This window comes from Komagataeibacter xylinus, assembly GCF_009834365.1.
Taxonomy (GTDB): Bacteria; Pseudomonadota; Alphaproteobacteria; order Acetobacterales; family Acetobacteraceae; genus Komagataeibacter; species Komagataeibacter xylinus_D.
Map to the genome: position 1 here is coordinate 1,950,344 of NZ_CP041348.1, position 57,266 is coordinate 2,007,609.

Genomic DNA, 57,266 nt, shown 5'->3' on the forward strand with positions numbered 1-57,266 from the left:
GATTGCAAAAGGGTGTCGAGCACGAGCGGAGCAAGCCTGCGCGAGGTATCGCCATTGAAGGCGGCAAGGTTGATCGCGCCTGCAACCTGACCATGCGCGTTGAAGACCGGCACGGCATAGCTTGCCAGCAGCGAGAAGCAGAAGCGCCAGTGCTCGCCTTCACCCAGAAAGATGGGACAGCCATCCTGCACCGCCGTGCCAATGCCGTTGGTGCCCGCCATGCGTTCGCTCCAGACAGCACCTTCGCGCAGGGCAAGCCTGCGGCACAGGCCCATATGGGCTTCGTCTATGTTGCGGGCGAGGATGGTGGCATCAGGATCAGCGAGCAGCACCATGAAGTCGAGCCCCTGCACAAGGCTGAACAGGCGCTGCATTTCCGGCATGGCGATACGGAGCAGGCTGGCGGAGCGGGTGCTGACATGCCGCAGTTCTGCGCCTGAAAGCACATCGGCCTGCCACCCCTGCGCGGGGTCGAGATTATAGGATGCAACGCAGCGCTGCCACGACTTGGCGACTTCTGTTGCGCCAGCAGGGCGCAGTGTCTGGCCCATGAGGGGCGGCCGGGCGGGGTTATGGCAATGCGGTTTCATTTCTCCCTGCCTCTGAATGTCGGTCTGCTTGCGGCATGGCTGCCGTAATGGCCTGTCTGGTTATAATTGTATATATTTATCGCCAGTCATTCCACATGACATAAAATGAACGCCGGGCGCCAGCCAGCCTGCCTGCGCCAGATGGGACACGCTACCACAGATAAACGACTTTCACGTAATAGGCATTACTCTCGGGTATGTTCCGCCCATCAACAGAATGCGAGTAGCGTGTTGTAAAGGAAAAATGCTTTGAAATATTGAGCATGGCACCCGCGCCCAGCGTTATTTCACGGCTGTCCGAATTATCCATGTACTGGCTTGCGGTCCGGTCGTAGGTGCCTTTCACGTTCTGCCAGTCCAGCGCGAAGAAGGGCTCGAACAGTTTTGTCGCCTTCCAGCTGAAACGCAGGTTGGTATAGAACACCACGCCGGGCGAATAGGTATGGCCGCCCTTGACGTGCTTGGCCGCACCCGCCACCGTGCCGGCATCGCCATCAAAGCTGAAATGCTTCCATTCATAATCGAAAATGAAGCTCGAGATGTTCGACCAGTAATTGGGCGAGGTCGCATCACGCGTGCCCACGGCCGTCTGCATGAAGGTCTGGATGCCGAACGTGCTGTGCTTGTTGGGTTTGAACCACGCGGCAGGCCCTACGATGGTGGGGCCGAGGCCGCCGTAATTCGTGCCATCCGCCAGGCTGTAGCTCTCGGTCTGGATCAGCTCGAAGGCGAAGCCCACGTGGGGAATGGCGTCAAAACTGCGGAAATGGACATATTTGGTCATGCCCGACCACGTGTGGCTGCCACCTTCTGGCTTGCGCTGCCCCAGGCTGTTGTAGGAATGGCCCGCCGCATTGCCATCGCCATACTGCACCAGCACGTTGAAGGGCTTGAAGTCGACGGGCAGGTCATATTCGTGGGGGCCGATGATCCCGAGGGTGACGTCTGCGCCGTGGGCCTTTGGCGTAAGGAACAGTATGGCCGAAGGAAGGGTAAGGCGCAGCATGGCATGGAGCCATGCCGATCTTTGGGGCAGACACATGGGAGGGGCTTCCCTGATGAAAAGCAGGTATCCGGCATAGACCGGATACCTGCACGGTTATTGTTTTTTATTGGGCTGCAGTGCCAGCCTGCGCACCATCGAGCGTATAGGCGATGATGTAATCGCCGCTCCGGGTGCCCAGGCCACCATGGCCGCCAGCCGCAATCAGGACATACTGTTTGCCACCGACCTCATACGACATGGGGGTTGCCTGGCCGCCTGCGGGCAGGCGGTCGGTCCAGAGCACGTTGCCGGTCGCGAGATCGAAGGCACGCAGGTAATCATCCGCCGTGGCCCCCATGAAGACAACGCCACCCTTGGTCACAATATTGCCACCGACGTTATACCAAGGGCTACTGTCTCTGACTCATCTGTGAAGTGACGCGAAGGGCCTGTTCTGATTCTGTCGTGAGAGGGAGGATCGGGAATGGCTGGTGCGATTGCCTTACGGACGGATTATACGGCTTCTGCGTTACGGCGTCTGGCCTCTCGTACGCGGGATGCGAATGTTGCACGGCGCCTTTTGTCTCTGGCTGCGGTGCGCGACGGTGCCAGCCGGGGCGAAGCGGCGCGGATCGGCGGGATGGACCGGCAAACCCTGCGGGACTGGGTGCACCGGTTCAATGCTGCGGGGCCGGATGGCTTGCACGATCAGTGGCGCAACGGGTCGGTCTGCCGCCTGACAGCGGACCAACTGGCAGAATTATCGGCGCTGGTCACGACAGGGCCTGACCGTGCCCGGGACGGCGTGGTGCGCTGGCGTCGGGTCGATCTTCAGCGGGTCATCGAAGAGCGTTTTGGCGTCTCCTATCACGAACGCCATGTCTCCGCCCTGTTGAAGCGGCTTGGGTTCAGCCACGTCAGCGCGCGTCCGCGTCACCCCGGACAGGATCCGTCCGTCATGGACGCGTTTAAAAAAACTTCCCCACGATCCTGAGCGCCCACACCGGGCATCTGCCCAGAGGCAGGCGGATTGAACTCTGGTGGCAGGACGAGGCCCGCATCGGGCAGAAAAACGGTCTTGTCCGGCAATGGGCGCGGCGTGGCACCCGACCACGCCAGCCTGCCGATCAACGCTATGAGAATGCCTGGCTGTTCGGCGCCATCTGCCCCGCACTCGGCAAGGCGGCAGGCCTGGTGTTGCCGTTTACCGGCACGGCCAGCATGCAACTGCATATCGAGGAAATCTCACGCTGCGTCGCACGCGGAGCGCATGCCGTCGTCCTGCTCGATCGTGCCGGCTGGCATACGACACCCAAACTCAGACTGCCGCGCAACGTCAGCCTGATCTTCCTGCCGTCCCGCGCGCCCGAACTGAACCCGGTCGAGAATATCTGGCAGTTCCTACGCGCCAACTGGCTGTCCAACACCGTGTTCAGCGGCATCGAACACATCATCGAAGCCGCATGCACCGCATGGAACAACCTCACCGCCCTGCCACAGACCATCCGATCCATCGGCCTCAGAAAATGGGCTCATATAGGTCAAAGGTGATAGCCCGTAGTATTATACATGCCGGTCGGCAGGGGGATGTTGTTGTGGGTGCGGAACGGACCCGTATCGCGCGTGGTGCCAACAGGGTGCTGCCACACGATCTTCTTGGTCACGAGGTCGATCGCGCTCAGCGTGCCCCAGACCGGGCCCTTGCACGGAATCTGCAGCGGGTTCAGCCACGGGTTGGTCAGCGCGATGTAAGGCGTGCCGTAATCAGGCGAGACGGAAAGCGCATCGCCCTTGGCGGCAGGTTCCTCGCCCTGGCCGTTCCACTTGGGCAGCGTGCCGTTGCCTTCCAGCTTCTGGCGGTGGTCGAGCTTGATGCGGAAGGGCAGGTAGCTCGCATTGGCCAGCATAATCTTGCGCTGCGGGTCGATGGTGATGCCCTGCCAGTCAACCACGCCATAGAAGGCGGGGTAGACGACCGTGGTCTGGCCCACATGCGGCGGCGTGAACTGCCCCTCATAGGCGGACTGGCGGTACTCGATGCGGCACAGCATCTGGTCGAGCAGGGTTGCACCCCACATGTCGCTTTCCTTCAGGTTCGGCGGCGTAAGGCTGGGCATGGCCGCCGGGAAGGGCTGCGTGGGGGAGGCATGGTCGTCAGGTGCAACACCTGCGGTCGGCACGGGGCGTTCTTCCACCGGGTAGCCGGGCACGGTCTCGCCGGTGCGGCGGTCGAGCACGAAGAACTCGCCGCGCTTGGTGCTCTGCACCAGGGCGGGGATGGTCTCGCCATTGGGGCCGGGCAGGTCGACCATCGACGGGCCGGAGGGGATGTCCATGTCCCACAGGTCGTGGTGCACGGTCTGGTAGGTCCAGCGGCGTTCGCCGGTTACGATATCAAGCGCGATGGTGGCCGAGGAGGTCGCATCATCAAACGGGCGGCGCGTGCCACCCCAGTTATCGGGCGGGGAGTTGCCGGTGGGAATGTAGACCATGCCGAGGTTGAGGTCGGCGGTGTACACGCCCCAGGCATTGGGGGTGTCGCGGGTCAGGACTTCGTCGGGGTTGGGCTTCCAGGTTTCGGGGTTGTGGCCCGCATCCCATGCCCAGGCCAGCGCGCCGGTTGTCGCGTCAAAGCCACGGATGGCGCCGGACGGCTCGAAATTGGCCTGGTTGTCAAACACCCAGCCACCCGTAATCAGGCGGTTCTTGGCCACCAGCGGCGGCGAAGTGACGAAGTGGAAGCCATGCGGCACGTGGCCGAGATATTCACGCAGGGAAATGAAGCCGTGATCGCCAAAATCATCGCACGGCTTGCCGGTTTCGGCATCAAGCGCCACCATGCGCACATCCGCCACGGGGGAGTAGATGCGGGTGCGGCAGCTTGTCTGGATCTCGTCGGGGATGCGGTAATACGACACGCCACGGCAGGCGAGATAGACGTTCTTGGCAAGGTCGGCGGTGTCGGGGTGGGGGTCGAACTTCCACTTCACCTTGCCGGTTGCAGCGTCCATCGCAATCACCCAGCTATGGGGCGTGCACATGTACAGCGTGTTGTCGATCTTGATGGGCGTGACCTCAAGGTTGAACTCATGGCCCTGGTCGGGACCGGCCACGGTGCCTTCGCCCGCCTGCTGCACGTCACCCGTGCGGGTCATCCATGCGCGCTTGAGCTTGCCCACGTTGGCAGGCGTGATCTGCCCCAGCGGGGAATAGCGGTCGCCGCCCGCGGTGCGGCCATAGGCCTGCCAGTCGCCATCGGGCATGTTCTCGGCTGCTGATTCCGGCTGGCCCTGCGCTGCCATGCGCTCAGCCGGGACCGTGCCATCAATGGAATACGACGAGAAGCAGCTGATGAGCAGCACAAGGCACGACACGCCAACTGCGCCGAGCAGCGCCTTCTTGTCAGCCAGCCAGCTTTCGCTCACGCGCCACACCTGCGGCAGCAGCAGCCAGACGCCAATGCCCACCAGCGTCATCAGCCGGACCTCGAGGCCCCAGATGTTGAAGCCGGTCTCGACCAGTGCCCAGATGGTGGCAACCACCAGCAGGGCGGCATACAGGCTGCTCGCCAGCCTGGGCTGCTTCAGCCCCAGAACTGCGGCGGCCAGCAGGACGCAGCCTGTCAGCACATAGAACCAGGAGCCACCCAGCAGGAGAAGCTGGGCGCCGCCAAAGAATAGAAAAAGCCCGATCAGGGCCAGCAAGACGGAGGTTATGATGGATAACAACCTCTTGGTGGTTTCTCGCATGCCGCGTTTCTTTCCGTAGTTTTCCAAAGCTGTGCTACGTGCGTAGGTATTGGGTTGCCTATTGCGCCCAGCCAGAACCTGCTGTTCAGCATGAGGGGGGCGCAAAATGCCATGCCCTACCACGCGGGCTTCACGCAGCTGTGTCCGGGCATGGGGCAACTGTCTCATAATCGAGACGGGTTTCTTGCCGTATTGTCATGATTAAGCCCGAAAGCCGTGTGGGGCGTCTGGGTCCGTTATGGTCGGGTTGAGCGTGGCGGGGCAGGGGCAGCCGGGTTTTGCCGGGCGGTATCCGGGCCCTGGCGCATGGCCTGTTGCAGCGCTTATCGGTTCAATAGACGTTATGCAGGTTTTTCTATGAACCGGAGGTCTGTACTGCCTTGGCATAATAGACACTTCCACTACAGTGCGGGAAGTGCCAGAACGCCCACAAGTGAAGCGACATGATGTTGTGTCGTTATATTTCTGCAGGCAATCATGCTTTTCAAAACCCTCCCGGCTGAAGCCGTTATCGGTCTTTGCGCCCTGTTTGCATGTACTTTCACGGCCCTGACAACCGAGGTGGCGCCTGTCGGCATCCTGATCGACATGGCCCGCGGCTTTCATATCCCCGAAGGCGAAGCCGGGCTGGCCGTCAGTGCCTTTGCCCTGATGGTGGCGGTGTGCGCCGTGCCGCTGACCATCATGACCGCGCATATCGACCGCAAGCGCCTCGTGCTGGTGTCGCTGCTGGGCTATGTGGTGTCAAACCTGGTGGTGGCGGCAGCGCCCACCTTTGTCATTCTGTGCGCAGGCCGGCTGATTGGTGGCATTGCGCACGCGCTGCTCATGTCCATCGCATCGGCCTATGCTGCACGGCTGGTGCCAGCCAAAATGACCGGGCGGGCCATTTCATTCGTTTATGGCGGCACATCGCTTGGCGCGGTGCTGGGCGTGCCGGGGGCGGCGGCCATCGGGCATCTGGCGGGCTGGCGGATGGCGATGTACGTGATGACGGGCCTGTCGGTTATCCTGACATTGTGCATCGCCTTCTTCCTGCCGCCGGTCACAACACCGGTGCAGGTCAGGAACGGGCTGCCCTCGGCCGGGCCGAGCCGGGCCATGCGGATTTTTCTGGTCGTGATCGCGGTCAATGCCATCCTCTTCTTTGCCCATAACCTGCTTTATACCTATGTCACCCCGCTGCTGCTCGATCACGGGCTGGCGACGGGCGACCTGAGCATTGCCCTGCTGCTGACCGGCAGCGTCAGCATCGTGGGTCTGTGGGGGGCAGGGCAGTTTGTCGACACCCGACCGGCAACGGGCCTGCTGGGTGGGGGCGGCGCCATGCTGATCGGCATGGGGCTGATGTACGGGCACATCCTCTCGGGCTGGGCGGCGGTGGTGCCGGTCGGTCTGTGGTGTATGGGGTATTCGGCGGTCATTCCCTGCGTCATGTCGGGCGCGATCCGTGCGCGGGCCACGCGGCCTGACGTGGCCGGGGCCGGGATCAATGCCGCGAGCAATGTGGGCATTCTCATGGGGTCTGCCGTGGGCGGGCAGGTTCTGACGGCTGCGGGTTTTGGCGTGCTCACGCCCATGGCCATCATCACGGTGGTGGTGGGGCTGGTCGTGGCCATGACCAACCCCCGCGCCTTTCCCCACAGCCTGACCGATACGGATCATGAGGAATAAGGGCAGGCGCGATGACACGGCCCGTGCTGTACAGTTTCCGTCGCTGCCCGTATGCCATGCGGGCGCGGCTGGCGCTGCTGGCAAGTGAAACGCCCTGCGTTCTGCGCGAGGTCAGGCTGGCAGCCAAGCCTGCCGCCATGCTGCGGGCATCACCCAAGGGCACGGTGCCGGTGCTGGTCCTGCCCGATGGCCGGGTAATGGCCGAAAGCCTGGAAATCATGGACTGGGCGCTGGCCCGCCACGACCCGCAGCACTGGCTGCCCGGCACGCGGCGCGACCTGATCGCGCGCAATGACGGGCCGTTCAAATATCATCTCGACCGCTACAAATACGCGACCCGCTACCAGTCAGATGCGCTGCGGCACCGGGCGGAAGCCCTGCACATTCTGCACGAGCTTGAAGCGGTGCTGCACTCAGGCCCGTTTCTGCACGGTGCGCGGCCTGGCATGACGGATGCCGCCATCGCGCCCTTTGTGCGCCAGTTCGTGGCGACCGATCCGGACTGGTTTGCCACGTGTCCCTTGCCGTGCGTGCAAGGGTGGCTGGAGGCGTTTGTGACCACGCCGCTGTTCGGGCGGGTCATGGAGCGCGTGGCCCCGTGGCGAGAAGGCGATGCGCCGGTTTTATTGGGGTAAGGAACGCCGCCTTTTTGCAAAAAGGCAGCACCCCGGAACTCTTATTCTTTTCAAGCTATAGCTTCGGTCTGCGGCATTGTTGCCGCGCGGAAGCGGGCGGTTTCGGGGTCGCACACATAGGCCTGCGCCAGAGGGGCGGGGTTGCGGGCGAGTTCATCGACCGAGCGGATGATGAAGTCCGCCTTGGCATCATCCATCAGGGCGCAGAAGTTCAGCCGCGTCCAGCCCGGCTTGCGGATCTCCTCACCGTTGAGAATGGCGTGGCGCAGGGTGTTCGACAGGGGCTCATCAATATCAAGCAGGTTATGCGCATAGGGCCCCGCGCAGGCGCAACCGCCACGGGCCTGAATGCCATACCCATCGGACAGCATGCGCGTGAAAAGCTGCTGGTGCACCATCTCGCCAGCCTCGGCCCCATGCACGCGGAAGGAGAAGATGGGTAGCGCATGCCGCGCTTGTGCATTGCCCACGATCTCGATATGCGGGTTGTGTCGCCAGACCTGCTCGGCGCGGCTGCGCAGGGCATGGTGGCGGGCATCGAGCCAGTCCTGCCCCATCGCGTCCTTGACCATGAAGGTCAGGGCTGCGCGGATATCACCAATGACATTAGGGGTACCCGCTTCCTCGCGGCTTTCGAGGCTGGTGGAATAATCATGCCCCCACGGCGAGACGAACCGCACCGTGCCGCCGCCGGTAAAGACCGGGCGCGTGCGCGACACGGCGGCATCGCGCACGATCATGATGCCCGATGCCGCAGGCCCGCCTACGAATTTATGCGCCGAAAGCACCACCGCATCCTTCTCATACGGTGTGCCCGCCCGCATGTTGATGGGCAGGTAAGGCCCGCCACCGGCGTAATCCCACACCGCCAGCGCGCCATGGCTTTTGAGTATTTTTGTCACCGCATCCACATCGGTGATGATGCCCGTCACGTTCGAGGCGGCCGAGAAGGCCCCGATACGCAGGCGCGTGGGGTCGGTGGCGGCAAGGGCGCGGTCAAGCTGTTCAAGGTTCGGGCCGCCTTCCGGGGCTTCGCCAATGGTGATGACCTCCGCCCCGCTCTCGCGCCAGGGCAGGATGTTGGAGTGATGCTCATACGGCCCGATGAACAGCACGGGGCGGCCTCCTGCTTCCGCCGCCTCGGGCACGCCAAGCAGGTGCACCAGCCGGTTGAGCCCCGCCGTGGCTCCCGCGCCGCAGAACACGGTGGAAAACCCTGCCCCCGCGCCGCACAGATGGGCGATCTGCGCCCGCGCGGCGTGGCGCATGCGGGTCATGTACCCACCGCAGAACGAGGCCTCGGTATGGGAATTGGCGTAATAGGGCAGTACGCGCGTGAGCACGAATTCCTCGATCTGCTTCAGCGCCCGGCCCGAGGCGACATAATCGGCATAAACCAGGGGTTTGACACCAAACGGGCCGGGAACGGGCGCGCCTTCCCCGATCAGGCCGGCACGCAGGCCCTCATGCCCGCCTGCCCGCAGGCTGGCTGCAAAATCCGAAAAAGACGTGTCATCCATCTGCATGGCCTGATTCCCCCCCAAAGCGCGTTGCAGAAAGATTTTAATCGGCTTTTGGGCAATATGTTTCCCTATTTCATGCTACCCATGCAGAAAAATGGTGTCATATGATCGGTTATGAGCGAAAAAATGGATCATTTTGATCGTGCCATATTGCGCGCCCTGCAAAAGGATGCGGGCCTGTCGCAGCGCGAACTCGCCGAGCAGGTCGGCTTGTCACAGAATGCCTGCTGGCGGCGGCTCAACGCCCTGCGCGCACGCGGTCTTGCAGGCGAGCGCACCCTGCGGCTTGACCCGGCAAGACTGGGGCTGGGGCTTACGGTTTTTGTCATGATCCGCACGCGCAGCCATTCGCGTGAGTGGCTGGAGCGGTTTCACAAGGCTGTCAATGACATCCCCAATGTGATCGATTTCTATCGCATTGCGGGCGATTACGATTACATGCTCAAGATCATCACCCGGGACATGGCCTCGTTTGACGATATATACCGCACCCTGATCAACCGGGTCGACCTTGACACGGTCACATCCTATATCGCCATGGAGGCGATCGCAGCCAACCGTGACCTGCCAATCTGAAGCCGGGCAGGGCATGGCGCAGGAGCGGCGCATGTGTTTATGCACCGGGTGCGTCCCGATAACAGGACTCACCAATCCCGTCCTGTCACGCTAAGACCGCACACAATGGCCTGGGCAGGTGGCTGCGGGTTTGTGGAGTTCATGATGCGTATTCTTGTTACCGGCACCGCCGGGTTCATCGGTTTCCATATGGCCCGGCGCCTGCTGCGCGAAGGCCACGCGGTGACCGGCATCGATGGCATGACCCCCTATTATGATGTTACGCTCAAGCATGCGCGCCATGCCCTGCTGCGAGGGGAGGCGGGTTTCACCTGCAATGAATTCATGCTTGAGGATGCGCAGGCCCTGCATAACGCCTTCGAGCAGTGCAGGCCGGAGCTGGTCATTCACCTCGCAGCCCAGGCAGGGGTGCGCTACGGGATGGAAAATCCGGGTTCGTATGTCAGCGCCAACATCGTGGGCACCTATAACGTGCTCGAGCAGGTCCGGCGCTGTGCCACGCCCCACCTCATGATTGCCTCGACATCATCCGTCTATGGCGCCAATGCCGCCATTCCCTTTGCCGAGGACCAGCGCTGCGACCATCCGCTCAGCCTGTATGCCGCCACCAAGAAGGCGACCGAGGACCTGGCCCATTCCTATGCCCATCTGTGGAACCTGCCCATAACGGCCTTCCGCTTTTTTACGGTGTACGGGCCGTGGGGGCGGCCTGACATGGCGCTGTTCAAATTCACCGCCAACACGCTCGCGGGCCGCCCGATCGACGTTTACAACAATGGCGATATGGAGCGGGACTTTACCTATATCGACGATATCGTCGAGGCGATCCACCGTCTGGTAGATCGCCCCGCGCCCGCACCGGGGGAAAGCGACTGCGGCGCCAGCCCCGTGGCCCCTTACCGGGTGATCAATATCGGCAATGGCGAGCCGGTCCCCCTCATGGCATTCATCAAGGCGATCGAAACCGCGCTGGGGCGCGCATGCGTGTGCAATTACCTGCCCATGCAACCCGGTGACGTGCCGCGCACCTGGGCGGACTGCACGGCATTGCAGGAACTGACCGGCTTTCGTCCCACCACCTCCGTGCAGGCGGGGGTGAATGCCTTCGTGGCCTGGTACCGTGAGTATTACGGCGTGCCTGCTGGCGCCTGAGCCGGCTCAGAACCAGCTCCGCACGCCAAAGGTAAGACGCAGCGCCCCGCTCTCGCCCTGCTGGTCATGCACGATGCGGCGGGCCTGTGTCAGATACCCCGCATAGGATACGGCAACATAAGGCGCGAATTTGCGCCAGACCTCGTAGCGCAGGCGCAGCCCCGCATCGACATCCGAAAGCCCCGCCCCTACCTGCCGCGCCGGGTCGGATTTTGTATAGAGATTGAACTCCGCCTGGGGCTGTAAAATCAGCCGGTTGGTGAGCAGGAAATCGTATGATCCCTCGATACGGGAAGCGAAGCGCCCCCGGTCGCTGACATAGGCGGTGGCCTGGAACTCGAACTGGTACAGCGCCAGCCCCTGCACGCCCAGCGCGCCCCATGTGCGCGTGGGGCCATCATCAATATCGGCGCGGACACCCGCCTGCACATTCCAGTATGGCGAGACCGCGCGGCTGTACAGCAACTCATGGTCGCCATCATGCAGGCGGCCATGCTCGAGCGTGCCTTCCGACTTGAGCCACAGCCGGTTGTAGTCGCCACCGTACCAGGCTTCGCCATCCCAGCGGAAATCCGTGCCGCCGGGCGCGTAACGCCCCTCAAGCTGATCGAGAATGCCATGGAAATAGCGGCCCTGGTCCATGACCGGCTTCATGCCGCCCACATAGGCCACGGGGGCGTTGGTGGGGGCATCGGCAGCATGATAGACGGGCCTTGGCAGAGATTTGCGTGGGGCTGTTGTTGCAGTTTTTCGGGCCGTGGTTGTGGTCTGGCTCTGACTACAGGCCTGCGCGGGCGGGGCGGCGGCGGGCAGCAGCAGGGCTGCAAGAAGGAGCACGCGCCTCATTCCACGATCACCGTGCGGAACATGCCCGTTTCCATATGCAGCATGAGGTGACAGTGATAGGCCCACAGGCCCGGTGCATCCGCCGTGACGAGGTAGCTCAGCTTCGAGCCGGGCTGCGAGATGAGGGTATGCTTGTAGGGACGATAGGCACCCTGTCCGTTCTCGAGTTCGCTCCACATTCCATGCAGGTGGATGGGGTGTTCCATCATCGTGTCGTTGATGAGGGTGAAGCGCACGCGTTCGTTGCGTCTGAGCCGGATCGGCCCTGATTCGGAAAACTTGCGCCCGTTGAAGCCCCAGATATAGCGCTCCATGTTGCCGGTGAGGTGCATGATGATCTCACGCGTGGGAGGCCTTGGGTCGCTTCCCGGCCGGGTGGCGCGCAGTTGCCTGTAGTTCAGCACGCGGCGGCCATTATGCTCCAGCCCATCGCCGGGGCTGCCCAGGCGGTCGGTCGGCATGCGCGCGATATTCTGGTTTTCCACGTTCAGGGGCGGGGGGCCGGGGTCATCCACTTCCAGCACGGGCATCGTTCCGGGGGCGGGCGCGTCATGATCCATAGCCCCGGGCCTGTGCATGCGGCCAGCCGGCTGGTGGTGCACGGGTTCATCCACGCGGTGTTCAGACATGGGCATGGCGTGTCCGTGCCCGGCTGGCTGCATGTCCGCCATGTCCATGCCAGCCATCGCGCCCTCTTCGTGGCGTGGCGTGGGGGTGTCGTGCCTGTGTGGTGTCTGTTGCGGGGTGGTTGGCTGCATGCCGCCCATGGGGTGCTGCGGCGCATGACCCGTCATATCCATGCCATCCATCGTGCCGCCTTCATGATGCGGCATGAGGTGGCTGTGGCTGTGCGATGCCGACATGTCGTGCCCGTGCTCCGGCATTGCCATGCCGTTCATGCTTTCGCCGGGTTTCATGTCGTCCATGCCCATATCGACCATGGTGCGCACGGGGCGCGGGTCCATGGGTGGAATGGGGCCGCTCATACCCGGTTGCGGAGCCAGCGTGCCCCGGGCGTAGCCGGTGCGGTCCTCGCTCTGGGCAAAGATGGTGTAGGCGCGGGCCTCCCTTGGCTGCACGATCACGTCATAGGTCTCGGCCACGCCAATACGGAACTCATCTACCGGCACAGGCTCGACCGCGTTGCCATCGGCGGCCACCACCAGCATTTCCAGCCCCGGTATGCGGATATCGAAAAAGGTCATCGAGGCACCATTGATGAAGCGCAGCCGCACCCGCTCGCCGGGGCTGAAAAGGGCGTTCCAGTTCATGTCAGGTGCATGGCCGTTGAGCAGGTAGGTATAGATCACGCCCGTTACGTCAGCGATATCGGTTGCCGCCATGCGCATGCGCGACCAGGCCAGCCGGTCCTTCAGCGCGGCCAGCGTGCTGCCCGCCTCCCTGGCCTCGCGCGGGAGGGAGGCCAGCGTGCGCTGGCGAAAGACATAGTAGTCATCCTGCATCTTGAGGTTGCTCAGCATGTCCATGGGCGAGACATCGCTCCATTCCGACAGCAGGATGACGTAATCACGCGCGCAGGGCTGCGGGTCGGGCACGGGTGGGTCAATGACGATCGCGCCATACAGCCCCTGCGCCTCCTGCATGCCGGAATGGCTGTGGTACCAGTACGTGCCGCTCTGGGTGACGGGAAAACGGTAGGTAAAGGTCTCGCCGGGCGGAATGCCGGCAAAGCTCAGCCCCGGCACGCCATCCATGGCGGCGGGCAGGCGCAGGCCGTGCCAGTGGATGGAGGTGTCTTCATCCGCCAGCGTGTTGGTGACGTTAATGCTCACCGTATCCCCCTGCCGCCAGCGCAGGATGGGGCCGGGCACATCTTCGCCGATGCAGGGCGCGTGCAGCACCTTGCGGTCAATTTCAATACGGGTGCGGCCTACGCGCAGGTCCCACCGCGCGCGGGCAGTGGGGGGCACTTGGCCTGCGGCGGGCGTGTGGGCCTGCAGCGGGCGGGGCAGGGCGGCCATAAGTCCCCCTGCGCCCAGCCCCGTTACAAAACGGCGGCGGCTCAGGCCGCCCCGGTTACGAGACGGAATCAACATGAGAAAAATCCGACAAAGAAACAGGTCAGTCAGCTCCCGCCCCGCGCAAGGCAGGACAGGCGCCGAAACGCGATGACGTGTTTAGCTGTTCCGGATTTTGGGCGGCCGTAGGGGCGGCAGCCAGTCGCCACCCGGCGCAGGGGCCTGCCGGGATGCAGGGAAAACGCGGGTGCCCTCGGCGGAGAGGCCGGTCAGGCGTTGGGCCGAAGGGGGAGCCGGCAGATCCGACAGGCCCGCATGCACATGGCAGCACGGGTCCTGGCTGGGGGTAGCGGGAGCATGGCGGGCGTGGTGCATGCGGGCCATGTGCAGGGCATGGGCGGGGGTCATGCAATCAGATGCCATGGCGCAGGCGGAGGCGAGTGTATGGGCGTGGGCAGCAGGGGTGGGCACAGCGCCAAGAAGCAGCCCTGCCTGCATCAGCAGCCAGACCAGCAGGCCAACCCATGTCCGGCCCCGTGCCCTGAACATTCCGCACTCCCATCCGCCACGAAGCGTTGCAAACTGTTGCCCATAATACCCACGGGGGGCATAAAAGGAAGCTTTTTATGCCAGCCCGCCTGCGGCGTTATCAGACAAAAGTTTCTGGTAAAGCTTTTTTTTAAAAAGGCGGTAACCGGAAACTTTTCTTATTTCGCGACAGGCTGCCTGCGCACCAGCCGGGTCGCGATCAGCATCACCGCCAGCGTCACGCCCCATGCCACGAGCTGAATGCCCATTGGCCGGTCGGAATACCCCACCAGCGCCTTGGCGGCCCGCCCCACCATGCTGCCATCAGAGAGCAGCCACGACGTATCCCACACCTCGTAGCCCAGGGCGGGCACGATATCATCGCCCGCCAGCAGGGCTGCAGCCTGGCTGGCCATGCCTGCGGCCAGCAGGGCAATGAGCAGGCCGGTCACGGCAAACAGGCGGTGCAGCGGAATGACGATCAGCCCACGATACAGCAGCCACGATATGCCGCCACCCGCCACAATGCCCAGCAGCCCACCCACCAGCATGGGCACCGGGCCGGAATGGGTGGAGACCGCAATGCCGTACAGGAACAGCACCACCTCCACCCCCTCGCGCAGCACCGCCACGGCCACCACCACGGCCATGGCGGCAAGCGAGCGCTGGCCGGTTGCCACCTCCGTGCCCAGCGCCTTCATATTGCCCGCCATCTCGCGCCCGTGGCGGGTCATCCAGATATTGTGCCAGCCCAGCATGACGACCGCGATGCACAGGATGGTGGCCGAGAATACATCCTGCCCATTGCCCGACAGCGCCGCCGAGAGGCTGCCGGCAAACACCGCCACCACCGCAGCACCTGCCACGCCGGCTGCGATGCCGCCCGCCACCCAGCGCCCCCGGCCCGCTATGCCCTGCGTTGCCGCCAGCACGATGCCAATGATCAGGCCCGCTTCCATGACCTCGCGAAAAACGATCAGCAGACTTCCCAGCATGTTCAGGGCTCCTGCGTTACGGTAACGGTACCCGTTGCCTGGTCGGGGTGGTAGTCATCGAAGAACTTGTAGGTGCCCGGATGCAGCGGCCCGGCATGGACCGTAATGGTGCTGCCCGGCACCACGATCTTCTCGAATTTCAGGTCATAGCTTTCAAATTCGTCCGTCGTGTCATCCTGGTTATCCAGCATGATGAGAAAGCGCGTGCCCGCAGGCACCGTAAAATGGTCCGGGCTGAAATGATGGTCTTTTACCACCAGGTGCACGGGGTCCTGCGCCCATGCAGGTGGGGCGGACAGGAGGGCCGCAAGCCCGAGGCAGGACAGGATGGTCGCGTAACGCATGAACAGACTCTCCGTGGAATGGCGGCAAAATATTGCGACTTATTATCACTGTCAATTTCAGTCTTTCCACCCGTGCGTTCCGTCTTGTCGATGCGGGGCAGGCATGCGCGACCAGATGTCTCCATAAAGGTATGATCTATTGACATCTTTTTCCCGCGCCATAAAAGGTTTCAATTAAATACACCTTAATGGAGGCCAGAATGGCGCCGCCGCTCGATGACACAACCCGCAGCATCATCAAGGCCTGCGTACCCGCACTTGAAGCCCATGGCCTGGCGATCACGACCGAAATGTATCGTCGCCTTCTGGCCAATCCCGCCATCCGCGATCTGTTCAACCTCTCGCATCAGGAAGATGGCGCGCAGCCTAGGGCGCTGGCCCTGGCCGTGCTGGCCTATGCCCGCAACATCGATAATCTCGGCTCCATGGCAGGGGCTGTCGAACGCATTGCTGAAAAGCATGTGGGCCTGAATATCCGGCCCGAACACTACCCGTATGTGGCCGAGGCCCTGCTTGGCGCGATTGCACAGGTGCTGGGCGATGCTGCGACCCCTGAAATCATGGAGGCATGGGGCCAGGCGTACTGGTTCCTGGCTGATATCCTGATCGGGCGTGAAAAACAGATCTACGCGGCCCACGCGGCGGCTCCCGGCGGCTGGGTGGGGTGGCGGTCCTTGCGCGTGCAGGCCCGCAAGGCCGAGAGCGAGACCGTGACCTCCTTTGAACTGGTGCCGCAGGATGGTGGCCCCGTGATGCGGCATGCGCCGGGGCAGTATCTCAGCTTCCGGCTCGATGTGCCGGGGCACGGGTGTGAACGGCGCAATTACAGCATCTCGTCCGCGCCCTCTGCGCAGGGATACCGCATCAGCGTGCGCCGTATTGATGGCGGCGTCGTGTCGGACTGGCTGCATGACAGCGTGCGCGAAGGCACCTTGCTGCAGGTTTCCGCCCCCGCCGGTGAGTTCACGCTCGCGCCCGCAACCGGGCCCATCGTGTTCCTGAGCGCCGGGGTGGGGCTGACGCCGTTCATGTCCATGCTGGCTGAACTGACGGGCAGCGACGCGCATCCCCCCATCCATTACATCCACACCACCCGCACCCCGCGCACGGAAGCCTTTGGCCCGGCCATCCGCGCCATGGCAGGCGGCGGGCAGTTGCAGGCGGATATTTTCTATACCCGGCAGGCTCCGCAGGCTGCAGCACCCGCGCCTGGAGTGACCTGTCATGAAGGGCGCATCACGCCCGCATGGCTGAAGGGCCGGGTGGAGCGGAATGCGACTTATTACATCTGCGGCCCTGATGGCTTCATGCGCGACATGGTGGGCGCGCTGAAGGATGCGGGCGTGCCGTCTGCACAGATTCGCTATGAATTCTTTGGCCCGGCAGATGACCCCGCGTTATGAGGCCAAAGGCGTGTTTTTGGAAACTGTCTTTATAAAATAAAGAAGTTTTTGGTGAATATTTTCCCGGAAAGCTTCAAAGAACGCCGCCTTTTTGAAAAAAAGGCGGCACCCAAAAACTTTCACTTTTCCCGTGGCGGTCAGGCATGCTGCGGGCAGATCAGGCGGAACCAAACAGGCGGCAAGTTTCTTATCGTTTGTATCCGCATCGCGCGTGGTGCCGGGCGGGTCCAGTTTTTTTTGACCCGGAAGGTCAGCCGCCATGATTACCGTGCATCATCTCGATAATTCACGTTCCCAGCGCATCCTGTGGCTGCTTGAGGAACTTGAATTGCCCTACGAGATCCGCTTTTACAAACGCGACCCCAAAACCATGCTGGCTCCCAAAAGCCTGCGCAAAATTCACCCGCTGGGAAAGGCCCCTATCATTACCGATACTGAGGGTGACGTAACTCTGGCGGAAAGCGGAGCCATTATCGAATATCTGGTGGAGCGCTACGGCAATGGCCGCCTGCAGCCCGAACGCGGCACGCCCGAGCACGTGCAGTTCCTGTACTGGCTGCACTATGCCGAAGGCTCGGCCATGCCGCCGCTGCTGCTCAAGCTGGTGTTTGGCCTGCTGCCTACGCGCGTGCCCTTTATCATCCGCCCCGTGGCCAGCCTGATTGCGGGCGGGGTGCAGTCACGCATCATCAACCCGCAACTCAAGCTGCACATGGATTTCTGGGAGCAGGCGCTCAGCCGGCGCGAATGGTTCACCGGCAAGGACTTCACCGCAGCCGATATCCAGATGAGCTTTCCGCTTGAAGCCGCCGCCTCCCGCGCCGGGGCGCTGGGCGGCAGGCCGCATGTGGGCGCCTTTTTGCGGCGCATCCATGCACGGCCTGCCTATCAGCGCGCGCTGATTAAAGGCGGCGCCTATGCCTTTGCCTCGGCAGGGGACGCGGCTGCCTGACGGCATGGCTGCGGTTTACGCCCCACCTCGGTTCGTATTAAGTGCGCGGATTCCTTCCGCGCCCCCGAGGTTCCATGATTCGTCTCGACAGTATCAGCAAGCATAACGGCCAGCGCCTGGTCTTCATTGAAGCATCAGCCGCGTTGCAAAAGGGCGAGAAGATCGGCCTCGTGGGGCCAAACGGGGCGGGCAAGACCACGCTGTTCCGCATGATCACCGGGCAGGACGAACCTGATGAAGGCCAGATCCTGACCGATCGCGGCATTACCATCGGTTTCTTCAGCCAGGATGTGGGCGAGATGACGGGCCGCAGCGCCGTGGCCGAGGTGATGGAAGGCGCGGGCGCGGTATCGGAGGTTGCCTCCGAGCTTGCCACGCTGGAGACGGCACTGGCCGACCCCGAGCAGGCCGACCAGCTTGACGCCATTCTCGAACGCTTTGGCGAGGTGCAGGCCCGCTTTGAGGAACTTGGCGGTTACGCGCTTGACAGCAAGGCGCGCGAGGTGCTGCACGGGCTGGGCTTCAGCCAGGAAATGATGGATGGCGATGTCAGCCGCCTCTCTGGCGGGTGGAAAATGCGCGTGGCCCTTGGCCGCATCCTGCTCATGCGCCCCGATGTGATGCTGCTCGATGAGCCCAGCAACCATCTCGACCTTGAAAGCCTGATCTGGCTGGAGCAGTTTCTGGCCGGTTACGATGGCGCGCTGCTCATGACATCGCATGACCGGGCGTTCATGAACCGGGTCATCAACAAGGTGATCGAGATTGACGGCGGCAACCTGACCAGCTTTTCAGGCGATTACGAGTTCTATGAACAGCAGCGCGCCCAGAACGAGAAGCAGCAGCAGGCCCAGTTCGAGCGCCAGCAGGCCGCGCTTGCCAAGGAAATCAGCTTTATCGAACGCTTCAAGGCCCGTGCCTCGCACGCAGCCCAGGTGCAGAGCCGGGTCAAGAAGCTGGAAAAGATCGACCGCGTCGAGCCGCCAAAGCGAAGGCAGGCGCTGAGCTTCGAGTTTCCGCCCCCGCCGCGCTCGGGCGAGGACGTGGTCAAGCTGCGTGGCGTGGATAAAAGCTATGGCAGCCGCGTGATCTACCACAACCTCGACCTGCTGATCCGCAGGCGCGAGCGGTGCTGCGTGCTGGGTGTGAACGGTGCTGGCAAGTCCACGCTGCTCAAGCTGGTCACCGGTGCCACCCAGCCCGATGCTGGCACGGTTACGCTGGGCGGCAGCGTGAAGCTGGGTTATTTCGCCCAGCACGCCATGGACCTGCTTGATGGCAGCCGCACGGTGTTTGAAACGCTGGATGATGCCTTTCCGCTGGCAAGCCAGGGTTCGCTGCGCGCCCTTGCAGGCAGCTTCGGCTTCTCTGGTGATGAGGTGGAGAAAAGCTGCCGCGTGCTGTCAGGCGGCGAGAAGGCGCGGCTGGTCATGGCGCTGATGCTGTATGACCCGCCAAACTTTCTGGTGCTCGATGAGCCGACCAACCACCTCGATATCGCCACCAAGGAAATGCTGATCGCGTCCCTCGCGCAGTACGAAGGCACGATGCTGTTCGTATCCCATGACCGGCACTTCCTTGCCGCCCTGTCCAACCGGGTGCTGGAAGTAACACCCGGTGGCATCCACCAGTATGATGGCGGCTATACGGAATATGTCGCCCGCACCGGGCAGGAGGCTCCCGGCCTGCATGCCTGACCCGGCTGCCTGCCCTTGAAAATACCATTGGGGGGTATAAAGTCAGCTCGGTGAGCATGAGGAGCGCCGCCGTGGCCCAGACTGTCAGTTTCCCCGTAGGTGGCATGAGCTGTGCGGCCTGTGCCACGCGGCTTGAAAAGGTGCTCAACCGGCAGGCGGGCGTGCAGGCCACGGTCAACTTCGCCACCGCTCGGGTGCAGGCTGATGTCGATGACCCCGCAACCGCGCTGCCGGCCATGGTTACGGCCATTGGCAAGGCAGGTTTTACAACCAGCGAAGAGAGCGTGGATCTGTCGGTTACCGGCATGAGCTGTGCCGCCTGCGCAGCCAGGGTTGAAAAAATTCTCAACCGCCTGCCGCTGACACAGGCCAGCGTGAATTTTGCCACCGGGCGCGCGCATGTTACGTACGTGCCCGGCGTGAGCGGGCCGGAAACCTTTATTGCCCGCATTGAAAAAGCCGGTTTTGGCGCAACTATAGTGGATGATGCGGCACCGCGCCTGGACCCGCACGCCCTGCGCATGCAGGCCTGGCGGACGGAACGCAACCAGTTTGCACTGACCCTTGTGCTGGCGCTGCCGTTTGGGGCGCAGATGCTGGGCATGCTGGCGGGCATGGGGTTCATGCTGCCCGGCTGGGTGCAGGCCGTGCTCGCCACGGTGGTGCAGTTCTACTGCGCGCGCCAGCTTTATCCGCGTGCGTGGAAGGCGGTGCGGGGCGGTGCTGCCAACATGGACGTGCTGGTGGTGCTGGGCACGGGCATTGCCTATTTCTTCAGCCTGGCCGTGCTGCTCCTGCGCCTGCCGCAGCCGCTTTATTTCGAGAGCAGCGTTGCCATCATCACGCTTATCTCGCTCGGCCGTCTTATGGAAAGCCGCGCGCGTGACAGAACGGCGGCGGGGCTGGAAAGCCTGCTGAAACTCCAGCCCGCGCAGGCCCATGTGGAACGCGATGGCATCATGCATGACTGCCCGGTGGAGCAGGTGCGGGTGGGTGATGTGTTTATCGTGCGCCCCGGCGAGAGCATGCCGGTGGATGGCGCGGTGCTTGATGGCGCATCGGACGTGAATGAAGCCATGCTGACCGGCGAGAGCCTGCCCGTGGCCAAACGGGAGCATGACACGGTTTTTGCGGGCACGCTCAACACCACCGGCAGCCTGCGGGTAAAGGCCACTGGCGTGGGGGCGGATACCGCGCTGGCTCATATCGTGAAAATGGTGGAGCAGGCACAGGGCAGCAAGGCCCATGTGCAGCGTCTGGCCGATCGGGTGGCAGGCGTGTTCGTGCCCGCGGTGCTGGTGCTGGCGGCCCTCACCTTTGGCGTGTGGTGGGGCGTGAGCGGGCAGGTTCCACCCAGCCTTATCGCCGCCGTGTCGGTGCTGGTCATTGCCTGCCCGTGTTCGCTGGGGCTGGCAACGCCCACCGCCATCATGGTGGGCACCGGGCTTGGCGCACGCGCGGGCATCCTGTTCCGTAACGCCGATGCGCTGGAACAGGCCCAGAAACTCGATACAATCATGCTCGACAAGACCGGCACCCTGACCCAGGGCACGCCCATGGTGCATGATATGCAGCCCCGGCCCGGCGTGGACCCGGCCCGCCTGCTGGAGGTGGCCTGCACGCTGGAGCAGGATTCCGAGCACCCGCTGGCCCGCGCCATCATGGCGCATGCAGCAAACCTTGGCGTGCAGCCCGGCACGCTGGCTGCTTTTGAGGCCACGCCGGGCATGGGTGTTGCAGGCATGGTGGATGGGCAGCCTGCCTGCCTTGGCGCGCCGCGTTTTCTGGCCCAACGCGGCGTTGCGCTGGACCCTGATGCGGCAGACGGGCTGACGGGCGCGGGGCGTAGCGTGATTGGCGTGGCGCAGGCGGGGCATCTGCTGGGCTACATCACCCTGTCCGACACGTTGCGGCCCGATGCGGTGGCGAGTGTAGCCGCATTCCGGGCGGCGGGCATCCGGGTTGTCATGCTCACGGGTGACAGCCCGCAGGCAGCAGGTCCCATCGCGGCCGCAGTGGGGGTGGATGACTACCGCGCGGGCGTGCTGCCCGGTGACAAGGCGCGGATTATTGAAGATTACCGCGCACAGGGCCACGTGGTAGGCATGGTGGGTGACGGCATCAATGACGCCCCGGCACTGGCAGCGGCCGATGTGGGTTTTGCCATCGGGGCCGGTACGGCCATTGCGCGCGAGACGGCGGATATCGTGCTGATGAAGAGTGAACTGGCCAGCGTGAGCGATGCCATCTCGCTCTCGCGCGCCACGCTGGCCAAGATCAGGCAGAACCTGTTTTTTGCGTTCATCTATAACATTCTGGGCCTGCCGCTCGCAGCCTTCGGCCTGCTCAACCCCATCGTGGCGGCAGGCGCCATGGCCATGAGTTCGGTCTCGGTGGTCAGCAACGCGCTGCTGCTCAATCGCTGGAAGCCGCGCGCCCGATAACGGAATGACGATTGCGCCCTGTTCCGTGCGCGCGCTCGCCTATGCTGCTGCATAGTTGCATGACCCGGCACAATTCAAGGGATGGACGACAACGCGTGACCAGACATAAACAGCAGGTAACAGACCCTGCCTCCTGCATGCAGTGCGGCCCACCGGATGACAGGGTTGTGGAACAGCCTCACAAGAAAGCCTTGATCAACCGCATACGCCGCATTGAAGGGCAGGTGGGTGGCGTGCTGAACATGATCGAGAATGACCGCTACTGCGTGGATATCCTGACCCAGATCTCGGCAGTAAAATCAGCGCTTGACGGGGTTGCGATCCAGATCCTGTCCTCTCACGCCAAAGGCTGCGTGCGCAAGGCGGTGCAGGAAGATGGCGGCGAGGAAACGATGGAGGAACTGCTCGGCATCATCCGCAAGCTGATCCGCTAGAGCATTTTTAGGCGCAATCCTGATTAAGTGGAAGATGCGGCCTTTGCTGAAAATGTTCGTTCCATAGTTGTCAGGCACAAAACAGATAGCCTTCGCGCGGAATCTTCCTGTCGTCGTGCATCTTTTACTACAGGATAATGAAAATGACCGTGCCGCCTGATTATGTAGAAGTGCGCGAGGTATGTCCTGTTTGTAGCCAGGGATGGGTACGCGTTGCACGAGATAGTGCAACAAATTCTCTTTTCTTTCGATGTGATGAATGCGGAAGTGACTGGGAGGATGTCCTGAAAATCGGGATTGAATCATCAAAAACAAGAGATGATTATTATAATTGGCATTTTGTAGAAAGTAGAAAATTGGCAACAAATAAAATATAAAAATATGTAATAAATAAAGTATCAAAGAACGGGTAATATATCATGGCACCCCTGTGCTTATGGGGTGCCTCCCGGCTTTACAGTCCCAGCGCCATGCGACCTATGGCCGGGTCATCGGTAAAGAAGCCATCAAGCCCCAGATCCAGATGGCGCCGTATTTCGGCAATTGCGCCGGGCACGTTGCGCGCGCTGTCGCCCTCGCCATTGCGTAGCTGGGCGGGTAGGAAGTGGTTCTCGGGGCGGAAGGTGTAGGAATGCACCAGCAGGCCCGCTGCATGGGCATCATCAATGAGGGACGTAGGGGCAAGCCATGCGCCGGAGGCATCACGCGGTATGATGTCATCGTTCGAAGGGCCAATGACATCGGCATAGGCCCGCACGCCACGCAGGCCGTCAGGGGTCATGAAGTCGCCAAACGTGGCAGGTCTTGCCGTGCCCAGCGTGTCGGGCACCGTTTCCGTGCGCCCGCCCATGAGGAACATAAGCCGCGCCTGCGGGTTGATGGCCTGCACCCGGCCATGGAGCATGCGCAGGTTTGCCGTCTCGAAGGACTGGACCTCGAGCGGGCAGTAACGGGTGTAGTCGTGGGCCGCGATGACGTGCAGGAACGTCTCTTCCGGCGTGTGGCCGAGTTGATGGAAATGCGTTGAATTCTTTATTTCGGGTATCAGCCCGATCATGCGTCCGCGGGTTGCGGCTTCGGCTGCGACGAAGTCGATGACTTCCTCAAATGTCGGAATATCGAAATGCCCGTCATAGCGGGTGTTGTGGGCGCGGAGTGTGGGCAGGCGTTCGCGCGCGCGCAGGGTCTTGAGTTCGGCTAAAGTAAAGTCGGTCGTGAACCAGCCGGTTTCCGCCTTGCCATCAATGGTCATGGTGCGGCGGCGGCTGGCAAATTCCGGGTGCTCGGCTACATCGGACGTGCCCGCTATATTGCTTTCATGGCGGGCTATGAGCACGCCATCGCGTGTGGGCACGAGGTCGGGCTCGATATAATCCGCACCATCGGCAATGGCGCGGGCATAGGCGGCGAGCGTGTGTTCAGGCCGCAGGGCCGATGCCCCCCGATGCGCCATGACAGAAGGCACCGGTGCCAGAGAAGGGTTTGCAAAAGCCTGCCGGGCTGTCGTCAGCGCGGCCATGCTCATCAATGTGCCTGTCATGGCCTGTCTACGGGTCAGCATGCCTCTGTCCTTTAAAAACGCGCGCCAATTTTAAGCCAGAACACGCATAGGGCAATGGGCAGCGATCGGCCCGAACGGCGGTTAACCGTGAATTCCATATGACAGTTTAATGAAAGTTCGCCCGTAAAAGGAGAAAGCCGCTTTTTCGATTGTCATCCCTGTCATGACCGCCCCTGGCGTCCGCTAACAGGAACCATGATACATGACAGTCCGCTTCCGGTGTGATTTCCGTGCTTTTTACTTGTTACCGCCGCCACGGCCAGCCTGGTTATGCCATGGGCGCGTGCCGAAGCGCGGAGCATCCATATTGCCGCCCAGCCCATGGCGCAGGCGCTTGAGGCATTAGGGCGCCAGACAGGCCAGAACATCGTTTTCACGCCGCAGCAGGTGGTCCTGTCCAGGTCAATGCAGTCAATAGCGACATGACGGCTGCACAGGCGGTCCGGCGTGTACTCGCCCATAGCGGGCTGACCGCCGAGAGCGTGAATGATGGCGGCTTCATCATCCATTCAGGTGCTGCGGCCAGCACGGCGCAAAAGAACCGCGCGTCACCCGAAGGTGGCGAGCAGAAGGGCGGCGTGATCGACCTCATTCCCATGAGCGCCTTTGACCACAAGGGTCTGTACAAATACCTCGATGCCTACGGCATCTGGTCAAGCAAGCGCGGGGCGTGGGCGCCAAGGGCACGTTTTCCGACACGTTTGGCAGGCACCATGAGTTCGGCATCGTGCTGTCCATGCGCTACCAGGAGCGCGCAACACGACCAAGAACTGGCAGGCCTATGATTACGACAATGCCGATGGCACGAGCGGCACCACGCCTGGCGCTTCGTGGGACGGGCATGTCAGGCCCAGCCAGTATTCAACAGGCGAATACGCCAATGACGTGACCAATATTGGCGGCTCGGGCAAGCTGGAATGGAAGCCCGCCGATAAGCACCTGTATATGTCGGTCATGGGCTGGTCCTGCGCACGGTGGAAACACTCGACCACAATGAGCAGCAAAGCTATTACGACAACAAGGAAAATTTCACCAGCCAGATGCTCCAGAGCAGTCACGTGCCGTGGAACAATGTCTACCCCGAGACCTTCATCGGCCCCGATAGGTATAACTTCAACTGGTCCAGCCTGACGGTAGACCAGAAAAAATCACTTTATAACAATGGTATTTCAAAATACAGATACCGCGAGAACATATTCGACGGCTATGTCTCGCTGCACTACATCTGGAAAAATACCGCCTTCATTGCCGACGTGCGGGCCGATGCCACCAATTACGCGGGCTGGGCCCCTAGATCAACGGCACGACGCAGACGGTTTCCCCCGGTTTTACGAAGCAGGGCGGATCTTACATCAACCCGTTGCCCTCGTTTGATGTCGTGCATCACTTCCCGCAGGATGTAATACCAAGGGCTACTGTCTCTGACTCATCTGTGAAGTGACGCGAAGGGCCTGTTCTGATTCTGTCGTGAGAGGGAGGATCGGGAATGGCTGGTGCGATTGCCTTACGGACGGATTATACGGCTTCTGCGTTACGGCGTCTGGCCTCTCGTACGCGGGATGCGAATGTTGCACGGCGCCTTTTGTCTCTGGCTGCGGTGCGCGACGGTGCCAGCCGGGGCGAAGCGGCGCGGATCGGCGGGATGGACCGGCAAACCCTGCGGGACTGGGTGCACCGGTTCAATGCTGCGGGGCCGGATGGCTTGCACGATCAGTGGCGCAACGGGTCGGTCTGCCGCCTGACAGCGGACCAACTGGCAGAATTATCGGCGCTGGTCACGACAGGGCCTGACCGTGCCCGGGACGGCGTGGTGCGCTGGCGTCGGGTCGATCTTCAGCGGGTCATCGAAGAGCGTTTTGGCGTCTCCTATCACGAACGCCATGTCTCCGCCCTGTTGAAGCGGCTTGGGTTCAGCCACGTCAGCGCGCGTCCGCGTCACCCCGGACAGGATCCGTCCGTCATGGACGCGTTTAAAAAAACTTCCCCACGATCCTGAGCGCCCACACCGGGCATCTGCCCAGAGGCAGGCGGATTGAACTCTGGTGGCAGGACGAGGCCCGCATCGGGCAGAAAAACGGTCTTGTCCGGCAATGGGCGCGGCGTGGCACCCGACCACGCCAGCCTGCCGATCAACGCTATGAGAATGCCTGGCTGTTCGGCGCCATCTGCCCCGCACTCGGCAAGGCGGCAGGCCTGGTGTTGCCGTTTACCGGCACGGCCAGCATGCAACTGCATATCGAGGAAATCTCACGCTGCGTCGCACGCGGAGCGCATGCCGTCGTCCTGCTCGATCGTGCCGGCTGGCATACGACACCCAAACTCAGACTGCCGCGCAACGTCAGCCTGATCTTCCTGCCGTCCCGCGCGCCCGAACTGAACCCGGTCGAGAATATCTGGCAGTTCCTACGCGCCAACTGGCTGTCCAACACCGTGTTCAGCGGCATCGAACACATCATCGAAGCCGCATGCACCGCATGGAACAACCTCACCGCCCTGCCACAGACCATCCGATCCATCGGCCTCAGAAAATGGGCTCATATAGGTCAAAGGTGATAGCCCGTAGTATAACGATGCATGCCTCCTACAGTCAGTCCATCGGCCGCCTCGCGCCGGGGCAGATCGCCATGGCGGCATCCGAGAGTTGTGGTGATGATGACCCCGGTGGAACAGACTGCACCATCTCCAGGGGCAATGCCCGGCTCAGGCCGCGTCGGTCCAACAATTTCGATATTTCGGTTGATAAATGGTTCAATCGCGGCAATGGCATTGAGTTCAATGTCATGGACCGCAACCTGCATGCCTTTGGCCAGGTAATTGACCTGCAGGCGAACGTGACGTGGCTCAAGGGCCATGAAAGCTATTCAAACGGCACATCGGTGGTCAATTACAATGCCATGATCTACCAGCCCAGCTTCATCGCCAATGGCATGATGACATGGCATATTCCGCAGATAAAAGGCGCGCTGCGCACCACCGTCAATTACTCGGGCAAGTATTTTACCTCCTTTGGCGCAACGCCGGGCGCATCGGACGGGTTTGGTAACTTCCTCACCTTCAACCTTGGCTTCTGGCATCAGGTTTATCCGGGAATTACATTGAAATATGAAGTCATGAACCTGGCCAACTGGCAGCCACGCTATGTAACCGGTGATCATCTGCAATATGTTGATGAAATGGATAATTATGGTCGCGCCGTTTATTTCCATGTTGTTTTCAACTGATGCAGGACGTGTCCGGGGCAGCTATTTCAGAAAGCCTCCTTCAGGAACATGGTCGTAGCTTGGTCGAGGATTAAAAAGAACAGGAATTTAGTGATTGTTTGCATGAAAAGATGAAATAGTAATGATACTTTTTCAATGCATATTAAACGCGTTTTATAATCAGCAGGCGTCGTGCCATTATAATGGCTGCCATTCATGGTTCTGCCGCCATGGAGGGACCATGCGGTTGTGGTGGCAGGCGGCCTGCCCATGTCACTATATTTTTACAAAACATGTCCTTCCTGCGGCAGAGGCCACTTTTACTCGTAAGACGTGAAGCTGCTATACGCGGAGATGGGGGTATAAAAGGTTGCAGGACTGCATTAAGTGGCGGTATCGGTATAAACACTATTGCATCCCGCATGGTCATGCCTGTCTTCCGGCATTCCTGCTGGACCAACGTGCATGAGAGGCGACGCTAGATGGCTGCAGACCGGCCCTGTTTTCCTACGAGTATTCATCGTTCCACCCCCAATGCCATCAGACTGAACCGGGCGCTGCGCATGTCGCGCCGCGATGCGCTGATCGGCGCGCTCGGGGCAGCCGTTGTCGTGACAGGCAGCAGGCAGGGCATCGCTGCCACGGCAGAGCAGGACACGGTCGTGCCGCTGTTCATGGCCCTGTCGCAGCGCCTGACGGACCGTGATACGCTCGACCCGCGCATTGGCAATGCGCTGTATGCCGGCATCACCCACGCCGTGCCCGAGCGGCGCGATCAGATCCAGAAGCTGCATGACTTCATGACCGGCGGCAGTTTTGCCTCTGCCCATGCGCTCGCCTCCGCCGCCGAGCATCAGGACCCCGTGTTCAAGGATGTCATTCAGGATATCATGACCGGCTGGTATCGTGGTCTGGCCGACCACAAGGTCGTGGTCTACCGCTCCGCGCTGATGTTCGACATCACCAAGGACGCGATCTATCCCAAGACCTATGCAACGGGTGGGCCGTTCTACTGGACCCAGACCCCGCCGGAAGTGGCTGTTCCCACTGGTGAACCTGCCCTTTCGCCTTCGAAACTCGTGATCGAACCTACCTGATATCCGGAGCCTTTCTTTATGCCGTCCGAACAAGACCTATCTGCTGACGTCGTGATCGTCGGCTCCGGCGTCGCTGGCAGCTCCATTGCCAACGAACTGGCGCGCGCGGGTATTTCCGTCATCGTGCTCGAAGCGGGGCCACGGGTCGACCGCCAGCATTTTGTCGAGAACTTCCGCAATCTCGAGAACAAGCCTTCCTATCAGGGGCCGTTCCCCGCAGTGCCCTGGGCGCGTCATCCGCCCAACCAGATCACCCCCAACGAGTACCTGCACACTACCGGCCCTGATGCCGAGGCCTACCAGCAGGTCTATCTGCGCATGATGGGTGGCACCACCTGGCACTGGGCGGGCTGCGCGTGGCGTTACCTGCCATCGGATTTCGAGCTCAAGACCCGCTATGGCCAGGGCCGTGACTGGGCGCTGAAATATGATGATCTCGAGCCGTTCTATTATCAGGCCGAGGTGATGATGGGCGTCTGCGGCCCCGACCCTGCGGTGGAAGACCTCGGCTCGCCGCGCAGGCAGCCCTACCCGATGGATGCGCTGCCCATCTCCTACGCAGCCCAGCAGTTCCGCAAGCTGATTGGCGAGAAAACGCCCTATCGCGTGGTGCATGAGCCGCAGGCCCGCAACACCCGCCCGTATGACAGCCGCCCGACCTGCGAGGGGCATAACAACTGCATGCCCATCTGCCCGATCGGGGCCATGTATAACGGCAGCTACTCCGTCTACCATGCCGAGGCGGCGGGGGCGAAGTTCGTGCCCAACGCCGTGGTGTACCGAATCGAGCGTGACAGCGCCAACAAGCGCGTCACCGCGGTGCATTATTACGATCCCGACAAGGGTTCGCACCGCGTGACCGGCAAGTATTTCGTGATTGCGGCGCACTGTATCGAGACCGCGAAGCTCATGCTGTTCTCTGCCGATGAGCAGAGCCCGGACGGCATTGCCAACAGTTCGGGCCATGTTGGCCGCAACATGATGGACCACACCGGCGTGCAGGTGAGCTTCATCAGTGGTGACAAGGCCCTGTGGCCCGGCCGTGGCCCGCTGGAAACCAACGTGATCGACAATTTCCGCGATGGTGACTGGCGCAACGAGCGCGGCGCGTATCTGGTGCACATGGTCGATGACAACCAGGTTGACCTTGCCACGCAGCTTGCCATTTCCAAGGGGTATGTCGGGCGCGAGCTTGAGGAGCAGATCCGCTATCTCGCCTCGCACACCGTGCGCCTGTTCAGCCATAACGAAGGCCTGGCCGATCCGGACAACCGCCTGACGCTGAGCAAGACCAACAAGGACATTCTCGGCATTCCGCACCCCGAGGTCTATTACAAGCTGCCCGAATATACGGTGAAGAGCTGCGAGCACACGCGCGGCCTGTTCCGCGACCTGATCGGCCTCATGCATGGCACGGATGAGGAATGGACACCGGGTTACTTCCCGCAGGACCATCCCGCGGGCAGCACCATCATGGGCACCGACCCGAAGGATTCCGTGGTGGACGGCTTCTGCCGCACGCATGACCACGAAAACCTGTTCATCGCGAGTTCGTCCGTTTTCTCTTCGGTCGGAACCGGCAACATCACCCTGACAGTCGCCGCACTTGCCCTGCGCGTGGCTGATACGCTTAAAAAAGAACTCGCCCATGCCTGACGTGACGCGCAAGATCCTGTGGTCATTCCTGACCGCAGGCACTGCTCTTGCAACATTTTCTGCCGTTCCCGCCCGGGCGGATGATCCTTCTGCCGACCTTATGGCCCGTGGCGAATATATCGCCACGGCAGGCGACTGCGTTGCCTGTCATACCGCGCCAGGTGGCAAGCCCTTTGCGGGCGGCCTGAAGATCACCACGCCCATGGGTGATGTGGTAACGACCAACATCACGCCTGATCCCGATCATGGTATTGGAAAATACACGGAAGAGGACTTCGAGAAGAGCCTGCGCCATGGCATTCGCCGTGATGGCAGCAGACTTTATCCCGCCATGCCCTACGTGTCCTATGCCGGAATGACGGATGGTGACGTAAAGGCGCTTTACACCTGGTTCATGCATGGGGTGAAGCCGGTGGCCGAGACGCCGCCGGTCACATCGCTCAACTTCCCGGCCAACCTGCGCATCACGATGGGGCTGTGGAACATGGTGGCGACCAGCGAAACCCCGGAAACCGGGGATTCCGCCACCTATGACAAGCTGCGCCGGGGTAAATACCTGGCCCGTGCCCTTGAGCATTGCGGCACCTGCCATACCCCGCGCAACATCATGCTGAGCGAGAAAGAGGACAGCTACCTCGCAGGTGCAAGCCTGCTCGGGTGGTATGCCCCCAACATCACCTCCAGCAAGACGGGCGGCATCGGCAACTGGAGCGAGGACAACCTCGTTGAATACCTCAAGACCGGCCATGTGGCCGGGCTGAGCCAGGCAGCCGGTCCGATGGGCGAGGCGGTGGAGCACAGCACCAGTCACCTGACCAATGATGACCTGCATGCGCTTGCAGCTTACATCCTGCAGGTGCCTGCCAAGGATGACGAGGCCGAGCACAGTCCGCGCGAGCAGTATGGCAAGCCGCTCGAACAGGCGGATGTCCGCTCGGGTGAGCTTACCCGCATCGACAAGCTTGACCAGATGGATGGCGCGCAGATCTATGATGCGAACTGCGCCGCCTGCCATGGCGGTAACGGCGCGGGCACGGCTGACCATTATGCGCCCTCGCTGTTCCATAACTCGGTTGTGGGCTCAGCACGGCCCGATGACCTGATTATGGCCGTGCTCAATGGCGTGGACCGTAATGCAGGTGAGGTGCATGTGCATATGCCTGCCTTCAACCAGAGCTCCGACGTGGAGCGCCTGAGCAATGCCGAGATTGCCAGCGTGGTGAACTACGTCACGGCCACATTTGGCAGCGGCGACCACGGTGTCACTGCTGAACAGGTGGAAAAAATGGGCAAGGAACTGCCCAAGACCCCCTAAAGGCTCCGAGCCCCGGCGGTACCTGCATCCCCACTGATGGGTGCAGGGCCGCCGGGTCTGGTCTTTAGAAATGCTGTCAGCGTAAAAATATTCGATCCAACGCTGAAGTAAAAAAACAGATTTGTGAAATAATTAATTTTTGTGCCGAGGTGGAAAACGCACGGGCGTTTTCGCTGCGTCAAAGCCGTGTTCCTCTACCCGCAGCGGAACGATCGTGTCTGGCGCATGACTGCTGTCTGGCCAATTGCCCCAGACGACTTTTGCTGCGAATGTGCGGCCACGGCATTCAACATTTGCCATATCACCTACGACGGGAACCGGACCGTTGAAGAGGTTCTGATCAGCGCGGAGTTCGCGTTCGATCACGACCTCTCCTGATCGTAGCAAGATCCGTTTGATCCAGTAGCGCATGCCACCAGCATAGCACACGGGGAGCCCATCAAGCATGAAATGTCGCGCCCTGTAGCTGTAAAACGGTGCTCGCTGGTGACCGGGCGATGTCTGTGATAGGCACGACAGGCGCAAAACGGGGTCCCGGATCATCATGCTGCATTTCATTACCGATTTTGCCGATCAGGGCGTGATGCTGCCGGTGATGGTAACCGTGACCTTTATCATGGCTGTGTACGGATGGTGGCGCGGCGCCGTAGTCTGGGCGGTGACTGCCGTTACGATGCTGGCAGTCATGTTGCTGCTTAAAATAGCCGGTCTTTATTATGCCGCGATTGAACAGACCGCCATCATCAGCCCCAGCGGGCATGTTGCGGCGGCGTGTATGGTGTATGGCGGCCTTCTTGTGCTGCTGGGGCAGCGGTATTTCATGCGTTTTCCGGCACTTATGCTGGTGCCGTTATCGGGCATTGGCATTGCCGTGGCATGCACCCGGATCGCGTTGCATACCCATACCCTGTTCGAGGTGATAACAGGCGGAATGGTGGGCTGTGCCGCTGGCTTTGTGCTCGGGCGCGCGTGCGGGCCTGTGCCGCAGCGGTTATGGCTTTATCTGCTGCCAGGGGTGACGTGCATAGCCGTGCTGTTCCATGGAACGCATCTGGGTATTGAGGGGGCGATACGCGCTATGTTTATGCCGAGGAAAATTATGTCCTGATTTAAAGGGCCATAATAATTTTTTTGTTTTTTACTTTTAATAACGTTGTGTTTTTAAAGATTTTAAAAAAAGCTTTTGTATTATTCGTGGCCAAGTGGCCCGGTTGGGCACCGGCCAAGACGTTATGCCTCAGCCAGTGCCCGGTTTTTACCGGATCAGAACGGGGCGTCGATGTTCACCACGTCGATCAGTTTGTGATTGACGAATTCCTTGATGCCCAGGCCGATCAGTTCACGGCCATAGCCCGAGCGGGCCACGCCGCCAAACGGCAGGTCGGCCTTCACCATGGTCGGGTGGTTGACATAGACCATGCCGGTATAGATCTGCTCGGCTACCTTCACGCCGCGCTTGGTGTCCTTCGTGAACACGGCGCCGCCCAGCCCGTAGGGCGAGTCATTGGCGATACGGATGGCATCAGCCTCGTCTTTCGCACGGTAAAGCTGCGTTACGGGGCCAAAGAACTCCCAGTGGCGGGCTTCATTGTTCTCGTGCAGGTTGGTCATGAGCAGCGGCTGGAAGAACGCGCCCTTTTCAGGCACGGGCGCGCCAATCACTTCCACAACGGCACCATGCTTCTTGGCTTCTTCAACCTGCGCGCGCAGGTCATCCGCCGCCTTCTGTGAGGAGAGGGGAGCCAGCTGCGTTGCCGGGTCCATCGGGTCGCCTGCCTTCAGGCTGGCCACGCCTTTCTTGTAAAGCTCCACAAAGCGGTCATAGATCGCATCAGCCACGATCAGCCGCTTGGCCGAGACACAGACCTGGCCCGCATTCCAGTGGCGTCCGAACACGGCCCACTTCACGGTCTTTTCCAGGTCGGCATCTTCCAGCACCACGAACGCGTCGGAACCACCAAGTTCCATCGTGGATTTCTTGAGCGCCTTGGCCGCAACGCCTGCCACGATGGCGCCAGCGCCTTCGGAGCCGGTCAGGGCAACGCCACACACGCGTGGGTCGCTCAGGATCACTTCGGTGTGGTGACGGGCGGCATACAGGTTGCGGAAGCCACCCTTGGGCAGGCCTGCTTCCTGCATCAGCGTATCGAAAGCGGCGGCGCACTGCGGCACGTTGGAGGCATGCTTGAGCAGCACCGTGTTACCGGCCGAAAGCTGCGGCGCAATGATGCGGGCCACCTGATAGTAGGGGAAGTTCCACGGCTCGATGGCAAAAACGATGCCCTGCGGCTGGTGGATGATCATGGCCTCGCCCTCATCGGGGTTGGCGACCGGCAACTTCTCGGCCTTCAGCAGGCGCTCGGCATGTTCGGCATAATACTCGAAGATCTCTGCCGACAGGATGGTCTCGGCCTTGGATTCCGCATACGTCTTGCCCATCTCCAGCGTGATCAGGCGGGCATATTTGTCAATGTCGCGGCGCAGGATGGCCGCTGCGGCCTTCATCACTTCCGCACGTTTGGCAAACGAGGTGTGACGCCAGGCCTTGAAGGCCTCATAGGCATCGGTCAGCGCGGTCTGGACTTCCTGATCCGTAGCATCGGGGAAAGTCTTCAGCTTTTCACCAGTATAAGGGTTGGTCGTAGCATAAGCCATGGACAATCTGTTCCTTAGAGTTTCGTCAAGTATATATTCCACGTGCAGGCGTGCAAGAATCGTTTCAGGTATCACTAACGCCCCGAACGTGCAAAAGCTGATTCTCCAGCAAGGCGGAAAGGATACGAAGATTTTTTGCAGGAAACCGCGGTTTTCTGCCCTCTGTCCCGCTTTGGCCCATGGAAGGCGGTTATGGTAAAATGGAATTTACCGTCTGCGCACCATGGGCTTCAGGTGCCCTCAGACAGAAAGCGGGCTATCGAGCAGTTTGCGTTCCCGGTCGGTTATGACATCGGCCAGCGTATAACGGTCCAGCACGGAAATGAATAACCCCAGCGCCTCATGCAGCACGCCGCGCAGGTGGCACACATCGCTCAGGATGCAGCCCGCCCTGCGGTTTACGCCTTCCGGTGGGGGAGGCTGCATGCAGGCCACCAGCCCCATATCTTCTTCCGTATAGCGCACGACATCACCGATCAGGATCTGAGCGGCAGGCCGCCCCAGCCGCAGGCCGCCATTACGGCCACGGATGGTTTCCACAAAGCCGCCCTGCCCCAGCCGGTGGATGATCTTGATCAGATGATTTTCCGAAATGCCGTAGGCCAGCGCGACCTCCCTGATCGATGTCAGGCGGTCGGTATGGATGCCCAGATAGATCAGGGTTCGCAGGGCGTAATCAGTATGCAGGGTCAGGCGCATGTAAGGAGATATATAGAGTTCTCCCGTTAATTCCAGTGGTTAATGCTATTCCCCGTCTCGGCTGCGTTCGATGAAGGTGAGGGAAGGGGCGGCCTGACACGGGAAAAGATCAACATCATCAGTGAGCTTGCGCTTGCAACGTGGCTGCGGGGGAAGGCAGCTTCCGGGCGCAATCCGGTCGTGCAATCCCATCAATAACGGCTACAGGACAGAAAGTTGTTGCGGCAGGGGGGGGCGCCCGCATGTGGCCTGAAAACCGACCGGGACACAAAAAATGCCCATGGCCTGCACCATGGGCATTGTCTGTCAGGAAAGGTGAAAAAGATCAGAAGTTGGCGTTGATACGGCCGTAGTAGTAGCCACCCGTGATGGGGATCTGCGCCGAGTTCTCATCATACGGCATGGCGCCAAGGGCATTGAGTTCCTGTGACATCATGCGTGGGCGGACGTTGAACACGTTGTTCGCGCCAACAGCGAAGTGCCAGTTCTTCTGGAACCGCACGCCAATTTCGATATCGGTCATCCAGTGCGGGGTGTTGATGAACTGCTGAAGGGCGCTGTTGGAGTACTGCACGGTCGAATTGGGGCCCCAATCCTGATACTGCACCATGTCGCTGGTCTGGCCATAGCGGGTCTGGCGAATGTTGAAATCCCAGTTCCTGTAGGTGTAGTAGGCGTTCAGGATGATCTTGCTGCGCGGGTTGTCCGAGGTGATCGAGGCAATATCCGCCAGGTTCAGGTTCGCGCCATTGTGGTGTAGGCGGGTGCGGTTGAGGTCGATCGACATGGACAGTGCCAGATTGCCATATTTATGGAGGTGGAAGAGATAATCCGCCTTGATGTCCACGCCCTGCGTGCGGGTGCTGGCGCCATTGGTAAAGTAGTCGGCATATACGTCGCTGTAATCGGAGAAGCCGCTTGGCAGCGAAGCCAGCTGGTTAATGGCCTGCGCAGCGATATAACCTTGAGTCGTGTTGCCATAAAGGGTTTTGCCGCCAAAATTTGTATCCTGCACGATACGGTCACGCAGGTTGATCTGGTAGACATCCGCTTCCACGTGGAAGCCATCGACCGGCTCCAGCACAATGCCGCCGCTGACACTGGTTGAACGCTCGGGCTTCAGCTTGGTTGCGCCAATGGCCTGTGCTGCGGAGGAATCGGCGGCCAGCAGGCCACTTGCACCGGTGGGCGAGACGTTGACGGCGCTGAAATGCGATTCAGCCAGTGTCGGTGCACGGAAGCCGGTGCTGATGGTGCCACGGATGGCAACGCGCTTGTTGAAGTTGTAGCGTGTTGAAATCTTGCCGTTCTCGGTATTGCCAACGTCGGTGTAGTGCTCCAGTCGGCCCGCGAAATCGAGTTCCCACTTCTTGGTCAGGCGGAAATCGCCATCCATGTACCATGCCCAGATGTCACGGTACCATGTGCCAGCCGAACCCGGTGAAATACCGGCATAGCCCTGCGTTCCGCCATTTTCATAGGAGACGGGCTCACCAGCCGTAATGTTGTAGGATTCCATGCGTTCTTCCGCGCCGAATGCCAATGTCATCGGAACGACATCACCGATCTTGAAATGGCGACGGAAATCAAGGTTGTTGGTCCACTGTGTCATGCTGTAGGTTTCGGCCCGCGCCGTGCGGGGGCTGGAACCGTAACTGTTGACATAGGAAGTATTGAGGGTGTTCTTGTTGCCGATCTTGTCGATATCTTCGCCGTAGGTCGTGCTGAGATCCCAGTTGAAGCCCATGAAGTTGTCACCCTTCAGGCCCAACGTGGCGGCAAAATCGTTTTCTTCCATGGTTTCCAGAGGGGAGAAACCATAGGGAGCAATGCTTTCGCACGCGGTGCAGTTGTCGTTGCCGGAAGAGTCATAACCTACATTGGGAAGACGATAGTTTTCGTACGCTTCCGAGTGGCGGTGAGCATAGGTGATCAGCCCATAGAAATTGATGCCGGGTGTAAACTGCTTGCCCCATTCGATCGAGAGGTTTTCGCGCGTTTCTTCCGGCGTGCTCATGATCTTGTTGGAATTCGTAGCAATCTTGCCAGCATTGGGGCCTGTGTAGGTTTTACTATAGGCATAGGGCGGCTGTGAGCCAAGCAGGCGGTGATCATGCGCGTTGTTGGCCACGAAATGGTCGGTGTGGTACACCTGCCCGCTGATGTGCAGGAAGCCGTCCTGACCGAGCTTCATGCCGCCATCGGCGTTGAGCTGGTAGTTCCAGCCATCACCATTATAGGCGTTGGCACCGGTCTGGCCGCTGAAATTGAAGCCGTGATCCTGCTTTTTGGTAATGATGTTGACCACGCCGGCGATCGCGTCCGAGCCATACATGGCGGCCGCGCCGTCCTCGAGCACTTCGATATGGTCGATAGCGTTGGCGGGGAGCATGTTCAGGTCAACCGGGGTGGAGCCTGATTCCGGGCCTGAATCCGCATACAGGTTGGCCGTGGTGTGGCGGCGCTTGCCGTCAACGAGCACGAGCACTTCGTTCGGGTTCAGGCCACGCATGCGGATGGCGGATGTCAGCGCGCCCGCATCGGAGCCCATGGCGCTGACATTGATCGAGGCATTGGTGCGGGTCAGCGCATCGGCAAGGTTCATCTGGCCCGAGCGGCGCAGTGCCGCCCCGCTGATGACCGAGACCGGGCTCATGCTGTCACGCGCCTTGCGGTTGGTGGAGTGCGTACCGGTGGAGACGCTGATCTGCTCGACACCGGAGCTGTTCACGCCCCCATTATCTGTCTTGGCGGCCTTGAGGGTCGTGGCAGCCCGGCCGTGCGCCTGTGCGGTTGCAGTGTGGTGCGCACGCACGGTGCTTCCCTTCTGATCCGCTGTTGTCGTGCTGCCAGACGGTGTGGCGGCCATCGCTCCATAGGAAACAAAAGAGCAGATAGTCGTAATCAAAAGAGAAGTGCGCCTGTTCATCGAATGCCCCGCAATTCATAGCTCGTGATGCTATTTATTAGCGGCCCGTAACAATTGGCGAGAGGGAAAATGCCCCCTGCCCATCGCGCGAAAAATATGTTGCGTCATTGCAACACAATGTTAAATGTTACTTGAAGTTAACTTTGTGAAAAACCAAACCAATCGTGGCGGAGAAATCCGATAGAATTATTATAGAATATTCTTATTTTTCATATTGATAGTGAATTTGCACACTTCTGGCCTCTCTGGCGTATTTTTGCTCTTGACGGCGGATAATAAGTTATCTGATTTTTAAAAATAGTAATTATAAATCAACACATTATGGATTTATGTGGACCCCGGAAAATCGTGATATAAAAGATACATCTGTTTGTATACAAGTTGTATTTTAGTCGAATACATACCGTGTATTTCTTGTTCTGAGAGCATGAAGGTGCATGGTGGCATCAGTTATGGAGGGGGCAGGTTCCGCTGCGTTTCTGGTGGCCATGTCTGGACGGGAATCGGAATCGTTGCGGCAGGGGCAAGAGTCGGCGCCGGCAATGCACGGTGTGTCGCCGGCGCTTGAGGGAGCCTTTACCCCCCTTGCAGGCGGGCAACCCGGCAGGCGGCCAGATCCCACGCGGCGCACCCGACGGATTTGAAAAACACAGGCTGGCCCGGGGCCGGAAGCGTGCCTTGCAATGCGAGCGCGAGGGGATGGACAGTCTGCCAGTCCACCCCTGCCTGATACAGGTCGCCCGCTTCGGTCGGGGCGCCGACGGGGTCATCAACATAAAGGGCGCTGCCTGCAATGGTGGTGGGGCCAATTTCCACCATGTCGGTCCGGTAGGCGCCGACACCTATGACAAGGCAGGATGCGTGGGCGGGTTCATTATAGATGACCGATGTGCTGGCCGTGAGCGTCAGCACCACATCAAAGGGCTCTTCATGCGCCTGTTCGGGGCGCACGCTCAGGCCGGGCATGGCATGTGCCGCGCAGAAGGCCCGCGCCCGCTCGGGCGTGCGCCCGCGTATGACAACGGTGATGCCGGGATAGACGGCCTCAAGGGCCTGCAGATGTGCAATGGCCTGCGTGCCGGTACCAATCAGCAGCACGCGCTGCACGGGGGCATGCGTGAATGTGCGGATGCCGAGCAGGCTGATGGCCGCGGTGCGGCGCATGGTGACGGTGGGGCCATCAAGCGTGAACAGGAATCGCCCGGCCTGCGCTTCGGCGCAGATGACCTGCCCCTGTATGCTGGGCAGGCCCTGGGCCGGATTGCTGGCAAACAGGGTCAGCAGTTTGGTGACCATGATGTCATCAGCCACGCAGGGCATGCTCATGAGCGCGCCGCGCTGGTCGCCTGTGCGGATGGTGGTGCGCTCGGGGCACAGGATCAGGCCCTGAGCCGCATCGTGCGCTGCCTGTGCCAGGGCATCGATCAGAGCGGGGAAGGGGAGGAGGGCGCGCGTTTCGGGCGCGGAATACTGCTGCATGCGTGTGCACCGTTGCGTCATGGTAAGATACTGTATGGGTATGGGATTTCTCGGCGGCCGTCATCGTGCGTGGCGCATTTGTTAAAAAATAGAAAGTTATCGCACGTAATATAAATTATATAGCATGCTGCGCATCGCCGGTCGGCATTCGCACACTGTTTTTTAAGGTTTACGCTATTGCGATTTGTTCTCATTCGTGATTATGGTGCTCCCACATCATGAATGGGATGGATAAATGTTTGTCTGCTCCTGCAATATGCTGACTGACACAGACGTAGAGACCGCAGCCCGCAATGGCGCGGTCAGGCCTAAAGAAGTCTATGAATCCAAGGGTTGCCGGGCCCAGTGCGGCAACTGTGTGCCCGGTGTGGTGTGCATTCTGCGCCAGCTTGCCCGCCAGGGGCGCATGGTCATGCCCGAGATGTCGCATGTGCAGCCTGATATGCAGGCCATCTGACCGAGCTTCCGGCCCGCTTCGGGGCGTCGATGTTCTCTCTCTCTTTGGCGTGCCATTGTCGCGTGGGGCAGGTGGTCTCGGCAGGATGGAGCCGTGTTGCGCCAGATAGGAGCGGCCTGATTGAAGGCATAAAAAAACGGCACGCCTGTAAAGCGTGCCGCTATGTTCCAATATGAGAAAATAACAGAAGTTTTTGGTGAAGCTTTTCCCAAAAAGCTTCAGAAAACGCCGCTTTCTTTAAAAAAAGCGGCGCCCCGAAATGCTATATATTAATGCACCCTGTCAGCTCTGCCGACGCATGCTCTGGCGTGGCTGGAGGGTGGAGGGCGAAGCTCCCAGCGCCAGCCGGATCACGCTGCCCAGCACCATGGTCACTACGATATTGACGCCCAGCGCCAGCAGGCCGGTTGAAACGGAAGCCGAAAAGCCGCCAAACGCAATGGGGTGCACGGGCTTGAGACCGTCCATCCAGCACAGCCCCAGCCCGAACAGCGAGCCACTGGCCCAGCCGCCAATCAGCGCGGGGGCCGACAGCCGCAGCGGCAGCAGCCCCATGATCAGGGCGGGGAAGGTCTGCAAAATGATGACGCCGCCCAGCAGTTGCAGGTCAATGGCGAACTTGGCGTTGAGAAACACGACACAGCCCAGCGCGCCCACTTTCACACCCAGCCCGGCCAGGCGCGCGCCGGTAACCGATTCGCTATGGCGGGGCAGGATGTTGTGCATGATCAGGTTGGCCGCACCAATCGCCATGACCGAGGCCGGCACAAGCGCCCCCACAGCGATGGCAGCAAAACAGAAGCCTGCGAACCATGAGGGGAAGATGGCCAGGAAAAGTTGCGGCACCACCTGTGAGGACGAGGTTGTGACGATTCCCGCCGCATGCGCCATCAGCCCCAGCAGCGCGATCAGCCCGAGCACAATGGTGTAGATGGGCAGGAACACGGCATTCTGCCGGATGGTATCAGCGGATTTCGCTGCCAGAATGCCGGTCAGCGTATGCGGGTACAGAAAGGCGGCAAAAGCCGAGGAGAGCGCAAGCGTGGCATAGGGCACCGTCTGGTCCTGTGACACGATGTGGCCGCCGGGAATGGCGGGCAGGTGTTCCGTCGCCGCATGGAACATGGCGCCATAGCCACCAAGATGGATCGGCACGATAATGACCGCCGCCAGCACGGCGATATAGATCATCACATCCTTGATGAACGCGGTGAGTGCAGGCGCATGCAGCCCGCCCAGCCACGTATAGGCCGCCAGCGACACGAACGCGAACAGCAGGGGCAGCATGCCGGTATAGCCCAGTGCCTCGACAACCGTGCGGATACCGATCAGCTGCAGCGCAATATAGGGCAGCACCGCCACCAGCCCGCTTATGGCTACGGCGAGTTCCAGCGTGCGGCTGCCAAAGCGCGCGCGTACGATGTCAGCCGCCGTGGCATGGCCGCCATCGCGCGCGATGGTCCACAGCTTTGGCATGACGGCAAAGATGAACGGATAGACGATAATGGTGTAGGGCAGCGCAAAAAAGCCGAAGCCCCCGGTGGAATAGACCAGCGCCGGCACCGCAATGACCGTGTAGGCGGTATAAAAGTCGCCCCCCACCAGGAACCACGTGATCCAGGCGCCGAACTCGCGCCCGCCCAGACCCCATTCTTCGCCCTGGTTATGATGGGTGACAGCCTTGCGGCGGTTGAGCAGCGGGCGCCAGAACCGCACCGTGCTGCCCAGCACGATGGTGGCCACAAAACACAGGACAAATACGCCGATGGCGGCGTTATCAGGCAGGGAGGGGATCATGACTGTTTATCCGTCTTCCATGCCATCCAGATCAGGACGGAGGTTACGGGCACCCAGGCAAGCTGGTACCAGTAAAAGAACGGAAAGCCGAGCAGCACCGGATCGTGCCGGTTATACAGCGGCACCCAGAGCAGCCCGGCAAAGGGCAGCAGGAGGAGTATGGTTTTTTTCATGTTGACCGAACTTCTTGTTTTTGTGTGGCCGTCAGCGAATTTTCTGGAAAGCGGGATGGAGTGTCAACATAATTAAAGGTGTTTTGAAAGTATTTTTTGAATAATAGGCTAGGTTATTTTGTAATTACATTTCATTATTGTGCAGCGCGCAATGTTTTTGCTGCAACGCACAACGTAATGCAGCAAAAACAGACTCTTTTGCGGAGTGTATAAATTATTTATAAAATGAATAACTAAAATTATTAAAAATAATATAACATGCGCCTTACCTTGCAGGCGCCTGTGGTTGCGTTAATGGTTTATAAAAATACCATATTGTAATTAAACAATATTATTTTCATTTTCCGCATTCTGCCCGGCTTCGTTCGCTTAAGGTCATGCCGCATGGCGCAATGGGGCAGGTGAAAAATAGTGATTGCCCGCCCTTGCCCGTGCCGGTTAAATTCACTGCCCGGACCTGCCAACAACAAACAATATTAAAAGCACGGTCGTCTGTTTTTACCCTGTGCCGGAGCAGGCGTTATCCTTTGACAGACGGGCGCGCGTAGGAACGAACAGACATGACCAAATGGGTTTATAGCTTCGGAGATGGCCTGAACGAAGGGCGCGCGGAGATGCGCAACCTTCTGGGCGGCAAAGGTGCCAACCTGGCGGAAATGGCGGCAAACGGCCTGCCGGTGCCCCCTGGCTTCACCATTACAACGGAAGTCTGTTCGGCCTTTTATGAAAATGGCCGGAAATACCCCGATGACCTGCGCGCCCAGGTTGCCGATGCGCTGGCGCGGGTTGAAAAATCCATGGGCCTGCGCTTTGGCGATGCCGAAGCCCCGCTGCTGGTCTCGGTGCGCTCGGGTGCCCGCGTGTCCATGCCGGGCATGATGGATACCGTGCTCAATCTCGGCCTCAATGACGAGACGGTGGAAGGTCTCGCCCGTTCCTCCGGCGATGCCCGCTTCGCATGGGACAGCTACCGCCGCTTCATCCAGATGTACGGCTCGGTGGTGATGGGCGTGCCCCATCATCACTTTGAGGACGTGCTCGAGCAGTTCAAGCGCGCGGGCAAGGTGGAAGACGACACCGCCATTACGGCAGAGCAGTGGCGCACCATCGTGGCCGATTACCGCCACCTTATCAGCACCCATGCCGGCACCGAATTCCCCACCAACCCGCAGGACCAGCTCTGGGGCGCGATCGGGGCGGTGTTCGGCTCGTGGATGAACCCGCGCGCCAACACCTATCGCAAGCTGCACGAGATCCCGGCCTCGTGGGGCACGGCGGTCAACGTGCAGTCCATGGTGTTCGGCAACATGGGCGATGACTGCGCCACCGGCGTATGCTTCACGCGTGATCCGTCCACGGGCGAGAACATCTTCTACGGTGAATACCTCATCAACGCGCAGGGCGAGGACGTGGTGGCGGGCATCCGCACGCCGCAGCCCATGGCGTGTGCGCGCGCCGAGGCAGGCCAGCACCCGATGGAGACCACCCTGCCGCAGGCTTACGCCGAACTGCTGCGCGTGCGCTCGGTGCTCGAAACCCATTACAAGGACATGCAGGACATCGAATTCACCGTCCAGCGCAATGTCCTCTACATTCTCCAGACCCGCAGCGGCAAGCGCACCGCCGCGGCAGCACTGAAGATCGCCATCGACATGGCGCGTGAAGGCCTGATCTCGCAGGAGGACGCGATCCGCCGCGTGCCGGCCTCCTCGCTCGACCAGCTGCTCCACCCCACACTCGACCCCAAGGCCGAGCGCGTGCAGTTGACGCGTGGCCTGCCCGCATCGCCGGGTGCTGCAGCCGGTGCGGTCGTATTCTCGGCCGAGGAATGCGAGGCACGGGCCGCAAAAGGCGAGGATGTGATCCTTGTCCGTATCGAAACATCCCCCGAGGACGTGCACGGCATGCACGCCGCCCGTGGCGTGCTCACCACCCGTGGCGGCATGACCTCGCACGCCGCCGTGGTGGCGCGTGGCATGGGCCGCGTGTGCGTGGCGGGGGCTGGCAGCATTCATGTCGATTACGCCGCGGGCACCATGACCGTTGGCACCCACACCATTGCACAGGGCGAGTGGATCACGCTCGATGGCGGTACGGGGGCTGTCTATCTGGGTCGCGTGCCGACCATCGCGCCCACGCTGTCCGATGATTTCAATACGCTCATGGGCTGGGCCGACAGCGTGCGCCGCCTTGGCGTGCGCGCCAATGCCGAAACGCCCGATGATGCCGCAACCGCCCGGCGCTTCGGCGCGGAGGGCATCGGCCTTGCCCGCACGGAGCACATGTTCTTCGGCCCTGACCGCATTGGCCTCGTGCGCCAGATGATCATTGCCGATGATGAACTGGTACGTCAGAAGGCCATTGCGGGGCTGCTGCCTTTCCAGCGTGATGACTTCGCCAGCCTGTTCCGCATCATGGCCGGGCTGCCGGTAACCGTGCGCCTGCTCGATCCGCCGCTGCACGAGTTCCTGCCGCATGAGGAAGCCGAGACCGCCGAAGTGGCGCAGGCGCTGGGCAAGAGCGTGGAAGAGGTCCGTGCCCGCTGCGCAGCCCTGGCCGAGACCAATCCGATGCTGGGCCACCGTGGCTGCCGCCTCGGCCTGACCAGCCCGGAAATCTATGCCATGCAGGTGCGCGCGCTGATCCAGGCCGCCGTGATTGTGGAGAAAGAACTCGGCAGGCCCATCCGTCCCGAGATCATGATCCCGCTGGTGGCAACACAGGCCGAACTCGCCACCACCCGTCGCGCCGCGGAAGACGAGATCGCCCGCGTGCTGAAGGAAGAGGGGACCAACCTCAACTACTACATCGGCACCATGATCGAACTGCCGCGTGCCGCCATCCAGGCGGACAGGATTGCGGAATATGCCGATTTCTTCTCGTTCGGCACAAACGACCTGACCCAGACCACCTTTGGCCTGTCGCGTGATGATGCGGGTTCGTTCCTGCCTTATTATGTCGATAACGGCCTGCTGCCGCGCGACCCGTTCGTGTCCATCGACCGTGATGGCGTGGGCGCGCTCGTGCGTCTTGGCGTGGAGCGTGGGCGGCAGACCAGCCCCGACCTCAAGCTCGGCATCTGCGGTGAGCATGGCGGTGACCCGGATTCCATCGCCTTCTTTGATGAAGTCGGGCTGGATTACGTATCGTGCTCGCCCTTCCGCGTGCCGGTGGCCCGCCTTGCGGCCGCACAGGCGGCCCTTGCCACCCGCAACAAGGTCGGCAACCCCGCCTGATCCCTGCAGGCTGGCATAGACACTGAACAAAATGGCGCGTCGCCTGCCTTCGGGCAGGGGCGCGCCTGTCAGGCAGGACAATGAGCGAACAGCCGATTATCCTGCATCTTGTATCCGAGGCGACGGGACAGGCGCTCGAGGCGGTCATGCGCGCCTGTGGCGCCCAGTTTCAGGATGCCAAGTTTGCCCTCCGTAACTGGAACCTCGTGCGCACGCGCGTGCAGGTCGGTCGCGTGCTGGCCGGGATCAGTCACGAGCCGGGGCCGGTCCTGTCCTCGCTCACATCACCTGAATTGCAGACCATGTTGCGGGTGGGGTGCGCGCGCCTTGGGGTGCAGGTCAAGAACATCCTTGATGGCACGATCCATTTCCTTGAACAGCAGACCGGCATCCCCGCCGAGCGCCACCCCGGTGGCCAGTACGTGATGGATGAGAGTTACCGCCGCCGCATTGATGCAATGCAGTACGTCATCGCCCATGATGACGGGCAGAAGACAACCGACCTGACCCGCGCGGAGGTGGTGCTTGTGGGGGTCTCGCGCACATCCAAGACACCCACCTGTTTCTACCTCGCCAACCGGGGCATCCGGGCTGCCAATATTCCGCTTGTACCGCATGCGCCGCTACCTGCGGGGCTGGAACATTTTCCCGGCCTTGTGGTCGGCCTTACCATCGATGCGCATACCCTGCTTGAAATCCGCCGCTCACGCGTGGGCATGATGCTGCCGGGGCGCTCCATGGTGGCTCCCGGCATGTCGGAAACATCGGTCAAACCCTATATCGACCCGGTCAACGTGCAGGAGGAACTGCACTGGGCGCGGCGGCTGTGCACGCGGCATAAATGGCCGGTCATCAACGTAACCCACCGCTCGGTGGAGGAAACGGCAGCCGCCATCATCGATATGCTCGAGCATGATGGCACCAGCCGCGTCCTGCCTGCCGTTTAAGGCGCGGGAGAGAAGCTTTTTGCAAAAAGCTTCGCCAAAAGCCGCCTTTTTGAAAAAAGGCGGCACCCGGAAACTTTTATCTTTTTTGAAATCCCTCCACGGGGCAGGCCGTATCCAACGGGGCGACGTGACAGATACGCCGCCATATCCTATTGCTGCGGTAGCGCGTGCGCCTGCTTTTTTTCTGTCCTGATGGATCATGGATGATTGATACACTCACACCCGGCCGGATTGTTGTCGTGGGTGATCTTCTGCTGGATCGTTACATTACCGGCTCGGTCAACCGGATCTCGCCCGAGGCCCCGGTGCCCGTGCTGCTGCATGCGCGCGAGCACGCAACGCCGGGCGGGGCTGCCAATGTCGCGGCCAATGCGGCGGCCCTTGGCGCGCCGGTCAGCCTGATCGGGGTGGTGGGTGCGGATGGCGCGGCCCGGACCCTGCGTGAAAAACTGGCCACATGGCCCGGCATCGACACGACCGGATGGGTGGAGGACCCCGCATGGACCACCATCACCAAGACCCGCATTCTGGGCGGCCAGCAGCAGATCATCCGCATTGATGAGGAAATTCTCAGCCCCTTCGGCGCTGAGACCAACGCGCGTCTGCTCGCTGCCGTTGATGCGGCCCTGCCGGGCGCACGGGTGGTGGTCTGCTCGGATTACGCCAAGGGCGTGCTGTCGGATGATGTGATACGGGGCATCATGGCCCGGGCGGCGGCTGTCAGTGTGCCCGTGATCGTGGACCCCAAGCGCGCGACATTCGGCATTTACGCAGGTGCCGCGCTGATTACGCCCAACCGCGTCGAGATCAGCCGCGCCACCGGCCTGCCTGCTGGCACGGATGTGCAGGTGGAGGCGGCGGCACGTGCGGCTGGCAGCCAGTTTGGTGGCGATGTGCTGGTCACGCGCTCCGAGCAGGGTATGTCGCTATGGCAGCAGGCCGGCAGCATGCGGCATGTCTCTGCCCGGCGCTCGGAAGTGTTTGATGTGTGCGGCGCGGGCGATACGGTGGTGGCCACCATCGCCACCATGCTCTCCGCCGGGCTGCCGCTCGAGACGGCAGTGGTCATCGCCACCACGGCAGCGGCGATCTCGGTCAGCAAGCATGGCACGGCCACTGTCTCGCGCCACGAACTGCAACATGCCCTGAACGGGGAAACCACGGGCCACGGCAACCTTGTCAGCCTGGATGAGGCCGCGCGCATCGTGGCGGACTGGCGGCAGCATGGCGCGCGCATCGTGTTCACCAATGGCTGTTTCGACCTGCTGCACCCCGGCCATATCGCCCTGCTGCGTGGTGCGGCCCGGCAGGGTGACAGGCTGGTGGTGGCCCTTAATACCGACCGCTCGGTGGCAGCGCTCAAGGGGCCTTCGCGCCCGGTGCAGGATGAGCAGGCGCGGGCCACCGTGCTCGGCGCCCTGCGTGATGTGGACCTTGTCGTGCTGTTTGATGAGGAGACGCCCATCGAGGCCATCAGGGCCCTGCGCCCCGACGTGCTGGTCAAGGGCGCGGACTATACGGAAGAGCAGGTGGTGGGCGCGCCCTTCGTGCGCGGTTATGGTGGCCGCGTGGCCCTGATTGACCTGATTGATGGCCGCTCGACCACCTCGCTGGTCCGGCGCGCGGGGGCGGGGCAGGCCAATGGGTGAGCGGCCCGCGGGCGCACACTCCTCTGCGGGGCTGCGCAACTGGCTGGCACAGGCCGCCCTGCCGTTATGGATCGATGCGGGATTTGATCCCGTGCGGCAGCTGTTTCATGAGCGGCTGGGCTTTGACGGGGTGCCGTGCAACCCGCCCGCCCTGCGCCTGATGGTGCAGGCCCGCCAGATCGCGACCTATGTACGGGCCGCCGATGATGGCCATACCACCGCCGGAGCGGCAGCGCTGGCCTGCATGGCGCAGGTGCGCAGGCGTTACTGGCGGGCGGATGGCGCGCCGGGCTGGGTCTTTTCGCTTGGCCCCGATGGCACCTCGGCCGATACGCGGCGCGATCTCTATGCCCATGCCTTTATTCTTTATGCCTGCGCGTGGTCATACAGGCTGTCGGGCGAGCGGACGTGGCTGGAGACTGCACGGCAGACGGTGGATGAAATAACCATCCTGTTCGGCACAGCGCAGCCCGGCGGCTATCTGGATACCGTGCCGGGGCAGGACGGTTTTCGCCGCCAGAACCCCCACATGCACCTGCTTGAAGCTTTCCTCGCGCTGGCCGAGGTGGGCGGCGGGGAAATGTATCTCGATCATGCCCGCGCCCTTGCGGAACTTGGCATGCAGCATTTCATGCTGCCCGGGGGCGCGGTGGGTGAACTGTTCACGCCTCTGTGGCAGCCAAGCGCGGCCCCGGGCCAGAACCGGACCGAGCCGGGGCATGTGTTTGAATGGGCCTGGCTACTGGCGGAATATGCACGCCTGGCGGGGGAGGGGGCGGACTCGCCCTTTGTGCACGCATCGGCGGCGTTGCATGCGTTTGGCATGCGTTATGGCGTCTGCCCCGACACGCTGGCCGTGTGTGATGCGGTGACCGATCACGGCGCGCCGCTTGAAGCCACGACGCGCATCTGGCAGCAGACCGAATTCATTCGCCAGCTTGCCCGCCGCGCCGCAGGGGGCGATGCCAGCGCGCAAAAACTGCTGGCACCGGCCTGCGCCCGTTTTGCGGGGGCCTATGTGCCGCCTGCATTACGCGGCGGCTGGTTTGACCGGTTAGGGGCGGATGGCACGCCGCTTGATGGCTACATGCCCGCGAGTTCGCTGTACCACATCTACGGCGCCGTGCGCGAAATCGGCTGAAGTAACAGCCTCCCGGCATCCGGAAGTTTCTGGTGAAGCTTTTTCAAAAAAGCTTCGAAGGACGCTGTCTTTTGGGGAAAAGGCCGTGCCCGGAAACTTGTATTTCCATCAATGGGCTTTTCTTCGACACGGTGCCGACCAGAACCTGTGCGTGGTTCAGGGCGCACTTTCTGGCTTGTGTCTGGCACCTGGCTGGCATTTCCTGATTACCGAAGATTATGGGGATGTATGGATCAACGCGCAGCCCGACGCTGAGTGAGATCACGAGGCCCGTGCCGCAAGGAACGGGCCTTTTTGCATGCAGGGGCCACAGGCATGCATCAGGCTTAAACCTGATATGTGGCCAGATATAAGTCAAGTCATTTCGATTTGCAGTAAGTAAAACAAATCAAATAATAAATAAGTAATAAAAAATCTGTTCAATAAATAATAATGCAAATTTTCGATATATGAAATATGCATACTCTATATGACATCGCCTGAATATAATCGTGTTTATTGCGCGTGGTGGACATGCGGGACAAAAACCGTACGATATGCCTGACAGTTATTTGTTCAGCATATTTCCTTCACATCCCGGTCCATGGAGTTGAAGCATGTCCAAGGCAGATCTCAGGCTGCTGATCATTCAGCCATCGCATTACCGTTCCAAGACCGACCGGACCATTTTCAAGACCAGACGGCGGCAGATGGTGCCGCTGGCGCTGCCTTATCTTGCAGCCCTCACGCCACGCGAATGGACCGTTACCCTGCTTGATGAGCAACTGGAGGACATCAATTTCGAGGTGCCGGTCGATGTGGTCGCACTCAGCGCCTGGACGCTGCATTCCCCCCGCGCATATGACATTGCCGCCGAGTTCCGCAGGCGCGGGGTCAAGGTCATCATGGGTGGCCCGCATGTGTTTTTCTATGCCGAGGAAGCAGCCGAACATTGCGATGCGGTGGGCGTGGGCGAGGCCGAGCCCATCTGGCGCACCATGCTTGAGGATGCGGCAGCCGACCGGCTGCAAAAGATCTACCGCGCCACTCCGCTCAAGGAGCTCAATGACCTGCCGCCGCCGCGCTACGACCTTCTGGACCTGAAGAAGTTCGGCCCCTTCCGCACATTCGCCGTGCAGTCCTCGCGCGGGTGCCCGTTCGTGTGTGATTTCTGCTCGGAGCGCTTCTACCTTGGCGGGCGCTTCCGTTGGCGGCCGGTCGACCAGATGGTGGCCGAACTTGAGCGGATCAAGAACAAGGGCAGCCACTTCTTTTTTGGCGAGAGTAATTTCGGCGGCAAGAAAAGCCGCGCCATGGAACTGATGGAAGGGCTGGTGCCACTCAGGATCCGCTGGTCCACGCTGTGGTCATCCAATCTGTGCCTTGATACCGACTTCCTCGACCTTGCCCGGCGCAGCGGGGTCATGCACGTCAATATCGGCATCGAGAGCATTGATGAGGAGATGCTGCAGGGCATGAAGAAAGGCTGGAACAAGGCCAGCCGCTATGGCGAGATGTTCGACAACCTGCGCCGGCGCGACATCAGCTACTCGCTCAACTTCATTTTTGGCTACGACAACGAACACCCTGATGTGTACGAGGCGACCCTCTCTTTCCTCGAGGCACACAAGGTTCCTGCCGCCTACTTCAACATCCTCACCCCCACCAAGGGCACGGCCCTGTTCGAGCGGATGAAGAAGGCGGGTCGCATCATCGACCCCGAGGATATTGACCGCTGGCCCGGTCAGGTCTGTCATATCTGGCCCAAGAACTGCACGCCGGGGCAGATGGAGCAGCGCATCCAGGGCATGTACCGCAAATTCTACAGCATGCGCTCCATGGTGCACCGCCTGCCGTTTCCGCGCACGCGCTCGGACATGTCATCATGGATCCTGAACATGACGGAACGCCGTATGGCCTTTTCATCCACCGGAAACAATGATTTTGATATCTATTGACTTCGCCCCCGCCAATTTCGGCGGGGGTGACAACAGATAGGGGAAAGACGGCATGCGCGGATCAATCGGTAGTATGCTGCTGGACCGGCTCCGGCATCTTGGTGTTTCGCGTATTTATGGCGTCCCCGGTGATTACAATCTTGAATTCCTCGAACTTATCGAGCGCACGCCGGGCATTGAGTTTATTGGCACCTGCAATGAACTCAATGCGGCCTATGCGGCCGATGGCGATGCGCGGCTGGCGGGCATCGGGGCGGTGCTGGTCACCTATGGGGTGGGCGACCTGTCATGCCTTTCCGCCGTGGCGGGGGCGAGTGCCGAGGGCGTGCCGCTGGTCGTGATTTCAGGCATGCCGCCGTGGCACGCCATCCAGTCGCGCGCGCTGGTGCATCACACCCTGGCCGATGGCAATTATGACAACGTGATGAACTGCTACCGGCAGTTCACGGTCGCCTGCGCGCGGCTCAACCCGGCCAGTGCCGTGGCCGAGACCGACCGCGTGCTGCAGGCTGTGCAGACGCTGCGCCGCCCGGTCTATATCCAGTTCCCCTCCGATATCTGTTATGTGGCGGTTGACGTGCCGCCGTCGCCCACGGTTGCTGCCGTGTCCGACCCCGGCCTGCTTGCCCGGGCTGCAGAGCAGGTGGTCCGGCGCATCAGCCAGGCCCGCAGGCCCGTGGTGCTGGTTGATGCCATGGTGCGCCAGTATGGTCTGCACGAACGCGTGCAGGCATTGTGCACCACCTTCGGCATTCCCTATGCCGCCCTGTCCACCGCGCGCACGCTGCTGCCTGAATCCGGGCCTGAATGGCTGGGGCAGTATGGTGGTGCGGCATCTGCCCCGGCTGTTGCGGATTACGTGCAGGCCGCCGATTGCGTGATTGCGCTGGGGGTCCGGTTCGTTGATTCCACGTCAGGCTATTTCTCGCAGCAGATCGCGCCGGGTGCCATGATCGATGTGCAGCCCTTCAGCCTGACCTGCAGTGGCGAGAACATTCAGGGCATTACCGCAGCCGACCTGCTGGACAGCGTGCACCAGCGCCTGGCCAGCGTGCGCATGGCGCGGCCCGAGCGGATTACCGCTCCCGCCAGCCCCACCGCGCCCGCGCCGCAGGGCGAAGGCTGGGCGCAGGCCCCGTTCTGGCGCCGGGTCGAATCCTTCCTGCAACCGGGTGACGTAGTGGTGGCTGATAATGGCTCATCCATGACGGCCATGCTGCATGCGTGCCTGCCGGCAGGGTGTAGCCTGCTGGTGCAGCCGGTCTGGGCTGCGATCGGGTATTCGCTGCCCGCAAGCCTTGGCGCATGCCTTGCCCGGCCGGAGCGGCGGCATGTGCTGTTTATTGGCGATGGCTCTTTTCAGATGACCGTGCAGGAACTCTCCACCCTGCTGCGCCATGAGGCCAATATCACCATCTTTCTCATCAATAATGGTGGCTATACCATCGAGCGCATGATCCTTGGCCCGCAATCGGCTTATAACGACATCGCCAACTGGCGTTATGCCGACCTGCCGCAGGTCTTTGGCCCGGACAGGGCGCCGCGTGCGTTCAAGGCAGCCAGCATGGATGAACTTGAAACCGCGCTGGATCAGGCGGCGGCCTATAAGGGCGTGAACTTTATCGAGGTGCTGTTCACCCCCATGGATGCCCCGGCGGGCATGGCTAAAATGGGGGCGGCGGTGCGGCGTTATGATTATGGAATCGATCTGCCCGACCAGACCTGATCGGGACTGCTGCGCGCAGGCAGGTCACTTTTTTGCCTTCGGGGAAAAATGACCTGTTTTTATGCTGGACGGGTGCTTCAACGCAGGCTATTGAAAATAAGACAGTTTTTTTGGGTCTGCGCCTGAAGCGCCCTGAAACGGGCTGGCATGGCCTGAAAACAGGGCCGATAAAGAGCCAGATAGTTCACGAAATCGTGATAATAGAAGGTTAAATATTGTGCATTTGCGCATATTTTAATCTGGCCTTGCATCCCGCTGGCGGGGTGCAAGGCCATTATGCTGTTTTGTTCGGCATGGTGTTTCCGGGTATCGGGGAAAAGATCAGGTCGATCCTGATGGTATGCGTATTTATTGAACAATAATAATATGCCGATACTGTAATGGTCTGCTGGTTACCACAAACTGTTCCAGAATTTTTATTGATAGTATTTCGGTTCTGGTGTTCCTTCCGTCTCACCAACACGACACCAGAGGAACTGAGAACATGTTTATTGAAAACATCAGCACCATGATTGCCCACTCCGTTGACGCCATGTCCTCCCTGACCATGGTTGCTTTTCTGCCCATGATCGCTGCCCTGATGGTTGCTACCATCGTGTCCGATCGCGCTGCCTGAGCTCTGGGGTTTCTGTCCTGATACCCCTGCCGCCGGAATTCCCACGTTAATGTGGGAATGGCCGGCAGCCAGCAGGCAAAAAGAATGACCATGACAGGCGCTTCGGCGTCTTTTTTTGTGCCCGGTGTTTTGCCTGACCGGCCATGAAGGGGCCACTTGCGCTAGGCCGGTATCAAGATGTTTCTGGGCGAAGTTTTTTTCAAAAAGCTTCGTAAAACGCCGTATCAGGCGTTTACCGCCCCTTTTGCAGGCATGGTTTCAGCACAGGCTGGAATACATCGTCCAACGGGGCTTGTCGGCATGTCTGCATGGGTGTAACGGCGCGCAACCGATTGCGTGCAACACGCGCGCCTTACCCCATTCATCCAGAGCATATGCATGACACAGACAATGATCCATGACCGTGGAGGTGCTCCTGCGCCCGTGCGCCACGCTGGCAGCCCCGGCCTGATCTTCTTTATTCTCGCACTGGGCGGCTTTGCCATTGGCACGGCTGAATTCGCAGCCATGAGCCTCGTGCCCATGATCTCGGCAGGCATGCATGTAACTGTGCCACAGGCGGGCCACGCCATCGAGGCCTATGCCGCAGGCGTGTGCGTGGGCGCGCCGCTCATTGCCATGCTGGGGGCCAGATACAGCCGCAAATACCTGCTGATCGGCATGATGGTGCTCTATGTCATTGGCAATGGGCTGACAGCCCTTGCCCCCAATTACCTGTGCCTGCTTTTGTGCCGGTTCATCAGCGGGCTGCCGCATGGGGCCTATTTTGGCACGGCTGGTATTGTCGCCTCCGCCCTTGTGCCTGAAAACCGCCGCACGCAGGCCGTGGCCCGCGTGGTGCTGGGGCTGACCATCGCGACCATTGGCGGCGTGCCCATGGCCAACGGGTTGGGCATGCTGGTGGGGTGGCGCTGGGCGTTCGTGCTGATCGCGGGTCTGGCGCTGTGCACCATGCTGCTGATCATGCGCTTCGTGCCCACCGACCCGCCGCGCCCCAATGCCAGCGCCATGACCGAGATCCGCGCCCTGAAGAACCGGCAGGTATGGCTGACGCTGGGCATTGGCGTGGTGGGGTTTGGCGGCATCTTCTGCGTCTATACCTATCTGGCCTCCATTTTGCAGGAGGTCACGCATGCGCCTGCTTACATGACGCCCGTGCTGCTGGCGGTGTTTGGCGTGGGCATGACAGTGGGCACCATGGCCTGTGCATGGGCGGCTGACCACAAGATGATGCCCACCATCGGCGGCACGCTTCTGGTCAATGCGGCGGCGCTGGCGGGTTTTCCCGGTTCGGTGCATTCCGTATGGAGCATGATGCCCATCGTGTTCCTGATTGGCTGTGGCGGGGGGCTGGGCACGGTCATCCAGTCACGCCTGCTCAGTGTTGCGGTGGATGCGCAGGCACTGGCGGCGGCGATGAACCAGAGCGCCTTCAACATGGCCAACGCCATTGGCCCATGGCTGGGCGGCATGGCGATCAGCGCCGGGTTGGGCTGGGAATCCGTGGGCTGGGTGGGCAGTTGCCTGGCCATGGGCGGCTTCGTAATCTGGCTGCTGACGCTGAGCGATATCCGCGCTGCCGCCCGCAGGCAGGCCGGTGGCTGATCGGTCTAAAAGTTTTTGGTGAAGCTTTTTTCAAAAAGCTTTGAAAGAACGTCGTCTTTTTGAAAAAAGGCGGCACCCAAAACTTTTTATTTTTAAAGGGTGCATGAATTGAGGGATGGTTGATGCCCCGCCTCATCCTTCCTATCGTGCCGCATGAGCATTCCATCGGCACAGGACCCATGCCTGCCCCCGCTGCTAGGTGACCTGTTTCCTGCCCGCCCCGTGCAGGGCGAAGCAGGCAGGGTGCTGCTGCGGGCGCAGGCAGTGATCGACACCGTCATCGCCCCCACGGCGGCGCAGCGTGACCGCGAGGGTGGTTACCCCCATCAAGCCATGGCGGCGCTGAAGGCTACCGGCGTGCTGGCCCTTGCCGTGCCGTGTGTCTGGGGTGGCCTGGGGGTGGCACAGGCGCTTTCGATCGAACTCATGCTGCGCCTTGCGGTGGCGGACCCTGCCATTGCCCAGATCTTCAAGGTGCATGACGATTTGGTGCGCGAGATATTCGTCTATGCCCCGGCCGCACTCAGGCCCGTGCTGGCGCGGCGCATCGTGCATGACCATGCCATGCTTGGCATGGCCGTGGCCGAGAACGGGCGCACGGCAGACAGTTTCATGCAGACACTGGCCCGGCCGGGCCATGCGGGCACGCATATCGTGTCGGGTCGCAAGATCTATGCCACGGGGGCCTCGGGGGCGGACCTTGTCGCGGTCTCTTCCTTCGACCCCGTGCGGGCGCAGCAGGCGGGGGGAGATGTGCGCGCGGGCGTGCGCATGGATCTTGTGCCGCGCGGGGCGGCGGGGCTGCGCTTTCACCATGACTGGAACCGCATGGGCCAGCGCGCGACCGATTCCGGCACGGTCACGCTTGAGAATGTCGTGGTTGATGATTTCTGGAATGCCCTGGCCCCTGACACCGCCCTGCCGCAGCATGTCGCCCTGCGCTTTCAGGCCGGTTTCAGTGCCATCCTGACCGGTATCGGCATTGGCGCGTTGCGGGCGGTCTGTGCCTTCGTGCCCCAACACGCGCGCCCGTGGGGGGCGGCAGGCGTGGAAAGCGCGGATCAGGACCCCTATGTGCGCCGTCTGCTTGGTGAGATCGGGGCCGATCTGTTTGGCGCCTGGTGCAGCGTGATGCAGGCAGCCCGCCTGCTTGACCAGCATGAGCAGGGCAGGGTGCCACGCGCCACGGTGGCCATGGCAGCAAGTGCCGCGCGTTCGGTTGCCACGCGCGCGGCCCTGCGCGCAGCCAGCGATGCCCCGGCTGCAGCAGGCGCGCGGGGCACGGATGCCGCACAGGGGCTGGACCGTTACTGGCGCGATGCCCGCACCCTGTCGCTGCATGACCCCGTAGACTGGAAAAATGCTGAAATTGGCCGCAACCTGCTGACCGGCCGGGTGCCCGAACCGGGACCATATCAGTAAAAAAACCGATAAAGGTTTTTGGTGAAGCTTTTTTCAAAAAGGCAGCGCCACGAAACTTTGCCTGACAGGTTTGACATGCGACCTGCCTGCGTGATTGATCGCGCCCAGTGTGCCTGAACCAGAAGGTAGAGCGGAATGAAGCGACCCGTCATAGCCATTATATCAACCGGCGGTACCATTGCCCGCCAGGCGATGGACCCGCGTGATACGGTCGATTATGCCGAGATCGGCACAAGCCTTGGCGGGGCTGATCTGCTTGCGGCGCTGCCCGAGGCGGTGCGGGCGCGCTTTGCCGTGCGGGGCATTCCCTTTTCCAGTTGCGACAGCGTGGAGATGACCCTGCCCCGGTGGTTTGAACTCGCCAGCGTCATCAATCACACGGTTGCCAGCCAGCCCGATCTGAGCGGTGTGGTCGTAACCCACGGCACCTCATCGCTGGAGGAAGGTGCCTGCTTCCTCGATCTCGTGCTCGATGTGCCCTGTCCGGTCGTGGTGGTGGGCGCGCAGCGTCCGGCCAGCGCCATCAGCGCGGATGGCCCGGCCAACCTGTATGCCGCCCTGCTGGTGGCATCGACCCCGCAGGCGGCTGGTCATGGCGTGCTGGTGGTGGCCAATAACGAGATCCATGCCGCGCAGGAAGTGACCAAGGCTTCAACCTATCAACTCGAAACCTTCCGCTCGCCCGATTTTGGCCCGCTGGGCATGATCGAGGCCAACCGGGTGTTCTTCGGGCGTGCGAGCGCCTATCGGCGCCATGTCGGCTGGCCGCCTGCTTATGGCGCGGGCGGCGAGATCCCGCGCGTTGACATAACCTACAGCCATGCAGGCGCCGATGGTGTGGGCATACGCGCCTTTGTGCAGGCGGGCGCGCGTGGCCTCATTGCGGCAGGCATGCTGCCCGGCATGTGCACGCCAGCCGAGAACGCGGCGCTTGATGAAGCCGTGGCGGCAGGCGTTGTGGTGGTGCAGGCCAGCAGCGGGTATTGCGGTGGCGTGGTGCGGCGCCATGAACTGTGCCAGCGTGGCCTGCTTGCGGCAGGCCACATGCGCCCCCGGCAGGCACGCATTCTGCTCGCACTCGCGCTTATGACCGGCGCGGATGCCGATGCCATCCAGACTTTGTTCGATCGGCCCTGAATACGAGATTGTTCAGGATAAAGGTTTTGGATGAAGCTTTTTGCAAAAAGCTTTACAGAACGCTGCCTTTTTAAAAAGGCAGCGCTCATTGGCATCAGAACACGCTGTTGAACGCAAACTGCGGCGAGATGACCTGCCCGGTGTTATGGCCTGCAAAAATGGCCGTAACACCGGCAATGATGCCAAAGCGCGGCGACCAGTTATATTCCACTGCCGGTGCGATCACCCAGTCCCCTGAGGCCTGCCCCAGCACGTCCTGGTATTTGCCCTGTGCGTTATAGCCGCGCACCCGTGAGCCATTGGCCCAGTCACGTGCCAGATCCATG

General features: G+C 61.1%; 49 protein-coding genes and 2 pseudogenes (2 of these 51 running past the window's edge). 30 read left to right on the plus strand and 21 right to left on the minus strand.

Features of this window, described 5'->3' with window-relative positions:
- The 3 genes and pseudogenes from FMA36_RS09305 to FMA36_RS09315 form a co-directional block, all read right to left on the minus strand.
- Window positions 1-551, minus strand: the 5' portion of a protein-coding gene (locus FMA36_RS09305) for a helix-turn-helix domain-containing protein (protein ID WP_240906564.1). Its footprint begins 361 nt before the window's first position; the window shows 551 of its 912 coding nt (coding positions 1-551); it begins with the start codon at window positions 549-551; the stop codon falls past the left edge of the window.
- 190 nt (window positions 552-741) lie between these two features.
- On the minus strand, window positions 742-1,596 hold the full coding sequence (locus FMA36_RS09310) for a transporter (RefSeq protein ID WP_408885609.1): 855 nt from the start codon (window positions 1,594-1,596) through the stop codon (window positions 742-744).
- 103 nt (window positions 1,597-1,699) lie between these two features.
- Window positions 1,700-1,978 (minus strand): annotated as a pseudogene (locus FMA36_RS09315) (membrane-bound PQQ-dependent dehydrogenase, glucose/quinate/shikimate family); the annotation flags it as partial.
- A gap of 81 nt (window positions 1,979-2,059) precedes the next feature.
- On the opposite strand from FMA36_RS09315, the gene FMA36_RS09320 reads away from it, so the two are divergent.
- Window positions 2,060-3,126, plus strand: a protein-coding gene (locus FMA36_RS09320; RefSeq protein WP_110571345.1) for an IS630 family transposase whose coding sequence is annotated in 2 segments (ribosomal slippage) — window positions 2,060-2,546 and window positions 2,546-3,126 — 1,068 coding nt in all. Because the reading frame shifts where the segments join, the coding sequence is not laid out codon by codon here.
- Between the two features lie 2 nt (window positions 3,127-3,128).
- On the opposite strand, the pseudogene FMA36_RS09325 reads toward FMA36_RS09320, so the two are convergent.
- Window positions 3,129-5,324, minus strand: a pseudogene (locus FMA36_RS09325) (PQQ-binding-like beta-propeller repeat protein); the annotation flags it as partial.
- Window positions 5,325-5,801: 477 nt separating this feature from the next.
- On the opposite strand from FMA36_RS09325, the gene FMA36_RS09330 reads away from it, so the two are divergent.
- Window positions 5,802-6,998: an MFS transporter gene (locus FMA36_RS09330; protein WP_159262093.1), complete on the plus strand. Its 1,197-nt coding sequence runs from the start codon at window positions 5,802-5,804 to the stop codon at window positions 6,996-6,998.
- Between the two features lie 11 nt (window positions 6,999-7,009).
- Window positions 7,010-7,633, plus strand: coding sequence for a glutathione S-transferase (locus tag FMA36_RS09335; protein WP_159262094.1), 624 nt, complete (start codon window positions 7,010-7,012; stop codon window positions 7,631-7,633).
- A 50-nt stretch (window positions 7,634-7,683) separates the two neighbouring features.
- On the opposite strand, the gene FMA36_RS09340 is transcribed toward FMA36_RS09335, so the two are convergent.
- Complete coding sequence (locus FMA36_RS09340; RefSeq protein ID WP_408885610.1) at window positions 7,684-9,159, minus strand: aminotransferase class V-fold PLP-dependent enzyme; 1,476 nt, start codon at window positions 9,157-9,159, stop codon at window positions 7,684-7,686.
- 111 nt (window positions 9,160-9,270) lie between these two features.
- On the opposite strand from FMA36_RS09340, the gene FMA36_RS09345 reads away from it, so the two are divergent.
- Complete coding sequence (locus FMA36_RS09345) at window positions 9,271-9,732, plus strand: Lrp/AsnC family transcriptional regulator (RefSeq protein ID WP_159262096.1); 462 nt, start codon at window positions 9,271-9,273, stop codon at window positions 9,730-9,732.
- Between the two features lie 144 nt (window positions 9,733-9,876).
- Window positions 9,877-10,884, plus strand: a complete 1,008-nt coding sequence (locus FMA36_RS09350) for an NAD-dependent epimerase (protein WP_159263817.1) — start codon at window positions 9,877-9,879, stop codon at window positions 10,882-10,884.
- A gap of 6 nt (window positions 10,885-10,890) precedes the next feature.
- Here the strand turns inward: FMA36_RS09350 and FMA36_RS09355 are convergent, their stop codons facing one another.
- The 5 genes from FMA36_RS09355 to FMA36_RS09375 form a co-directional block, all read right to left on the minus strand.
- Window positions 10,891-11,730 (minus strand): copper resistance protein B, encoded by an 840-nt coding sequence (locus tag FMA36_RS09355; RefSeq protein ID WP_159262097.1) that lies wholly within the window; start codon window positions 11,728-11,730, stop codon window positions 10,891-10,893.
- Window positions 11,727-13,787, minus strand: coding sequence for a copper resistance system multicopper oxidase (locus tag FMA36_RS09360; RefSeq protein WP_159262098.1), 2,061 nt, complete (start codon window positions 13,785-13,787; stop codon window positions 11,727-11,729). The genes FMA36_RS09355 and FMA36_RS09360 overlap by 4 nt, the downstream gene beginning before the upstream one ends.
- A gap of 81 nt (window positions 13,788-13,868) precedes the next feature.
- The gene (locus tag FMA36_RS09365) at window positions 13,869-14,258 is read right to left on the minus strand and encodes a hypothetical protein (protein WP_159262099.1); all 390 of its coding nucleotides are present in this window, start codon (window positions 14,256-14,258) and stop codon (window positions 13,869-13,871) included.
- Between the two features lie 158 nt (window positions 14,259-14,416).
- Window positions 14,417-15,232 carry an FTR1 family iron permease gene (locus FMA36_RS09370; RefSeq protein WP_159262100.1) on the minus strand — a complete coding sequence of 272 codons (816 nt, stop codon included), beginning with the start codon at window positions 15,230-15,232 and terminating at the stop codon, window positions 14,417-14,419.
- Window positions 15,233-15,234: 2 nt separating this feature from the next.
- On the minus strand, window positions 15,235-15,576 hold the full coding sequence (locus FMA36_RS09375) for a cupredoxin domain-containing protein (RefSeq protein WP_172155388.1): 342 nt from the start codon (window positions 15,574-15,576) through the stop codon (window positions 15,235-15,237).
- 200 nt (window positions 15,577-15,776) lie between these two features.
- Between FMA36_RS09375 and hmpA the strand changes: the two genes are divergently transcribed.
- Window positions 15,777-16,979, plus strand: a complete 1,203-nt coding sequence (hmpA, locus tag FMA36_RS09380; RefSeq protein WP_159262101.1) for an NO-inducible flavohemoprotein — start codon at window positions 15,777-15,779, stop codon at window positions 16,977-16,979.
- Here hmpA and FMA36_RS09385 read toward each other — a convergent pair.
- Window positions 16,974-17,240, minus strand: coding sequence for a hypothetical protein (locus FMA36_RS09385; RefSeq protein WP_159262102.1), 267 nt, complete (start codon window positions 17,238-17,240; stop codon window positions 16,974-16,976). The genes hmpA and FMA36_RS09385 overlap by 6 nt on opposite strands.
- Here FMA36_RS09385 and FMA36_RS09390 point away from each other — a divergent pair.
- The 5 genes from FMA36_RS09390 to FMA36_RS09410 all read left to right on the plus strand — a co-directional run bounded on the left by FMA36_RS09390 (window position 17,239) and on the right by FMA36_RS09410 (window position 22,883).
- Window positions 17,239-17,931 (plus strand): glutathione S-transferase, encoded by a 693-nt coding sequence (locus FMA36_RS09390; RefSeq protein WP_159262103.1) that lies wholly within the window; start codon window positions 17,239-17,241, stop codon window positions 17,929-17,931. The genes FMA36_RS09385 and FMA36_RS09390 overlap by 2 nt on opposite strands.
- A gap of 74 nt (window positions 17,932-18,005) precedes the next feature.
- Window positions 18,006-19,628 carry an ABC-F family ATP-binding cassette domain-containing protein gene (locus FMA36_RS09395; protein ID WP_159262104.1) on the plus strand — a complete coding sequence of 541 codons (1,623 nt, stop codon included), beginning with the start codon at window positions 18,006-18,008 and terminating at the stop codon, window positions 19,626-19,628.
- Between the two features lie 71 nt (window positions 19,629-19,699).
- Complete coding sequence (locus tag FMA36_RS09400; protein WP_159262105.1) at window positions 19,700-22,072, plus strand: heavy metal translocating P-type ATPase; 2,373 nt, start codon at window positions 19,700-19,702, stop codon at window positions 22,070-22,072.
- 137 nt (window positions 22,073-22,209) lie between these two features.
- Window positions 22,210-22,506 (plus strand): metal-sensitive transcriptional regulator, encoded by a 297-nt coding sequence (locus FMA36_RS09405; protein WP_206065301.1) that lies wholly within the window; start codon window positions 22,210-22,212, stop codon window positions 22,504-22,506.
- A gap of 143 nt (window positions 22,507-22,649) precedes the next feature.
- Window positions 22,650-22,883, plus strand: coding sequence for a hypothetical protein (locus FMA36_RS09410; protein WP_159262107.1), 234 nt, complete (start codon window positions 22,650-22,652; stop codon window positions 22,881-22,883).
- Window positions 22,884-22,960: 77 nt separating this feature from the next.
- Here FMA36_RS09410 and FMA36_RS09415 read toward each other — a convergent pair whose 3' ends face one another.
- Window positions 22,961-24,067 carry a glycerophosphodiester phosphodiesterase family protein gene (locus FMA36_RS09415; RefSeq protein ID WP_159262108.1) on the minus strand — a complete coding sequence of 369 codons (1,107 nt, stop codon included), beginning with the start codon at window positions 24,065-24,067 and terminating at the stop codon, window positions 22,961-22,963.
- 422 nt (window positions 24,068-24,489) lie between these two features.
- On the opposite strand from FMA36_RS09415, the gene FMA36_RS19440 reads away from it, so the two are divergent.
- The 4 genes from FMA36_RS19440 (at window position 24,490) to FMA36_RS09430 (ending at window position 27,288) form a co-directional block, all read left to right on the plus strand.
- Window positions 24,490-24,852: an STN domain-containing protein gene (locus tag FMA36_RS19440; protein WP_240906321.1), complete on the plus strand. Its 363-nt coding sequence runs from the start codon at window positions 24,490-24,492 to the stop codon at window positions 24,850-24,852.
- A gap of 189 nt (window positions 24,853-25,041) precedes the next feature.
- The gene (locus FMA36_RS19445; protein WP_240906322.1) at window positions 25,042-25,470 is read left to right on the plus strand and encodes a hypothetical protein; all 429 of its coding nucleotides are present in this window, start codon (window positions 25,042-25,044) and stop codon (window positions 25,468-25,470) included.
- Window positions 25,471-25,553: 83 nt separating this feature from the next.
- Window positions 25,554-26,620 (plus strand): IS630 family transposase gene (locus tag FMA36_RS09425; RefSeq protein WP_110571345.1). Its coding sequence is split into 2 segments (ribosomal slippage): window positions 25,554-26,040 and window positions 26,040-26,620, totalling 1,068 coding nucleotides; the frame shifts between segments, so codons are not numbered across the junction.
- A 17-nt stretch (window positions 26,621-26,637) separates the two neighbouring features.
- Window positions 26,638-27,288, plus strand: a complete 651-nt coding sequence (locus FMA36_RS09430; protein WP_240906323.1) for a porin family protein — start codon at window positions 26,638-26,640, stop codon at window positions 27,286-27,288.
- Between the two features lie 26 nt (window positions 27,289-27,314).
- Here FMA36_RS09430 and FMA36_RS09435 read toward each other — a convergent pair whose 3' ends face one another.
- Window positions 27,315-27,539, minus strand: coding sequence for a hypothetical protein (locus tag FMA36_RS09435; RefSeq protein WP_159262109.1), 225 nt, complete (start codon window positions 27,537-27,539; stop codon window positions 27,315-27,317).
- Window positions 27,540-27,749: 210 nt separating this feature from the next.
- Here FMA36_RS09435 and FMA36_RS09440 point away from each other — a divergent pair, with 210 nt between their 5' ends.
- From FMA36_RS09440 to FMA36_RS09450, 3 genes are read left to right on the plus strand one after another with little or no spacing between them, the layout of a single operon-like run.
- Window positions 27,750-28,364 carry a sorbitol dehydrogenase family protein gene (locus tag FMA36_RS09440; RefSeq protein ID WP_159262110.1) on the plus strand — a complete coding sequence of 205 codons (615 nt, stop codon included), beginning with the start codon at window positions 27,750-27,752 and terminating at the stop codon, window positions 28,362-28,364.
- Window positions 28,365-28,382: 18 nt separating this feature from the next.
- Entirely contained in the window at window positions 28,383-30,020 is a 1,638-nt protein-coding gene (locus FMA36_RS09445) for a GMC family oxidoreductase (protein WP_159262111.1), read from the plus strand.
- Entirely contained in the window at window positions 30,013-31,335 is a 1,323-nt protein-coding gene (locus tag FMA36_RS09450; RefSeq protein ID WP_159262112.1) for a cytochrome c, read from the plus strand. Before FMA36_RS09445 ends, FMA36_RS09450 begins: the two co-directional genes overlap by 8 nt.
- A 132-nt stretch (window positions 31,336-31,467) precedes the next feature.
- Here FMA36_RS09450 and FMA36_RS09455 read toward each other — a convergent pair whose 3' ends face one another.
- Entirely contained in the window at window positions 31,468-31,701 is a 234-nt protein-coding gene (locus FMA36_RS09455; RefSeq protein WP_159262113.1) for a hypothetical protein, read from the minus strand.
- 178 nt (window positions 31,702-31,879) lie between these two features.
- On the opposite strand from FMA36_RS09455, the gene FMA36_RS09460 reads away from it, so the two are divergent.
- Entirely contained in the window at window positions 31,880-32,443 is a 564-nt protein-coding gene (locus FMA36_RS09460; protein ID WP_159262114.1) for a phosphatase PAP2 family protein, read from the plus strand.
- 155 nt (window positions 32,444-32,598) lie between these two features.
- Here the strand turns inward: FMA36_RS09460 and FMA36_RS09465 are convergent, their stop codons facing one another.
- The 4 genes from FMA36_RS09465 to FMA36_RS09480 all read right to left on the minus strand — a co-directional run bounded on the left by FMA36_RS09465 (window position 32,599) and on the right by FMA36_RS09480 (window position 39,097).
- Window positions 32,599-33,990 (minus strand): NAD-dependent succinate-semialdehyde dehydrogenase, encoded by a 1,392-nt coding sequence (locus FMA36_RS09465; protein WP_159262115.1) that lies wholly within the window; start codon window positions 33,988-33,990, stop codon window positions 32,599-32,601.
- A gap of 240 nt (window positions 33,991-34,230) precedes the next feature.
- Window positions 34,231-34,689: an Rrf2 family transcriptional regulator gene (locus FMA36_RS09470; protein ID WP_159262116.1), complete on the minus strand. Its 459-nt coding sequence runs from the start codon at window positions 34,687-34,689 to the stop codon at window positions 34,231-34,233.
- A gap of 325 nt (window positions 34,690-35,014) precedes the next feature.
- On the minus strand, window positions 35,015-37,618 hold the full coding sequence (locus FMA36_RS09475; RefSeq protein ID WP_408885611.1) for a TonB-dependent receptor plug domain-containing protein: 2,604 nt from the start codon (window positions 37,616-37,618) through the stop codon (window positions 35,015-35,017).
- A 576-nt stretch (window positions 37,619-38,194) separates the two neighbouring features.
- Window positions 38,195-39,097, minus strand: a complete 903-nt coding sequence (locus FMA36_RS09480) for a delta(1)-pyrroline-2-carboxylate reductase family protein (RefSeq protein ID WP_159262117.1) — start codon at window positions 39,095-39,097, stop codon at window positions 38,195-38,197.
- 235 nt (window positions 39,098-39,332) lie between these two features.
- On the opposite strand from FMA36_RS09480, the gene FMA36_RS09485 reads away from it, so the two are divergent.
- Window positions 39,333-39,554 (plus strand): (2Fe-2S)-binding protein, encoded by a 222-nt coding sequence (locus tag FMA36_RS09485; protein WP_206065067.1) that lies wholly within the window; start codon window positions 39,333-39,335, stop codon window positions 39,552-39,554.
- 282 nt (window positions 39,555-39,836) lie between these two features.
- Here FMA36_RS09485 and FMA36_RS09490 read toward each other — a convergent pair whose 3' ends face one another.
- Both FMA36_RS09490 and FMA36_RS09495 read right to left on the minus strand, forming a co-directional pair.
- Window positions 39,837-41,351 (minus strand): sodium:solute symporter family protein, encoded by a 1,515-nt coding sequence (locus FMA36_RS09490; RefSeq protein ID WP_159262119.1) that lies wholly within the window; start codon window positions 41,349-41,351, stop codon window positions 39,837-39,839.
- Window positions 41,348-41,524: a DUF3311 domain-containing protein gene (locus FMA36_RS09495; protein ID WP_159262120.1), complete on the minus strand. Its 177-nt coding sequence runs from the start codon at window positions 41,522-41,524 to the stop codon at window positions 41,348-41,350. The genes FMA36_RS09490 and FMA36_RS09495 overlap by 4 nt, the downstream gene beginning before the upstream one ends.
- Before the next feature lie 560 nt (window positions 41,525-42,084).
- Between FMA36_RS09495 and ppdK the strand changes: the two genes are divergently transcribed.
- The 10 genes from ppdK to FMA36_RS09540 all read left to right on the plus strand — a co-directional run bounded on the left by ppdK (window position 42,085) and on the right by FMA36_RS09540 (window position 56,940).
- The gene (ppdK, locus tag FMA36_RS09500; RefSeq protein WP_159262121.1) at window positions 42,085-44,760 is read left to right on the plus strand and encodes a pyruvate, phosphate dikinase; all 2,676 of its coding nucleotides are present in this window, start codon (window positions 42,085-42,087) and stop codon (window positions 44,758-44,760) included.
- 80 nt (window positions 44,761-44,840) lie between these two features.
- Entirely contained in the window at window positions 44,841-45,707 is an 867-nt protein-coding gene (locus FMA36_RS09505) for a pyruvate, water dikinase regulatory protein (protein WP_159262122.1), read from the plus strand.
- A 203-nt stretch (window positions 45,708-45,910) separates the two neighbouring features.
- Window positions 45,911-47,356 carry a D-glycero-beta-D-manno-heptose 1-phosphate adenylyltransferase gene (gene rfaE2 / locus FMA36_RS09510; RefSeq protein ID WP_159262123.1) on the plus strand — a complete coding sequence of 482 codons (1,446 nt, stop codon included), beginning with the start codon at window positions 45,911-45,913 and terminating at the stop codon, window positions 47,354-47,356.
- Entirely contained in the window at window positions 47,349-48,497 is a 1,149-nt protein-coding gene (locus FMA36_RS09515) for an AGE family epimerase/isomerase (RefSeq protein WP_159262124.1), read from the plus strand. The genes rfaE2 and FMA36_RS09515 overlap by 8 nt, the downstream gene beginning before the upstream one ends.
- A gap of 596 nt (window positions 48,498-49,093) precedes the next feature.
- Window positions 49,094-50,434 carry a B12-binding domain-containing radical SAM protein gene (locus tag FMA36_RS09520; protein ID WP_159262125.1) on the plus strand — a complete coding sequence of 447 codons (1,341 nt, stop codon included), beginning with the start codon at window positions 49,094-49,096 and terminating at the stop codon, window positions 50,432-50,434.
- Window positions 50,435-50,486: 52 nt separating this feature from the next.
- Window positions 50,487-52,160 (plus strand): alpha-keto acid decarboxylase family protein, encoded by a 1,674-nt coding sequence (locus tag FMA36_RS09525; protein WP_206065069.1) that lies wholly within the window; start codon window positions 50,487-50,489, stop codon window positions 52,158-52,160.
- Between the two features lie 484 nt (window positions 52,161-52,644).
- A complete protein-coding gene (locus FMA36_RS19725) occupies window positions 52,645-52,776 on the plus strand; it encodes a hypothetical protein (protein ID WP_276612573.1) in 132 nt (43 codons plus the stop codon).
- Window positions 52,777-53,154: 378 nt separating this feature from the next.
- Window positions 53,155-54,381, plus strand: coding sequence for an MFS transporter (locus FMA36_RS09530; RefSeq protein ID WP_159262126.1), 1,227 nt, complete (start codon window positions 53,155-53,157; stop codon window positions 54,379-54,381).
- A gap of 153 nt (window positions 54,382-54,534) precedes the next feature.
- Window positions 54,535-55,803 (plus strand): acyl-CoA dehydrogenase family protein, encoded by a 1,269-nt coding sequence (locus FMA36_RS09535; protein ID WP_159262127.1) that lies wholly within the window; start codon window positions 54,535-54,537, stop codon window positions 55,801-55,803.
- 135 nt (window positions 55,804-55,938) lie between these two features.
- Window positions 55,939-56,940: an asparaginase gene (locus FMA36_RS09540; RefSeq protein WP_159262128.1), complete on the plus strand. Its 1,002-nt coding sequence runs from the start codon at window positions 55,939-55,941 to the stop codon at window positions 56,938-56,940.
- Between the two features lie 94 nt (window positions 56,941-57,034).
- Here the strand turns inward: FMA36_RS09540 and FMA36_RS09545 are convergent, their stop codons facing one another.
- On the minus strand, window positions 57,035-57,266 hold the final stretch of the coding sequence (locus tag FMA36_RS09545) for a hypothetical protein (RefSeq protein ID WP_159263823.1). 911 nt of this gene lie beyond the right edge of the window; only the last 232 of its 1,143 coding nucleotides appear in the window; its start codon lies beyond the right edge, outside the window — the gene reads right to left on this strand; its stop codon occupies window positions 57,035-57,037.

Excerpts from the sequence above, each read along its gene's own strand:
- FMA36_RS09310 (WP_408885609.1), bottom strand. The coding sequence starts at position 1,596 with ATGCTGCGCCTTACCCTTCCTTCGGCCATACTGTTCCTTACGCCAAAG.
- FMA36_RS09330 (WP_159262093.1), top strand. The coding sequence starts at position 5,802 with ATGCTTTTCAAAACCCTCCCGGCTGAAGCCGTTATCGGTCTTTGCGCC.
- FMA36_RS09335 (WP_159262094.1), top strand. The coding sequence starts at position 7,010 with ATGACACGGCCCGTGCTGTACAGTTTCCGTCGCTGCCCGTATGCCATG.
- FMA36_RS09340 (WP_408885610.1), bottom strand. The coding sequence starts at position 9,159 with ATGCAGATGGATGACACGTCTTTTTCGGATTTTGCAGCCAGCCTGCGG.
- FMA36_RS09345 (WP_159262096.1), top strand. The coding sequence starts at position 9,271 with ATGAGCGAAAAAATGGATCATTTTGATCGTGCCATATTGCGCGCCCTG.
- FMA36_RS09350 (WP_159263817.1), top strand. The coding sequence starts at position 9,877 with ATGCGTATTCTTGTTACCGGCACCGCCGGGTTCATCGGTTTCCATATG.
- FMA36_RS09355 (WP_159262097.1), bottom strand. The coding sequence starts at position 11,730 with ATGAGGCGCGTGCTCCTTCTTGCAGCCCTGCTGCTGCCCGCCGCCGCC.
- FMA36_RS09360 (WP_159262098.1), bottom strand. The coding sequence starts at position 13,787 with ATGTTGATTCCGTCTCGTAACCGGGGCGGCCTGAGCCGCCGCCGTTTT.
- FMA36_RS09365 (WP_159262099.1), bottom strand. The coding sequence starts at position 14,258 with ATGTTCAGGGCACGGGGCCGGACATGGGTTGGCCTGCTGGTCTGGCTG.
- FMA36_RS09370 (WP_159262100.1), bottom strand. The coding sequence starts at position 15,232 with ATGCTGGGAAGTCTGCTGATCGTTTTTCGCGAGGTCATGGAAGCGGGC.
- FMA36_RS09375 (WP_172155388.1), bottom strand. The coding sequence starts at position 15,576 with ATGCGTTACGCGACCATCCTGTCCTGCCTCGGGCTTGCGGCCCTCCTG.
- hmpA (WP_159262101.1), top strand. The coding sequence starts at position 15,777 with ATGGCGCCGCCGCTCGATGACACAACCCGCAGCATCATCAAGGCCTGC.
- FMA36_RS09390 (WP_159262103.1), top strand. The coding sequence starts at position 17,239 with ATGATTACCGTGCATCATCTCGATAATTCACGTTCCCAGCGCATCCTG.
- FMA36_RS09385 (WP_159262102.1), bottom strand. The coding sequence starts at position 17,240 with ATGGCGGCTGACCTTCCGGGTCAAAAAAAACTGGACCCGCCCGGCACC.
- FMA36_RS09395 (WP_159262104.1), top strand. The coding sequence starts at position 18,006 with ATGATTCGTCTCGACAGTATCAGCAAGCATAACGGCCAGCGCCTGGTC.
- FMA36_RS09405 (WP_206065301.1), top strand. The coding sequence starts at position 22,210 with ATGCAGTGCGGCCCACCGGATGACAGGGTTGTGGAACAGCCTCACAAG.
- FMA36_RS09410 (WP_159262107.1), top strand. The coding sequence starts at position 22,650 with ATGACCGTGCCGCCTGATTATGTAGAAGTGCGCGAGGTATGTCCTGTT.
- FMA36_RS09415 (WP_159262108.1), bottom strand. The coding sequence starts at position 24,067 with ATGCTGACCCGTAGACAGGCCATGACAGGCACATTGATGAGCATGGCC.
- FMA36_RS19440 (WP_240906321.1), top strand. The coding sequence starts at position 24,490 with ATGACGGCTGCACAGGCGGTCCGGCGTGTACTCGCCCATAGCGGGCTG.
- FMA36_RS09430 (WP_240906323.1), top strand. The coding sequence starts at position 26,638 with ATGCATGCCTCCTACAGTCAGTCCATCGGCCGCCTCGCGCCGGGGCAG.
- FMA36_RS09435 (WP_159262109.1), bottom strand. The coding sequence starts at position 27,539 with ATGGGCAGGCCGCCTGCCACCACAACCGCATGGTCCCTCCATGGCGGC.
- FMA36_RS09440 (WP_159262110.1), top strand. The coding sequence starts at position 27,750 with ATGGCTGCAGACCGGCCCTGTTTTCCTACGAGTATTCATCGTTCCACC.
- FMA36_RS09445 (WP_159262111.1), top strand. The coding sequence starts at position 28,383 with ATGCCGTCCGAACAAGACCTATCTGCTGACGTCGTGATCGTCGGCTCC.
- FMA36_RS09450 (WP_159262112.1), top strand. The coding sequence starts at position 30,013 with ATGCCTGACGTGACGCGCAAGATCCTGTGGTCATTCCTGACCGCAGGC.
- FMA36_RS09460 (WP_159262114.1), top strand. The coding sequence starts at position 31,880 with ATGCTGCATTTCATTACCGATTTTGCCGATCAGGGCGTGATGCTGCCG.
- FMA36_RS09465 (WP_159262115.1), bottom strand. The coding sequence starts at position 33,990 with ATGGCTTATGCTACGACCAACCCTTATACTGGTGAAAAGCTGAAGACT.
- FMA36_RS09470 (WP_159262116.1), bottom strand. The coding sequence starts at position 34,689 with ATGCGCCTGACCCTGCATACTGATTACGCCCTGCGAACCCTGATCTAT.
- FMA36_RS09475 (WP_408885611.1), bottom strand. The coding sequence starts at position 37,618 with ATGAACAGGCGCACTTCTCTTTTGATTACGACTATCTGCTCTTTTGTT.
- FMA36_RS09480 (WP_159262117.1), bottom strand. The coding sequence starts at position 39,097 with ATGCAGCAGTATTCCGCGCCCGAAACGCGCGCCCTCCTCCCCTTCCCC.
- FMA36_RS09485 (WP_206065067.1), top strand. The coding sequence starts at position 39,333 with ATGTTTGTCTGCTCCTGCAATATGCTGACTGACACAGACGTAGAGACC.
- FMA36_RS09490 (WP_159262119.1), bottom strand. The coding sequence starts at position 41,351 with ATGATCCCCTCCCTGCCTGATAACGCCGCCATCGGCGTATTTGTCCTG.
- FMA36_RS09495 (WP_159262120.1), bottom strand. The coding sequence starts at position 41,524 with ATGAAAAAAACCATACTCCTCCTGCTGCCCTTTGCCGGGCTGCTCTGG.
- ppdK (WP_159262121.1), top strand. The coding sequence starts at position 42,085 with ATGACCAAATGGGTTTATAGCTTCGGAGATGGCCTGAACGAAGGGCGC.
- FMA36_RS09505 (WP_159262122.1), top strand. The coding sequence starts at position 44,841 with ATGAGCGAACAGCCGATTATCCTGCATCTTGTATCCGAGGCGACGGGA.
- rfaE2 (WP_159262123.1), top strand. The coding sequence starts at position 45,911 with ATGATTGATACACTCACACCCGGCCGGATTGTTGTCGTGGGTGATCTT.
- FMA36_RS09515 (WP_159262124.1), top strand. The coding sequence starts at position 47,349 with ATGGGTGAGCGGCCCGCGGGCGCACACTCCTCTGCGGGGCTGCGCAAC.
- FMA36_RS09520 (WP_159262125.1), top strand. The coding sequence starts at position 49,094 with ATGTCCAAGGCAGATCTCAGGCTGCTGATCATTCAGCCATCGCATTAC.
- FMA36_RS09525 (WP_206065069.1), top strand. The coding sequence starts at position 50,487 with ATGCGCGGATCAATCGGTAGTATGCTGCTGGACCGGCTCCGGCATCTT.
- FMA36_RS19725 (WP_276612573.1), top strand. The coding sequence starts at position 52,645 with ATGTTTATTGAAAACATCAGCACCATGATTGCCCACTCCGTTGACGCC.
- FMA36_RS09530 (WP_159262126.1), top strand. The coding sequence starts at position 53,155 with ATGACACAGACAATGATCCATGACCGTGGAGGTGCTCCTGCGCCCGTG.
- FMA36_RS09535 (WP_159262127.1), top strand. The coding sequence starts at position 54,535 with ATGAGCATTCCATCGGCACAGGACCCATGCCTGCCCCCGCTGCTAGGT.
- FMA36_RS09540 (WP_159262128.1), top strand. The coding sequence starts at position 55,939 with ATGAAGCGACCCGTCATAGCCATTATATCAACCGGCGGTACCATTGCC.